A 55,549-nucleotide genomic window follows, 5' to 3' on the forward strand; every position below is an offset into this window, starting at 1 on the left:
GCCAATTTAAAAGCGAGGGAATAATCACGTTGAGTTCGTTTAATTGTTGAAGTCATTACACTCTCCAAAATGAGTTTGAAAAGTGTCAACGCTATTTAGGACGGGTCAATCGCCATAAAAAAAGCGCACAAAGTGCGCTTTTTTATTTGGCCTTTAACAACCTTAACCCGCGTCGGAATGGGAAGATAAATTATGTTTATCGGCAGGAATCGCATCCCAGCCTTCTTTAATGGTACGCAGAATATCGCACACATCATCTATTGCTTTCACATCATTATTCAAGTTAGCTTCTGAAATTTTGCGCAACATGAAATCATAGAGCTCGCTTAAATTCTTTGCTATTTGCCCACCGGCATCCATGTTCAAACTATTACTTAAACCAGTAATAATACCGATAGCTTTATTAATATAAATACCTTTATTAGCCAAATCATTTTGCTCAATAGCATAACGGCTTTGTGCCAAACGTTGCAGCGCTCCAGCAAACATTAACTGAATGATTCGATGTGGTGAAGCTACAGTGATCTCACTTTCTAACGAAACCTTACGATATGATTGCAGCGATCCTCTCATAAATACCTACCTGTTTGAATCTATTGTCTCGTAAACACTAATCTGGCGCTTATTCTTACTGCCCGCATGTAATAATGCTTGCCTGTCCGCCATGATGTGATTTGCCTTAATAGTGAACTCTTTAGTGAGGTCAAGCTGACACTGAAGATAATCAGCGTCCGTCATGCTAGCATCAGCCACTAATACATTGAGTAAAAGTTGACGCTCTCCAACGAGTACCTGCAAATTTGACACCAACTCGTCAGTTTGAGGATATTCTGCGGGGATGCGAGTTAACTGATTCAATGTGTCGCTGAGCGTTATATTAAGTTCATTAAGTTCATTAAGTTGTTTCACTAGACGTTTCCTTACTTACTAACTCTTTTTAACTGCTCCAGGAAGCGAGTTTAAACTAGCAAGTAAACCACTACTCTGCTGGTTAAGTTGTCCTACGACAAGATCCATTGCATTAAACTGTTTTGTTAAACGGGCAGTTAACTGGTCCATTTTAAGAGTAAAAGCTTCTCTTTGTTCTGCTAACCTACTTTGCTGATTAGTATAACTTGTCTCTCTATCTGCAATCACGCCTCGGGATTTAACATAGCTTTCAGAAACATCGTAAAACCGATTAGCTAAGCCTTTTTCTGGTGTAGCAAAGAGAGCTTCAACACTAGACATATCCTCAGAAAGCACTTTATCAAGCTTAGTATCATCAATAGATAACTTACCATATCTATCTGTTGTGATACCTATATCATACAAAGCTATAGAACCACCATCTTCGGTAGGCACTCGTTCGCTCGCAATACTACGGAGTTGTGATTCAATCGAACGGATCATCGAGTCGCCCTGCAATGCCGCTGCAGTATTTGTATCTTGATCGTAGGATGACAGCTTATCGACCGTTGTAACTAAGCTATTGTAGGCATCAACAAATGCCTTAACGTTTGTTTTAACTGCATCGTTATCTTGTTCTATTTTGAGTGAAGTGGTTTTAGTAAGATCAGCATCTGTTAACTGTAAAGTCACACCTGTAATCGCATTCTTAACTTCATTAGTTTGCGAGGTGACTTTTTGATTATCAATGTAGAGGACAGCATTTTTTGCATCTTGAAGCGTTGTGGTATTCATTGCATCAAACATATTGCTAAGGCCAGAGCCTGTGGTATCTGTAGCCGTGATGCTGATTTGGTTATCTTCGCCAGATTTATCGGAACTAAAAACTAATCGACTTCCGGCGTCACTGGTTATAACGGTGGCAGTGACACCGACATTATCGGGTGCTTCATTGACTTTTTTCGCTATCGCATCAAGAGAATCCGTTGCCGATACGTCCACGGAAAAATTATTACCATTGACCCCAAAAGCTAGACTCCCCTCACCGACACCTAATGCAGGATCAGTTACATTCGTTCCAGCAATTTTATGATTGACAGCGAGCTGTTCAACTTTAATAGCATAACTACCTGTTTGAGCTGTTTTATCAGCAGTTGCAGTTAAATATGTACTATTACTAACGGATATTTTGCGTTGATTTAAAGCCTCACCGGTTTGTAATTTTTTTACGGCATCCTGAAATGTCGTCAGTGCGCTTTTTAAGGTTCCCATAGCAGAAACCTTAGCTTTAATGCTGTCTTCTGTTTTATTAAACATTGCCTCTTTCGGTGTTTTTTCGGCATCCACTAACACTTTTACAATGTTAGCAATATCTAAGCCTGAGCCGATACCTGTCGCTGTTAATGCCATACAAACCTCTTACTCATCAACTATCACTATATTTAGTAATGTCAGTATTTTAAGCCTCTGTTTTCATCAAAAGCCCTGTCACTTCAGATAGCTTTTCAGCTAATGCTAGTGCTTCTTCACTAGGCATTTGCCTGATAACATCACCCGTATCTTTGTCTAAAACAGTCACAACGGCTTGACCTGACTTCTCATCAACCTTAAATGCAAGCCCCTTACGCATCATAGACATCATATCCGACAGCTCAGTAGCAATTTGCGTAAGTTTAGCCGGATTAAATTCGTTATCGACACCATCTTGTGCAATGGTTTGTTCAATTGTCGATACTGCGGCATCTCCCTTTAACTCAACTCCCGAAGCTGGAGTCTTTGGAGACACTTGAGCTAAATCGACTTTATTGTGAACCATAGTAGCTGAATTTGCTATATTGATATCCATAGCCACACCTCACCATATTAACCCCTTGTTTTATTTAGCATAAAACAAGTCTACATTAAAAGCTTTGTCAACCTTTAATGTGGCAAAGGGAGATCCGTTGCCGAACCTCCCTCATCACCTTTTCACTTTAGTGTAGATTATTACAGTAGTGATAGGGCCACTTGAGGTAATTGGTTAGCTTGGGCTAACATAGCAGAACCCGTTTGTTGTAGTACTTGGCTCTTAGTCATTTGTGATGTTTCTTTAGCAAAGTCAACATCCACAATACGGCTCTTAGCATCAGCAATGTTGGCTTGAGTATTAGCACTGTTACTGATGTTATAAGCTAAGCGGTTTTGTTTAGCACCTAAGTTAGCACGCTGACCATCAATCGTTTTGATTGCTGCATCAATTGCAGCAAGTGCAGTTGAACGACCAGTGTCAGTACCTATTTCTAGTGCATTTACTGCCAAAGCAGTCGCATTAGTGGCAGCTACAGAAATGGTAATATTTTCAGTTCTTTGATGACCGACTTGGAAAGTTTTGCCATTAGCAAATTCTCCCATCATCAATTTGGTACTACCAAATGCTGTGGTATCACCAATTGCAGTGATTTCTAGTGCTAATTCGCTAATTTCACTTTGTAATGCCGCTAAGTCATCAGAACTGTTGGCACCGTTTTCCGCTTGAACAGTTAGATCTCGCATACGCTGTAGCATGTTAGTCTGTTCTTGCATCGCACCTTCAGCAATTTGGGCGATAGAGATAGCATCGTTAGCGTTACGCATACCTACATCGAGGCCACGTACTTGGCTGTCTAAACGGTTAGATATTGCTAAACCAGCAGCATCATCTTTTGCGCTGTTAATACGTAGACCACTGGACAAACGTTCCATTGATGTGGCCAAACCGCTCGCTGAAGAGTTTAAGTTTTTCTGTGCTTTTAAAGATGTGACGTTAGTGTTTACTGTAATGGCCATGATTCGTTTCCTCTTTAATACCTGGCTTGTTAACTTCACTTGCCTGTCTACTTAAGCCAGGCGGGTCTTAGTGGTTACAGTATATTTAACGGCAGCACTTTTTTTATCTTTAGGATTATTTTTAAAAAATATTCACTTTTTTAAAAATACCTATTTTTCATATAAATACCATTCAAAACCTAATAAAAAACTTTGCCTACTTTCTACAGTTTCCTAAGAAAAGTAGGCAAAAGCACTTCTATATTGACACTTGCCTGCGAAATTATCCCAATAACGATAAGGCAACTTGAGGTAACTGGTTTGCTTGAGCAAGCATCGCAGAACCCGTTTGTTGCAATACTTGGTTCTTCGTCATCACTGAGGTTTCTTTGGCAAAATCCACATCTACGATACGACTCTTAGCATCAGCAACGTTAGCCTGAGTATTAGCGCTATTGCTAATGTTATAGGCTAAACGGTTTTGCTTAGCGCCTAAGTTTGCGCGTTGACTATCAATCGTTTTAATTGCTGCATCAATTGCAACAAGTGCAGTTGAACGACCAGTATCTGTACCTATTATTAATGTATTTACTGCCAGAGTAGCCGCATTAGTGGCGGCAACAGAAATGGTAATATCTTCAGTTCTTTGATGACCGACTTGGAAAGTCTTGCCACCAGCGAAATCACCATCAAGCAACTTAGTATTACCAAATGCGGTACTATCACCAATCGCAGTGATTTCTAATGCTAATTCGTTAATTTCACTTTGTAATGCGATTAAGTCATCGGTACTATTCGCACCGTTTTCTGCTTGGATGGTCAAATCACGCATACGTTGCAACATATTAGTCTGCTCTTGCATTGCGCCTTCAGCAATCTGGGCAATAGAAATGGCATCGTTTGCATTACGCATACCCACATCTAAGCCCCGCACTTGACTATTTAAACGGTTTGAGATTGCTAAACCCGCAGCGTCATCTTTGGCGCTATTAATACGCAGACCACTCGATAGACGTTCCATAGAGGTTGCTAAGCCACTACTGGATGTATTTAAATTTTTCTGTGCCTTCATCGAAGTCACGTTGGTATTAACTGTAATAGCCATAGTATTTTCCTCTTCTAAGTATCTTGCCAAGACTTCGAAGCTTGGCCATTTCCAATCTTGAAACTACCAGTGCATTTAGGCTATTACACCTAAAAATCACGATTAAATATAATCAAACAGGGAAACAGAACCCACCTTACTAAACACGCTAGAGACTGCGTTCAATGCAAGCTGCTGCTTTTCAAATTCCGTAATCGCTGACGCGTAATCAAGATCCTCAAGTAGAGAAAGAGCAGATGTATTCACCACTTTCTCCTCGATGTGAGTATCTTTGTAGCTTTCAACGGCTTTCAGATTATTCCCCGCCACACTTCTGGCAGAACTGATCTGATTGACACCACTATCGATGTCATTCAATATCTGTGCCAACTGAGATCGACCTTGAGGTGTGTTAGCTGAATTAGGATCTTCAATTAATGCGATCGCACGACTGATTGTATCGAAAATGCTGACTTCAGACTGTGGCTCCATGGTGAAACTATCGCCAGCGCTGGGTTTTCCAGAAATGTTGACTTCAATACCATTAAAACTTACAGGGGTTGCCGCATCAAAATTAGCAATGTTCGCCACTGGATTATTGGCTGAATCAAGTACTTGTAAATTGGTTCCACCAGAACCATTATCTGAAAAATTAAATGTATATGTATCAGCTAGATAAGTTGCTGGATCAGCAATTTTTGCCGCTTTAACACTAAATTCTCCCTGCTGACTGGCCAAATAATTGACGCTATAATCGCCAAGTCCATTTGGTGCTTTCATAAAAGCAGTATCGCCAGGTACATTAGTCCCTAGGGCTACACCCGTTTGTACTAAGCTATTTCTGACGCCAGAATCACCGCTGTAAACTATTTGGGGAGGTGTTGAGTTGTCGAAAGCAAATGGCTCTTTATCCGTGCTGTAACCAGAGAACATATAGTTGCCAGATTCATCCTTACTATTGGCAATAGACAGTAACTCTTCTAAGCTTCCTTTCATTTCATCGGCAATCATTTGCCGCTCAGAATCCGCTAGTGTGCCGTTTACCGCTCGCATAACTTGTTCACGTATGGAAGATGCCAGATTTTCGGCACTCCCCAACTTACTTTCAGTTACTGCTAATCGATTAGTCGCGTAGTCAATATTCTTCATAAATTGATCGACTAAGGCATTGCGTTGATTCAGGTTATCGATACCTAGCGCCGCAACGGGATCATCACCCGCAGTATTGACTTTTTTGCCGCTACTGAGCTGTTCGAGGATCTTGCTAGTTGCCGTTTGCTTTTGCAGTACACTCGTAATGCTTTGATTAAAGATCTGCGCGGATGATAGTCGCATGATTAAATCTCCTAACGCACTGAGGTTAATAAGGTGTCAAAAATTTCTTGTGCCGTAGTCATTATCCGAGCAGAGGCTTGATAAGCTTGTTGAAAACGCATCAAATTGGCGGCTTCTTCATCTAAGTTGACGCCCGATTCGCTTTCTACTCTGGCATAGGCTTGTTGGTAAATAGCCTCTGCAGACCCTACACGCACTTCGGCCGCTTTTGTCTTACTGCCTATGTCAATTTTTGTATTTTCAAATACATCCGCTAAGGTTGACTTCCCCCCATTCATCACTTTACTTTCGCTCAACTTAGCCATAGCGACAGCATTAGAGTTATCACCCTCGGCGAAGGATAAATCGAAGGTAAATCTGTCATTGCTAGCGGCTGCAGTACTATCAACTTCAAAGGTAAAACCAAAGGCGCTGATACTTGGGGGAGTATAAGGAGCAGCGGCACCAAGAGAGCTTCCTGAGGCATCAAATGCTTCATAGGTTGGAGGTATAGCGGTGGTATCGAGCTGGATCGTCAATTCACTGCCAGTAATAGGAAAATTAGCTGCACTGCGATTCGTAATTTGCGTTAACTTAACTTGGGTATTACCTGAGTTCGCTGCATCAGCGGTTATTTTAGGCGAAGCGGCGGCAATGCCTTTTGGATCCGTCATTTCAACGGTAATGCCGTTAGCGGCGCCCGCAGTAGGGCGAATAACAAAGCGATCACCTGAAGCCATCGCCCCAGCTTTAATATCGATTGAAAATCCAGCACCACCTTCTAAGGTCGACCCATTTAAGGTCAGTGGTGTAATTACCCCGGTTTCTGTATCCCTTAATTCATAGGTTGCAGGTGCGGTAAAAGATAATTCATAGGCGCCACCGGTTAACAAACTGGTGTCATCAATCGTGACACCTAAAGTTGCGTTACCAGTATTGTTTGAATAGCCACCAACACGACCCAATGACATTAAAGGATCATTAATATCCCTAAAGATATTCGATCCAACTTGACCATTGAGATCAAATCCTTGAGCTTGCATTTTATTGAAGTTATCAGCAATCCCTAGGGCTAACTGATCGAGCTCGTGACTTGCCGGAATTAATGTTTGATCACGGTACTCAAACAGCGCACCTAATTGCCCGCCTAATTTACTCGGATCGGCAGCAACACTTTGTGAGCCAATACTTGACGTCAATTGCAATTCATTGGGAAATGGATCTCCAGTTTTAGTATCCATCGTCATGGCGATTTCACCGGAAACCAACATCACCGAGCCGCCCAACATAATGCTTTTGGCACCATTCTCTTGAGGAATAACATTCACTTGAGCATATTGGCTTAGCTCTTGAACGAGCGCATCTTGTTTATCGAGTAACATGGCATCTTGATTTGGCGATTTCATCAGCTCGAGATTTAAATTAGCCAACTCCTTACTAATCTCGTTGATACGCTTAGTCATACCTGTGATCTGATCATTAGTTTGCGTCATCTGGCCATTTAAGCTCGATTGCATCTGATTCAAACTATTAGCCAATTGTTTAGCATCGTTTAGGGTTGAACTACGAATACCTAAGTCAGCGGGCAAATCCGCGAGACTGTTTAATCCAGTAAAAAGAGAGTTTAAGCTCTGAGGTACCATTTTACCGATTTGAGAAAACAGTTGATCGAGCTCACTGAGTTTGCCATAACTCGCTTCAGCACCACTTAGGGTTGTTTGTCCAATACGTAATTCTCTTGCCGCATAGTCGTTGTAAATACGTTTTACATCATCAACGTAAGTCCCCGTGCCATAAAAACTATTACCAAGCCGTTGTGACTCTAGCGTCGACTGGGTTGCCACCTGCCTGTGATAACCTGCGGTATTCGCGTTGGCAATGTTATTACTGGTAACCCCAAGTTGCGACTGCGAGGCTAGCACCCCAGTACGAGCAATATTTAATAGGTCAATCGCCATTAGCCGACACTCCTCAGAACTAATAACCTATGAAGATTTATCATTTGTCTTCTCCTGGCAGTATCGACTTAAGCTCTTGGCTTATTGTCTGCATCACTTTAATGACTTTCTCAGCATATTTTGGATCGGTGGCATAGCCCGCATCCTGCAATGCACGAATAAATTGGGTTGGTGAAGCGGCGACTTTTTTAGCATCTTGATAACGCTCACCTTCAGCAATAAAGGTGACAAAATCGTTAAAACTATGTTCAAAATCAGTGTAAACGCGAAAATCGGCTTTTTGTCTAACGGCAATACCCTGCTCAAATTCCAAGGTACTCACGTTAGCTTTATCCCCAAGCCAACGGCGATCAGCCTTAATATTGAATAGGTTGTGACTAGGTGCACCATTGTTACCTCGTACAATTTTCTGTCCCCAACCGGTTTCGAGCGCCGACTGCGCCAGTAGCACTTCAGGCTGGGTACCCAAAGCCTTAGCCGCTTTTTCTGCATGGGGATACAAAGTTGCCAAAAACTCTTCCCGACTACCAAATTTGAGTGTCTTTTGGGTTTCTCTAAATGCCACTGTCGGCAAAATCTGGCCGCTAATTACAGGCTCAATGGGCGATAGTGGTTGCTCTGACCAGGTTGGCTTGGGTGTACTAACCGCTAATGAAGGTGCTGGCGTGTCGATATCCAATGATGAGGCCACATCATCTGGCCTATCTGACTCAAAGGTTGGACGAGCAATATAGGCTGGGATGCCTGCAGAAGTGCTTGCAGTCGTTGCTGAAGCATTAAGCACATCTTGGGTTGCCGTATTTTGCGCTGGAACACTCAATGCTTTATCGCCTTGCAGCAATTTTTCGCCGCCATCACTACGTAATACAGAGGCAGGAATATGCTGGCTAGACTCAGGTGATAACTGTTGCACCATCATGTCGGCAAGACCTAACACACCTTTATCCGACAAATCGACCGACAATTGCTGATCACGCATTTGCTCATAAAACTTAGTGTATTGGCTATTGAGGGGACTATCCGATTCAAATACCGCATTAGCATCGCGCATGCTTTTCATCAACATTTGCACGAAAATGCCTTCAAATTGTTGGGCAACTTGTTTTAAAGTGCCCTTCTCATCCTTCTGTGCCTGGGCGCGAAGTGAATCTAGCCCGCCCAGGTCAAGAAAATGTGATGAACTTGAAAGCTTTTCCATAATTTTCCCGACAGAAATTAGATGATGATAAGCTCACCATGCAAAGCACCTGCCACTTTTAATGCTTCTAGGATAGCAAGTACATCTGAAGGTGCTGCACCCACTAAGTTGACGGCTCTGACCAACTCATCCAGAGTGGTTCCCGGGCTAAACATAAACATGCGGCGATCACTTTCATTGACACCTATAGTGGTGTTGGCAGTCACTACGGTTTCACCATTAGCCAATGCATTAGGTTGAGAGACTTGTGTCGCTTCAGCAATTGTCACGGTTAAACCACCATGGGTTACAGCAGCAGGCAATAATTTAACGTGTTGACCCACTACTATGGTTCCAGTTCGAGAATTAACAATCACCTTGGCCGACTCTTCTGCAGGAATAACATCCAGATTTTCTAGGGTTGCGAGGAAGGATACGCGTTGTGATACATCTCGTGGGGCACTCACTTGAACTGATGTTGCATCCAGTGGGCGCGCCATATCAGGACCGAGTAAATCATTAATAGCATCAGCCATCCGTTGAGCCGTTGAAAAATCGGCGCGGCGCAGATTAAACGTCAAATAATCGCCAGTTGAAAATGGCGTTGCAACACTACGCTCAACAATAGCGCCGTTTGGAATGCGGCCTACTGTAGGGGTATTTTGAATGACTTTAGAGCCATCCAAACCTTCTGCACTAAAACCACTAACCACTAAACTCCCTTGGGCAATAGCGTACACATTACCATCGACCCCTTTGAGGAACGTTTGCAATAGAGTGCCACCACGCAGGCTTTTTGCCTCGCCTAGACTCGATACAGTAACATCTAATTGTTGCCCAGGTTTTATAAACGCAGGCATATCGGCGTGAATAGCCACTACGGCTACGTTTTTGATTTTAGGTCTAAAATTATCTGGTAAATTGATCCCGAAATTTTTCAACATCGTTGTAAAGGTTTGCTCGGTATACTTGGTTTTCTCGCCAGTACCGGGTAAACCAACAACCAAGCCATAACCAATTAACTGGTTGCTACGGACACCCTGAACATTAGCAATATCTTTAATTCTTTCGGCCTGACTAGGTAGAGAAAGCACTAACATGGCAAGTGCGACAATCAGTCTATATTTCATGATTTGACTCCTCAGAAAGGCCACCAATCGCTCATAAAGAATTGGCTCAGCCAACCGACTTTTTGAGCGTCTGCAAAAGAGCCAGTGCCACTATATTGGATACGGGCATTAGCCATACGTGTTGAATCGATTGTGTTATCAGGTTTAATGTCCTGTGAACGAACAATACCTGTAACACGGATAAACTCATCGCCATTATTAATTGAAATCCATTTCTCACCGCGTACCACTAAGTTACCGTTATTAAGCACTTGCATGACATTTGCGGAGATACTGCCATCGAGGCTATTACTCTGATCAGCGTCTGACTCACGCTTAGTGTCCATACTGTCTTTGTAGCGCAAATCCAAAGGTACACCCGCCACTGAAATATTACTGCCACCAGCATAGATAGGATCTAAGCTAATATCTGACGCTTTCTTAATCTGATTGCCTGCACTCTTTTTAGCCTGAGTCGCTTCCTTTAACACTATGGTAATAATGTCACCAATCTTGTGGGCTCTAATATCAGAATACAAACTCGCCGCTTGGCTATCCTGATAAATTGACCCAGTGGCCGCAATTTTTGTCGGTGGGGCTTCTGGGTAAACTGGCGCATAAAAAGGATCGTCAGCAATAGGCTTTTTTTGTGTCGAGCTGCAAGCACTAAGCAGGAGGGCTGCGGCCAATATAAAATATCTAGCCATGATATGTGCCTCTATAGGTTCTGATTCACATAGGCCAACATTTGATCTACCGCTGAAATCACTTTGGAGTTCATCTCGTAGATACGCTGGCTTTCGATAAGATTAACAAGCTCTTCGGTCACATTGACGTTGGAGGTCTCTAATGCTCCCTGCCGAATGGCCCCCATTCCATCCAATGAAGCCGTGCCTTGAATAGGCGTACCACTTGCCCCAGTTTCTGTGTATAGGTTTTGTCCCATAGGATCGAGCCCCGATGGATTAATAAAATCCGTCATGCTGAGTTGGCCCACCACTTGGTTTTCAGCTGCGCCAGGAGTTTTTACTGACACTTCACCTTCGGCAGAAACAGTAATACTGGTCGCATCTTCAGGAATTGTAATCGCAGGTTGCAGTACATAACCTGATCCCGGTGTTACAATTTGCCCAGTATCATCTAATGTAAATTGACCATTGCGGGTATAAGCGGTCGTGCCATCGGGTAACTGCACTTCAAAAAATCCCGGCCCCTCAATCATCAAATCCAGTGAGTTATCCGTAGTTAACATATTGCCTTGGGTAAACATTTTCTGTGTTGCGACCACTTTTGTACCCGCACCAATGTTTAAGCCATTGGGTAGCTTAGTGTTTGACGCACTAATCCCACCCGCTTGGTTAACGGTTTGATATAACAAATCTTCAAATACAGCGCGGCTCTTCTTGTAGCCAACAGTACTCGCGTTGGCAACGTTGTTTGAGATCACCGAAATATCAGTTTGCTGTGCGTCTAAGCCAGTTTTACTAATCCATAACGCCGGATGCATAATCTATCTCCTAACTAATACGCATTAATGAAGATGAGGCGCGATCAATTTCTTCCGCGGTTTTCATCATCTTGACTTGCATTTCAAACTGGCGCTGTAACTCAATCAGAGACACCATCTCATCGACTGGATTGACGTTACTTCCTTCTACTGCACCACTTTCTACAGCCACATTAGGGTCTGCTGGGGCATCATTGCCTGATACCAGTCGGAATAAACCATCTTCGCCACGCATCATTTGGGCATTACCGGGATTAACCAGTTTAAGTCTGCCAACCTCTTCGATGACCTCTGCCGTAGCGCCTTGAGGACGCACAGAAATAATCCCATCCTGGGAAATAGTGACTTTATCTATAGGTAATGGCAGTACAATCGGTCCCGCATCTCCCATAACAGGATTACCTCTGTCGTTATGTAAAAGACCTGTTGAGTCAAAACTCAAACTGCCTGAGCGGGTATAGGCCTCACTGCCATCCTTTGCCTGCACAGCAAACCAGCCATCGCCTTTAATGGCAACGTCAAGATCCCGTCCCGTAGTTTTAATCGGGCCCGAACGAAAATTTGTAGACGGAGTTTCAATCATGGCAAATACCCGTGATGGTAACCCTTCTCCAAAGGCTTGCATCGATCTCGCCTGCGCCATATCAGACTTGAAACCATCAGTATTCGCATTGGCTAAGTTGTTGCCTCGTAAGGCCAACTCATTCATATTTTGCTTAGCCCCACTCATGGAGATATACAGGAATTTGTCCACAAGACTGCTCCGTCAAATTTTCTACCTGACAATAGCAAAGCAAGCATCGTGCCAACAAAAACGATACCTAATATGTTGATTAATTAGAAAAATTAGAAGGGATTATAGGGGAATACGGTAAAGAGGCTAAGTGTTGCCGCTGGCGGCAACACTTACGGTAACGTCAAAAACTAGCGGATCTGTAGCACAGTTTGTTGCAGGGTGTTATTGACTTCCAGTGTACGAGAGTTTGCTTGGAAGTTACGCTGAGCGGAAATAAGATCCACCAGCTCAGTGGTCAAATCGATATTCGATTGCTCTAACGCAGAAGAACTAATACTACCGAATGTGCCACTATTTGCCTCACCTGCTAGTGCAGGGCCCGAATTTAAGCTCGCCTTCCAAGAGGTATTACCGACTTGGGTTAAGCCTTGTTCGTTAGCAAAACGAACCAAAGCAACACGCGCTAAGGGGACCGTTGAACCGTTAGAGTAGCTGGCCGTGATTAGACCATCTGCACCAATTTCAACGTTTGTTAGGCGGCCAACCGTTGTGCCGTCTTGAGTTAATTCTGTCGCCGCAAAGGGAGCTGCATACTGGGTAGGGGCATTAAACTTAATTGTTAAATTTTGAGTACCATCGGCACCAGGCCCCAATACTCCTGCACCACCCACACCAAGGGTTTCTGTTGTCACTATTGCAGGATCGCTCCCCGTATAAACACCAACTGAGTTAAACTTCAGTACCGAGCCTCTCCAACCACCAGTAGTTTCTGCGGTAGCCGTTCCATCGGGTACACCGTCACCATCTGTATCTGTTTGATAAGTACCAGCAGCTCCATCAACATCTACTTGCTTACCATCAACCGCATAGTAGGCAACCCAGTTGTTTTCACCGTTGTATGCCCCATCAGTGGGCTTAACAAAGTAGGAGGTCATAATATGTGGCTCACCGAGTGAGTCATAAATCGTCATCGAGGTAACACTATTGTAAGTTTTAGGATCGAGTGGATCAAATGCCGCGGGATCGAGTGAACTCTCTTTTGCGTTTAAATTCATCTGAAGACTGACGTTCTCTGTCTTTACAGGGCTCCCCGCGGTATCAGGGATTTGAACGGGTTTAGCCGTAGTTAAACTAACAGAAGTTGAATTCCCCTCTTTATCTACAGGAAAAGTTTGTAAATAGTTACCGGCTGAATCGACCATGTAGTTATTTGAGTCAACTTTAAATGCACCCGCCCTGGTATAAGAAAAGTCTAAAGTGCCAAGTTCTGAAGATGTTACAAAAAAACCACCTCCCTTTATCGCCATATCCAGAGAGTTGTTGGTTAACTGTAAACTACCTTGGTGGAATTGCTGCGCCACTTGACTCGTTGCTACACCACCACCGACAGCAGTTTTAGAGTTAGAGAAAATCGAATTAGCGTAAACATCCGCAAATTCAGCACGTGACTCTTTAAAACCAACAGTATTTGCGTTAGCAATGTTGTTCGCAGTCGTGTTCAAATCTTTCTGCGCGGCAGATATGCCACTCAATGCAATGTTAAACGACATAATTCACCTCTACATTTGACTCAATTCAATTGTGGACGAGTAACGTCCAATTCATATACTGATAATATTAAGTTTCGGATACAGCCAACACATCGGATAGCTTAAAGGACATCCCCCCCCTTAGATTCAAAATTGCCCCTGTACTGGCAGTACCTAAAGAAACGCTACTTACATGTGCATAGGTGGATACAGCTAATTCTTGGGAAGTACCGTCGACTAATCCGCTGGCTTTAATCGAGTAATTACCTGCAGCAACGGGTTGGCCATTCTTATCCAATCCATCCCAATTAACATCAATATTACCGCCATCACTACCGTCAACGGTAAACGTGGAAATAACCTGCCCTTGTTCATCTTCAACACGCACATTTATGGCAGAAATTTTCTCACTCGTACTGATAATCCCTTTCATTGCTGGATTTTCAGCCGAGATATAGCCAGTATCGGTTGGAAGCAGTACTTTTCGTCCCACAAGCCCCGATGCCTGTAAGGCTTGGCTCGATGTCATGACACTGTTTAAATTAACAATTTCTTTATTAAGATTAGAAATACCATCCACAGTAGAGAAAGAGGCCATTTGAGCAATCATCTGATCATTGTCAACAGGCTTAAACGGATCCTGCATGGACAATTGTTGACTTAATAACGAGAAAAAATCTTCCTGTGTCAGTTGCTGACTTTTCGCCTCAGGTACTATCGACTCACTGGGTAAACGAAGACCATCCAAAAATGGATTTCCAGTCGTACTCGTTGTCGAGTTCGTCGTTTGCGCTGACGCTTGATTGACTTGATTAATGAGGCTCACAGCTTACCTCCTAAGTGACGCATATTATTTACCCATCCCAAGTGTTTGTTGCAGCATAGATTTTGCAGCTTCAGCGACTTGAACATTCATTTGATATGAGCGAGAGGCAGAAATCATATCTGCCATTTCTTCCATGACATTTACGTTCGGTTTATAAATAAAGCCATCACCATCCGCCATAGGATGATCCGGCGAATACTCTTTGAGTAAGGGTTTATCACTTTCCACGATCCCCTTAACTGTTACCCCTTGAGAGGATTGCTGTTGGCTCTGTGCTTTAGCCATTTCAGCTTCAAAAATAGGATGACGAGAGCGGTAAGTTTTATCGATACTGCTTGAGACGGAATCAGCATTAGCAATATTACTGGCCGTAGTGTTGAGCCTTACCGACTGTGCTGACATCCCAGAGCCAGCCACATCAAAAATGCTAAATAAACTCATGATTAATCCCCTCTTAGCGCTTTTTTCATGCCACTAAACTTACTATCCAAAAAACCCAGTGACATTTGATATTCGAGGGCATTTTGCATAAAGGCAGACTGTTCCTGTTGAATATCAACAGTATTCCCATCACCGGTATCAGGTTGATTTGGAACACGAAACTTAACGTATTGGCCAGTTAATTCAGCTAAACCAAAGTGCCGTTCATTATCTGCCGTATCGAGGTGATTACGCTGTTGCTGTTGACTATGAGCAGCTTGCATAGCGGCAGAGAAATCGACATCACGGGCTTTATAGTGTGGCGTATCGGCATTTGCGATATTACTTGAAATCACTTCGGCCCGTTCTGCACGTATGCCTAAAGTGTATTGATGCACACCCAGTGCCTTATCAAAATTGATCGCCATAAAATTGCCTCCATCGTGTCACTCGCAGGATTAAAGCAATTCATGTGCCAAAAAGAAGGAAATAATGATAAACAGCAAAGGCAGGTAAAAATAGATATAAAAAATTACCGACATTTGTCGGTAATTTTTAATGAAATCGGCAAGTTAAGTCTTTTTCTGGTAATAGATCCCAGGATTACAACGCACCATATCGAACTCGTCGGTTAAGCCCGCAATCGATTCCGAAGCACCTAAAAACAAAATCCCTTTTGGGTTAAGAGCGGCAGCAAATTGCCGCAAAATTTTGGCCTTTGCCTCAGGCGCAAAATAAATTAACACGTTCCGGCAAAAAATAATGTCAAATTTACCTAGCAACGTATAACTTTCAAGTAGGTTATGGGCTCTAAAATTCACTAGCCGTTTAACATTCTCCTTTAACTTCATATTGCCAGAGGGTAATGCATCAAAAAACTGACGCTTACGCTCCTCCGATAAACCTCGGGCTAAAGCCAAACTATCATATTCAGCATTTTTACAACGCTCTAGCATCGAAGGGGATAAATCAGTCGCTTGAATTGTCGCGCCTCCAGCTAGGGCTCCTGGCTTTTTCTGCTGATATTCCAAAATAGTCATAGCCAATGAGTAAGGCTCTTGCCCTGATGAACAAGCCGCAGACCAAATTTTCAATGGGCGACCTAAACGGTTGTACTCAGGTAGCAGGACATTGTTAAGCAGCTCGAAAGGATAACGGTCACGAAACCATAAAGTCTCATTAGTTGTCATCGCATCGATGACTTCAGCCCTCAAAGCGCGCTCGGTGGGCTTCATCGAATGCTTAACCACGTCGGATAATGATGGAAGGTTATATTTTCCCATCAAAGGGGCAAGACGGCTACGCACTAGGTATTGTTTATTCTCACCTAGTACGATGCCGCTGTGTTGCTCTAGGAACAACCTAAATTGATTATACTCAGCTTCTGCAAGTGACTTATTTGGCACATTCACGTCCTAGATCCTATCGCTAGCGAGCACCAAAAACAGTGCAAAACTAAAATGTTATAAGGGCCAGATTATAGCGCAAAGCTCAACTAGGCACTAACCCTCACTTTATCATTTATAAACTTAAATGCTTGTTCACTGCCGCAGCTAATTCATCCGGGTTAAACTTTGCAATAAAATCATTGGCCCCCACTTTCTGTACCATAGCTTGGTTAAAGACCCCACTGAGCGAAGTATGCAACACTACTTTGATATGTTTAAGTTTTGGATCATCGCGTATTTCAGCCGTTAAGGTATAACCATCCATTTCAGGCATTTCAATATCAGAGATAATTAATGGAATTTCATCTGCAACATTATCCATTTCAGTTGCAATTGCCTTTAACTTATCGAGGGCTTCACGGCCATCTTTTGCCGTATCTATCTGCAAATTTAAAGACTCTAATGACCGAATAATTTGCTTACGTGCGACGGCAGAATCATCGATAACCATAATATGGTAATGCTGTGTCCGGTCGATGGTAAGCTGCTCATTGACCTCTTCACTAATCGCAGTTTTTACTGGAGAAATTTCATCTAAGATTTTTTCAACATCTAAAATCTCAACCAATTCACCCTCTATTTCTGTGACTGCAGTGAGATAAGAGTATCGACCAGCTCCTTGAGGTGGAGGCATAATTGCCTCCCAGTTCATATTGATAATCCGCTCAACAGAACTAACCAAAAAACCCTGCACACTACGGTTATATTCAGAAATAATAATAAAGCAATTTTCAATATTGGTTAATGGACGCCCGCCAGTTGCCGCACTGAGATCAATGACCGAAATCGTTGTGCCTCGGATATGGGCAACACCCTTCACATTTGGGTTGAGTTTAGGCAAAGTCGTCAGCGGTGGACACTGCAGTACCTCTTTCACCTTAAACACGTTTATCCCAAATCGCTGACGGCCATTTAACTTAAATAGTAAAAGTTCTAAACGGTTCTGACCAACGAGCTGGGTTCGTTTGTTGACTGAATCAAGAATACTCGACATAACTCTGCCTTGTTGTTCTGTTTATGTACGGCCCTAAGACTCGTATGAGTATAGGCATATTAATTGCTTACGTCTTACTATCGATAAACATAGTTGAAACTGAGTCAATCTTCTGACACTGATATTTCTGTTGATTTTGGTCATCAGCTTCAAACTTGATAAAAGTATAGGTGCATTCTGGCGTTACAAGCTAGTCTCTTCATTATGAAAGTAAATTTAGTCTGTTTTTTGAGTATTTTCGCCCTACTGATACCCGCTACTGCGAGTACAGAGCCTGTTGCTCCCACCATATCGGCGATATCCGAATTAGCTAAAGCCCTTATTAGTGAAAAGATATCCCTACCCGAGAAGGCTAAAGTAGAAATAACCCCTCAGGCCGTCGATGCTCGCATGCTCCCGTCACAGTGCATATCACCGATAAAGGTAGAAATGGCCAGCGAACGAGAAATTAGTCGCAACAATACGATTAAAGTGAGTTGTAATACCCCTGAGCTGGCCTATCCTTGGCAAATATTTATCTCGGTACGAGTCGATATTTTATTCCCTGTCGTGGTTACCACAGAAATTTTGGCACCAGGCGATCGAATAAATGCGAACCAAATCGAGATAAGATATATCGAACAAAATAGTTTACGCGGACAACAATTTGACGATCCAAGTAAGCTCACGGGCACACGAGTAAAACGTCGAATAGCAAAGGAATCTCCTATTGTTGCTAACAACCTGTGCTTTGTTTGTAAGGGTGATGCCATTTCTATTTATGTACGATCGCCTTCATTTGTGTTAAAAACAGCAGGAGAAGCCTTACAAGACGGGAATGTGGGGGAGCAAATTAGAGTTAAAAATAGCAGTTCAAACAAACAACTAGATGCAATAGTCATAGGCATTGGCGAAGTCGAAGTTAGAATGTAAAATAATCTAAAGCTTTTCTATAAGCTGCCGATACCCCAGTTAAGAAATCCCGTATACACGACGCTGGAGCCTAAAATGGCAATTGATATAAGCAAGCTCAACACCGGAACGACTTCTCAAACACGTTCTGGCGCGACTAAAGTCAGCAGTGAACAATCTGCTCAAGTAGCGACAAAATCAGCTCCATCGCAAAGAAGCGACTCAGTAGTCATTACGGCTCAAGCTCAGCAGCTACAAGGAGCTCAGACTAAAATGGCGAGTCTACCCGAAGTTGACCAAAAGAAAGTGGCTGAAATTAAGCAAGCCATCGCCGAAGGTCGCTATAAAATTGATCCGGAAAAATTGGCTGCCAATATCGCCAGTTTTGAAGCCGAATTAAATGATCTCAATAGAGAGTAACTATGACAGAAATAGCTAAACTGGTAGATCTGCAACACGCCCATTTGGCTGTTCTTAAGCAAATTATACTCAAGGAAAAAGGCGCTTTGGTAGACCAAAACGCCGATTTGTTGTTGTCGCTTGCAAATGAAAAATCACAATGTCTAAAACAGCTTAAGGCAACTGATGAGCTGTTGGCCAATCACAACGATAAATCTCAGCTAACACAACAACCTGATCTTAACGATAAAATGGCAGAGGTTAAACGAGCGTTAACCGAATGCAAAGAACTGAATGAACAAAATGCCAGTTTGATCGAGATGAACTTAGCGAGTCTAAATCGCTTTGCTCAAGCCCTGCAAGCCAGTCGCAATGCCACTAGCCTTACCTATAACGATAAAGGTAAAACCTCAACAATCTCAAGTTTAGGTAATGATTTAAAAGCCTAGTCGCCTCTCAGCTTGTATATTCCTCTTTAAAATAAGCGTTACAAAACCACCAAACTAGCAAAAAAACCACGCAAATGCGCGGCCAATGTGTTTGTAAAAAGTGGATAAAACACTAGATGATTGACATTTTACGGTTATTTTTTCAGCGATTCTGCGCTATTTTATGCAACACAGAGCGCATGTGATGTAGCTACTCGACATAAACTGGCGATAATGCACAGCATAAATACTGACCAAATACTTTCGCAAAGAGCCTCTCTGGCCAGCTCTTACTCTGGCTTTGCAACCAACGAGCAGCTAAACACTATTTAGAATAACTAAACATCATTTCTCATTTCGTGAGATGACTTGCCAGAGCGAACAAAAGTTAATATTAAACATCAATACGCCTTAAAAATAAGTCACTTCTTTAACTCTTTGAGGACGGCTTTGCTGCTGATAAAGCGCCCAAACCTGTGCGAAATCGAGTTCTAATTCAGTAACATAATGCTCACCAGCGGGATAACTTTTTACAACTTTAGCCCCGCGTATGACTCCAGAAACCGAAGCTTTTACATTATCGTCCGTTAACATCCACTCACTCACACTGCTATTTGCCGTAATTTTTTGCCCATAAACTTGTTCGGCTAATTCGCGGTAAGCCACAATTTTTGATGCCTGCATAGCCATCAACACTTTTTGCGATTGCTCTTTAGCGGGTTGTGTCGCTAAGGGCGCGTAGCCAATTGCAGTGAGTTTAGGAAAACTCGGTGGCGGCACATCTTCCCACTGTACGTATCGGTCTTTCGTTGCACAGCCGCTTAACAAAAGCACTGCGACAAGTAAGAGGTATCGTTTCATTTTCCATCTCCTAACACACGTACTTCATTCATACCTGAACCTGTTTGCCTATATAAAATGCCATTTTGGGATACTACTTTTTCAGATGGTTGCATGTAGTTGGGCATTTCTTTTTGAGTCACATATGTCTGAGAAGCCGAAACCACGCGATTGTTACTTACATTAACAATACGTGTGTTGATTGCCATGCCATTAGTTGTAGGGCTCATAGTCGATACCACTAAATGCTCGACGGGAAGATTGGTTGATAACTTTTGCCAATCCCGCGTCAAAATAAAATCGCCATCTGCCGTCACTCTCAAACCATCACCTAGGTTTAAATCCACTACATTAAATTGAAAGTGATGCAGTGATGCCATTAATCCCTGCTGTAACTGCTGCGCCATTGCATGAGTGCTGTTCATATCCCCCACTAACACAGGGGTTGCAACAACTATGGGTTGATCTGAACGCAACGCATCATTTTGCTTTACCAATTCAGTGACAATTCGCTGGGCTAAATGATTAATCATCGACGTCGGCGGCAGACCATTACCATCATCTAAGCTAGGTTTCGGTGACGCAGCGGGTTTAGCAACGCATCCACCTAACACCACTAGGGTTAAGGGAATAATCACACGTTTTAGCATTGGGCAGACCTCGTCTATAAGGGTTTTTGGCCATTAGGTGGCAATAAAGCCACTGCCATCAAATATCGCAAATACCAGACCAAAACAGGACTTTGGCCGAAGATATTATACTCATACGCACTTTATCGACGGACAGCGGTAAAACTTTATCTAAAACTCCAATTGAATAAGGCATGAAACTTGCTTTTATCCCTAAATAAAGTTGTATGTCAGTAAACTGGCTCCATTACCAATCTCGCCATTTGCGACGGCATAGCGTTAAGGACTGAATTGATGCACATATTAAGAACAGCTTCACTCATTAGTTTGAGTCTTGCCTTGCTTTCAATGCCTGTACAGGCTGAATGGATAGAGGCCAGCGGCGAAGCCATGATTGTTAATGGCAACATAGCTCAAGCTAGGGAGGAGGCCATCAATCAAGCAGTAAGTTATGCAACGCTTAGTACGGGCATTAGAATATCCAGCGAACAACAAACAACTAATGGTAATCTCACCCAAAACAGCTTTGCGATAAATCGGAATGCCCAAGCAATCAGCATTCAACTGGTAAATGAACGTATTCAAGGTCAGAGAATATATGTCTCTCTTCGGCTCGATCTAAATGAAGATCCTACGCAGCAATGTCCGAATGGACAATTAAAAGCTGCTATTTTAATACCTCAGGCGCAAATTAAAGATCGCACTCAACTCAGATACGGCCAACTTTCAGGATTTGAAGAAATTATCTCCGAAAAACTGGGTAATAGTATCGATAGCTATTCATCTACAAGTTTTAGTCACCTACATGCTAAAGAACGACTCGATATTACCCAAGAATTAGCAGACACCCGTGGATATAGACTGCCAAGCTGGCTGAGCGAGATCACCGACAGTCAATATATTCTACAACCACAAATTATCGATATTTCAACAGAGTCAGTGGAATCAACCTTTCTCGGCATATGGGATGAGGCGCCGCTTAGACAGTTTCAACTTAAGCTTAATCTCTACCATGGGATCAGTGGAGAGGAAGTATGGAGCAAGAGTTATAGCACCTCTGCCCCATGGGAATTTGAAGAACAAGCCATCATATCCCCTAACAGTGACAGATTTTGGCGCTCGGCCTATGGCAGAAATATCAATCAATTAATTCAACAAGCCACTCAAGATTTGGATAGCACACTCAACTGTCGCCCCTTACTCGGGCAAGTAGTTAGTCGCCAAACGGATAGGATCATACTGAATCTAGGGAGAAAACATGGCATTCGCGTTAACGATAAATTCCAAGTGGTACTGCAGCAAAACTTACCCGATAGACTCAATGAAATGCGTCCTGTCGCAACGAAGAGTCGTGCCACAGTCAAAATTGAACAGGTGAGTGAAGAAAGCTCAACCGCAGTGCTTGTAGACAAAAATGCTGTCTACAATGTACAGATAAACGACATCGCGCTTAAGATTTAAGCAACTAAATCATAAGCCTTTTAATCAGAGATAAAACCAGTATAATCACCCTCGTCTCTTCATAGCTCAACAGGATAGAGCAGCCGCCTCCTAAGCGGCCGATCGGGGTTCGAGTCCCTGTGGAGAGACCAGTAGCCTATATAAATCAATCAGTTACAAGAAAATTTTCGTTTTATCCTACTCATATCCTACTTTATATCTTTATATATTTTTTTTCTTCCTAAATTGAAAATAAATACTTGATTTTGTTAAAGCATTATGTTATTTGACTTTTTTATGGTTTTTTGTTATATTACTTTAAATCAAATGTCAATTTGATTATAAAAAAACAAACAAAAAAATAAGGGGTTATGATGGAAATGATGTTATTAACGAACGAAGAAGCCGCAACTTTTTTAAAAATTTCACCGAGAACGCTTACCAATTGGCGATCAGCCAGAAACGCGAGAATCCCATTTTCGAAAGTTGGTCGAGGTGTAAGATACAATCAGCAAGATCTAGTTGATTTTGTCAATTCGAACACCAAACAAATCTCATAGTCAATCAATAAAAAAGAGTCAAAAATATGTACTTTTACTTTACATTGAACAATAAAAAGCCGTTAAATAGCGGCTTTTAAATCTATATTAAAAATCAGTATCAGTAAAAATTTAAGACTTACTAGACTTCTACTTTCGCTATATATCATCGGAATTTATTTCATCGGCAAGAACAACTGCATCATTGATTTTTTTGTTCTTCTTCTCCGTCTCCTTTTTCTTTTTATTTATAATTTTAACTTTATCAATATCATTGATTTTTTCAAACTCGAAACCACTAATATGATTTAAAGATACGAGCTGCTCAAGAGCAAATTTTAACTTTCTCTTTTTTTCTCTATTTTCCATTTTTGAATGACCCAAACGCTCTAAAAACTTATATAAATCGACATAGAAACAGCTCTGTCTTTTGAATTTTTTAGTCTGAAGATAAAGATATACAGCTTTTGCGTACTGCGTTTTTATTTTGTAATACACAGTCAAATCGATCAATTCTTAAGAAAAATCAGCAGTAGCTATTGCGCCTAATTTCCTGCTCAATTCAATTTTAATCTCTTTAGATTCAGTATCATAAAAAGTGCTTTGAAAAAGTGGAAATGACAATCTAGTTGTATATTTATCCACATCATCACATCCGTCTTTATAAAAGAATAATTCAACATGACAAAATTCTAATCGCTTTATTCTCTTTACTAATACTTTTCTCTTAGCTTCAGTTCTTGAAGCTTTTGATAGTTTCAATGCTTCAAACAATTCTTTATCAGTTAATGAAATACTAAATTTTCTATACTGTTGATATTTGCTAATTATAATAGCAAATAAAGGAAAGTCATCCGATGCATTCAACTCTAAACCGTTATAAACAACTCTTTCATTTTTAGTTCTTGAAATATCATAACTAACTAACCCTCTTGAATTTTCATCAACTTTGTAATTTGATGTCGCGAAAATTGGCGCATGTATAATTGATGATAACTGCATAGATTCTGTGCTTTTTTTTATTTTTTTCATATTAATGTTCCATAGTTATAAGTAATAGATATCACATTTAAATACGTTGTCAACAGTAGCACACAATAAATTTATAATTATTTTAAACATTTTATTGAGCTAATAAATATAAGTAGTAGCTTGAATTATTATTTTAACAACTAGACAAGTAAAAAAGAAACACACGAAAATCATGATTGATTTCATCGTAAAGATAAAGAAGGAGCACACAAATCATAAAAAAGCAGCCACGAATCATAAAAAAGTAGCCACAAAACATTGATGTAGCCCTTGTTGTGCATGGTTTTCAAAGTCTGTAACCGTTTTTAACCTTTTTAAACCTGCTTGTTAACTTATTTTGAGATTACATTATCGTTAACTAACTTTTGTATATTGATCACTATTTAATTCACTTCACTACACAAACAGGGTTTGTTTCGTTTCGTTCACTTTTTATCTGATGAAAAGCTTGATTATATTTAATTGAACTTTAACTATTAAAAATCTGATTAAGTTTTTTAAATTTAGTAGATAATCTTTGTTTTTTATCAATTTCAGCAGAAACTTCAGTATTATTTATTGCGTTAATTTGTTCTTCATTATAAACAATATTTGCATGTATAGACGCTGTTACAACTTCATCAGCAGTTTTTTCAATAATATTTGACAAACCTCCAGAACTAATTTCTTTAAACCATAATTGGAATTTATTATAAACATTTCTAATTGATTCTAGTGTTTTCTCTAAGTTAGTCACTTCTTTTCTCTGTGATTTTATTATACTTTCATTAGATTCAATTTCAATTTTTTGCCTTTCTAAAACTGTATTGATATTTTCTTCAAGTTTTTTCTGCCTAATTTCTCTTTTTATTTTTTCTTCTCGAACATAAACAGATTTATCTTTATGCTCTGCATTCGTAATCTGTTTAGATATTCCGCGCCTAAAACCCAAATGTTTGAAACTTTCTGCAACTCGGTCTTGCATAGCTACAAAATTTTGATTGAGTTTATACTTGGTCAGTTCTTCGTCATTTGAAGCTCTCAAATCATCATCACGCTTCGAATCTGCTAAAGACTGACGTATGTATGGTTGATGTGAAGAAAGTGGCTTTAAAGGCTGTCTCTTGAACTTAAAATCATAATTGAAGAACAAGCAGTGTGAATGAATGTTTCTTTTCCATTTACCAGTTGCTTGATCAACGTGTCCTTCGTCCATATGTAAAGCTCCACCCATAAATTTCATGCCATGTACACTTTCTTCACCTTGGCAATGTGTTTTTAATCTTTTCTCAAGACCTTTTGCTAATTTAATTTGTATGTCCGATTGACTTAAATTAGGATATTTCAATTTAAGCTGTTTTTCTAAAAACTCAATTTGTTCTTCAGAAAAAACAACTATCATTTCAAGTGTTGTATTCATGTCTTTTCTTGATTTTTTTCCTGTTTCAGCTTCAAAATCAACTTTAACTTTATTATAAGCATCGATTAGATCTAAATTTTCAAAATCAGATCCGACAAAATTTGTATTTAAATGAGAAAGATCTTCATTTGGATTTAATGAGTTAGTATTTTTAAATCTAAGTATATGATCTAAAAGCTCAATAGTTCCTTTATGCTTTTCAGTTTTTGTTTCAAAAACTTTATAAGATCTACCATCTTTATTCTTTAGTAACAGTCCCTTTTCGTCTTTAGCCCATATTTTCCTTTTTTTAGATAGTTCACATTGTTGATCTTTATAATATGCAGTTCTAACAGATATAAAATCACTCATTAATAACCACCTTTATTATTATATATACTTTAAACATCTCAGAAAAATATATTATTTCAATAGCGATTTAGAATAAAATTTTAACACACTAAAACTTTGTTCCAAAGGTGTGCTCTGCGAGAGGTGATTTTTTTGTAAAAATAAGCAAAATTTTGACTTGAAAAATATTTATTTCATGCAATAATTTAATTTATAGTATTTAAATGAGGGGAATATGGATAACAATAGAAAAAGCAGTAATAAAGATATTTCAAGAGTCAATATCACTTATGATCCACAATATGAAAAGAATATTCACGACTGGCTATTAAAACAGCGTTTCTTAAATAAACATAAGGACAATACTAGTAAAGGGAAAGGGAAAGCTAAAGGTGCAGATAATGGATTTAGAAAATAAAATCGACCAAGCAAAAAATCTTATAGACCATTTTTATTCTATTCATAGTGAGCAAATTAATCATCATGATTCTAATATTAATTTTGATCTAATTTACTTTATGCATTTTTATCATATAATTTTGATGAAAAAGATAAAAAATATTTTCAATTTATCAGATGAACAATTTGAGAAACTACAAGTCAACCCAACATTTCAAAATAGCATTATAAAATACATCGATGCTGTAGTTATTAAACTAGTAAATAAAGCATTAGATCAACGTCTATACTCCCCTCGCAGAAAAACATCCAGAAAACCTTGAACCATATACATGTATTTCAGCTGTAAAATCATATCCTCATAGATCTACCAATAATTTTATTATTCAACTGATTATAGTTTGAGCCAGTCAGTATTGAATTTTCATTTGGGTCAATTCCTTGCTCTTGTAGCTTATTTATATAATAAGGAACTTTCTCTTGCCCATAACAACGATTAAAGCGGTCAATCACTGTATCTGATGAGAAACACTGATCCACATCGTTATCAAAGATATCCACCAAACCGAACTTATCACACAAAGTACCTGCGTCATATGCTGCTAATGCAGAGATCCCATAGTGCTGCTGTAAAAAGTGATAAAAATCTTCTTCTAATATAAAACGCTGCTCATCAAACTCATTTACTTCATGTGCAGTTTCTAGCAATTCAAACAACTCCAATTGACCATATCGCTTCACCAAATAACTATCTAATGCTTTACTCGCAGTGGTATTCACATACTCAGCAATAAAAAGAGTCTTAACTGACGGCTCAGAGTCATTAGTTTGAATAGAAAGTCTGAAAGCATCTGAATCAAATTGTTCAACCAGTGCAGCTTGATATTCTCGCCCTTTAACAACAATGTAGTCAGCGGCAAGTTTCCCCTTACTACAGGCAATGCTCAAAAAGTCTTTATTCGAATCTGTCTTCTGACGCTTCAACCAAGCATGAATGTATTTAGCTGACGCTTTATCTAACACGCCAGGCAAGTTAAATCGCTTCATCAACTGCTGGGATGATGATTCTGCGATCACTTCCTCAAAAGCGTATTGAGTTGAGCCAAAGGTGTGGCCGAATTTACGAGCTAAACGACTTTGATGACCAGTTGAGTGACTCATTTCATGCGCCAAAACTCCAGTATAAGCTAACAGACAATGTTCACCTGTAAAGCGAGCCTCATCGACCATAGCAATTTCATCTCTCTCAATATTGTAGTAACAGGATTTCGGATGAGATATAAGCGGCACACCCATTTGGATTAATGCACCTTGTAACAACGCCTTTGCTGCGAGGATTCTCGGCTTAAACAGCTTCTCTCTTTCATCTTCAGTACGGCAGGCTTTCAACTCGGCCAATAACACTGTTTCTCTGAAGTCCTTAACCCAATTTTTATATAGATCATTATCATCCAAACCTGCGTCAAATTGAGAAGCATGGTATAGCTCAAATAACCTCAATACCTTTTGATCTCGGTAATGCTCCTGTTCTGAATCAGCCAGAGTCATATATCGTTTATAGCTGAGCCATTTTTTCGGGTCATCGCTTTGCAAACTGTCATTCACGTAAAGCTCAACCACCTTTTGACCAATGCATAAAGGCGTTTCTGGCTCAACCAAGCCCAGTTCATCTAGATTGTGCTTATTAAGGAAAATCGGTGTTTCTAGCCCCATTTCCTGCTGAAGCATCGACAACAACATAGCATTATTACCTGTATAAAGTTGACCTGTTTTCGCATTTTTAGGGTTCCCGTAAATCACATGTTCACTCCACGGCAGCTTAAACTGATACTCTGTATCCGTGCTTTCAAATGCTTCAATATATTTGCGATACATCGTTTCAACTTGCTCAAGCACCGTTAAGGATTTTGGCGATATCGATTCGTTAGCTATAGTAGATAGTCGCTGCTGTACTGATTTAAAATCATTTTCACTCAATACTGTTCTATCCAAGCAGGCGTGCATGTAAAGGCTGGTAAAGCCATTGTCTTTAATAAAACTGTCAAACTTTTTTTTGGTTATTATATCAGCAGGCGTTTTTTCTCGATTAATATAGAAGTCTAACTGCTTAATAGATTTAATCACCCTGTTTAATGATACAAACTTTTCCTTAATTTTTTCTACTATTTCAACATTATAATTTTTCATATGACACCTCAGAAATAAAAGTGCCAATCTAAAACTTAAATATAATTCACTTTAAATAATAAAATATTCACTACACTTACATCCTTACATAAGGAAAGTTAATTTCAACCCTTACGACAAATTAAAAATAAATTAAAATAAATTAAAAATAATTAAAAATAATTATTTTAATTTATCACATACTTAATATTAATTATCACAAAAATGTAAAAAACGGAAGGTTACAAACACTTATTCGATTGATATGATAGTTACAGATAAACAATAACAACAATAAGGAGAAAGATATACGCGCTACAAATTATGCATTTTAAATCGTAAAAATAAATAATCACAAAATCAAAGGAGATACACATGTATATAGATCAAAACTTAATTAGAGAAGTACTAATTCAAAATGAATACCTTACAAAAAACAAAATGGAACAGTTCATCAAAGATGAGCAACACTTTATCGATATCGAACATTATCAAAATTCTAAAGGCGATTCGAGATGGAAGTTGACACTCACATCTGGTGATACGGATATTTTTGCCATTACTAGCGATGATGGAAGCTTTATTATAGAAGGCTGGACTCGATCAATGAACGAACCTGTCGTTGAAGTGGGAAATAATCCAGAGTTAGGCGACTATTTAGTTCAGCTCAGTAAAAGATAGTTCGTGAAAGTCATTTTAAAAAGTGTATTTTTAGACACTCCAAATAAATAACTTTAACTAATTATTCTATGGAATACTGTGTTCACACTAACTCAGTTTTGGACAAAAGTTTGTTAGAGTTATTCACTACCCGCAGGTAATACTCATAAGATTTTGTAGGGGGTCATAAGGAAATCGAGCTCATAATCTTACTCACATTAATGATAAAATTAGTTCTGTATAGTGGTATAACTTGTTTTGTAACAAAATCAGTTATACCACTGCATATCAATCCCTAACAAGAGAGTGACAAATCATTCGAAGTACATACCACCAAGCGTAAACCGAATGATGGCTTTGACCATCATTATCATCCAATAATCCGTGGGCCACTTGGTTTCTAAAATTACAACCCAGACTCTCGGTAAAGATCGTCTTAAGTTCAAATGCTACTTTTTCACCGAACATTGTTTCGAAATTATTTTTCAGTACTAAAGAGCTCAATGAAATTTCATCCTCAATACTACCCTTACTATCATTTATTGTTGTGCTATGTTCACCTGCATCCTTTAGTTTCATTCGAACAATATGTTCTATCTGTGGACACAATAAATGTATAGCAGCAGAAAAATCATGCTCAAAACCAAACCAAAGTGCCAAGCCTAAGGTTTTTTCTCGGCCATCAGGTACTAATGGAGAGTGTAAGCATATCAACTCAAAAAACTCTCTAGAGAAAGAATGCTCTTCACGTAGTTGGTCTAAAGCAGGCAATAATTTAGTTTTTACATCGAAATTCATGTAGAAGAGATAATTTTCAATACATTGTTCATGTATTGCACGTTCAACATCTTTAGCATCATCTTTATTATGAGCTGGTGATTTACCAATAACTCGCCCATTTCGTGAAATATTGATCGTACTTACCATCGATTTATAATTTACATTTCTTAAGCTTTTTTCAGCATCAGCGGACATAGTTTCTAAATCAGAACTAACAATCAAACCACAGTAATAGAGAAGAGCCGTTTTTGCATCTGTTTTACCTGATACATGTTTTTTTGCGTTAACTACAATATCAGATACATCTGGCATTGGGAGTTCTATCGTGACCATTTCATCAATCATCTGTTTACCTGAATGCTCAATTTTATGCTTTAGCCTACTTATTATTTCTTCTATTTTGTTTTGATCAGTACGATATTTAATTTCAATATCTCGGTATGCTTTTAATGCATCACAATAAAATAATTTTGCAACTACAGCCGAGTCCGTTAATCTTTTATCCCCTTCAAGCTCATAACTGTTAGCATAAAAAACCCTTGAGTTCACCCATGGTGCTTTATCTTTAAATAGTGTAGAAATTTCAATTGCAAGTTTCATATATTCTCTGACTACATGATACTCGCCTTGCTCGTTAGACTCTCTGGCTAGTTCAGTTAAGCGTAAAAAAATATTGTCAAAATTATCAGCCTTACTACTTGTTTTAAATAGTAATGAGCAGAGTTTTTGAACTATGAAATTATATTTTCCATGATCTAGATGAATAGCTTCTAATATTCTATCTTTTAACTCAGTCAATCTATTTAAGTCATTGATTTTTCTGCATAGTACTAAAGCTCTTTCCCATTCGTTGACTTTATACAAAAAACTTGAGTCAAGCTTGATTTTCTTTCTGGTGTAACAATCAATTGCAAGTTTAGCCCAATCTTTAATTTGGTATTTAGTACTATAAAAAAGAATCTCAGCCAGCCGAGCTTTTAGGTAATTATCGTCAGTAAAAGGAATGATGGCTTCATAAAACTCTAGGTCTTCTTTAGTAAAATCTTTCAAAATATTCGTTTCTGAAGGTAAGACTAATGTGAACGGGTTATAGATATTATCGGGGTGCCTAAGCTTCAAACTGACAACCCTCTCAAGCATAGACAAGGTGGTTTTTTTTGAATAACTAACTTCTTTTCCTATGACGGTTCGAAGATGAAGTTCATAGGAGTGACCATCTTCAGGAATAATGGAGATCTTTTCATCCCACTTTAATGCCTTAAAAGCGTCAACATATTCGCCAGTCATAGTTTTCCACCGAGAATTTTATGCGATAAAATCAATGACTAATATTAGCATAACACTTAGCTACGTCACGGATTAATGCTCATCATTCTGCGAAGACTTCTTCTTTATCAAATGCTAGCTATACAAAAATATCGACATTAGACAGATAAAGTCTCTCCTCAATTGATGAAAGTATTAGATCGAGTCTTGCCGCTATCCTAGTCATAAGTTTTAGTATGGGAAATTTCTTGAAGGAGCGATTAATCTAACCTTACTTCAAACTCGTTTTGGGGCATAAATACTTTACCCGCCTAGGCTCATTTCTGGACATAAATTAGTTAGGTTATTAGCTTTAACTCATAAGTTTCGGATTGAAATTTCTATGGATAAATGTCCAATTAAGGTTTGAATTATACGACTCAATTTGAACACTGCCGCTATTACTAAACTCAAAAACAAACCGTCAAGTGTGGTGAATCAATCTTAGATTGTTCGTTATATTGCCAGTTCGACATGTCTAGCGTAAATCATACCTTTAGTTGTTGTTATAGGCTTTTTGTCTGGTGTACAAAACATGTCTATTCGATCAATGTTATTCGAAACTGAATACTCATCACCTAACTCAATGATGGTAGGCTTACCTGCCAATTCCTCAATAGCTCGACAGCGTTCAGCAATAAGGTTCGTTATGTTAAAGATAAATCTATACATATCAAAGCCAAGCTCATGAACTACACCATCTAACTTCAAAGATGGCTTGTTGCAAAATACCTCCATATTAGTTAGTAAATCGTTATTGTAAGAGTAGCATTCAGATATTGAAGCCATCTCTTTAGAAACAAATTTAAGTTTCTTCTGATATTGCCTGTCGTTTTGAGGAACCATTGCATTATCGATAAAAGACTTAACACTTTTGGCAAAAGTTTCTAGGGGGATTATTAGATGCTGCACACGATCAAATTGTACATTCTCTTCGATAGAAACAAACATTCTAATATGATCGACATCACCAACATGGTGAAAATAGTTTCGAATAGTTCTGAGTAACTTGAAGTCTGGGTGATCTTTTATGTTACAGTCAAATAGCTCTTTCAGTTTATCAGCCGTAGAATGAAGATTATTAAGATAAGTAAACAAGCTATTTACATCATGTTCTTCTATGGTATCGAGCCTTAAGAGGGCTCGCTGACTTTCAAAATACCTATCTATAAATGTATGTCTTTTCATAAAATCTCAGTCGCTATGTAACGCCCTGTTATTTTGCGTTAATTTATGGTTTTAGAAGCATCTTCAAACGTGTGCTAACAAGCTTTAGGGCAGAATTGAGCTAGCTACAGCAGCTAGCTCAGTACATTTCCACATTATGCTGCTTCACTTAATCTTAAGCTTTCATAGTAATCCTCAGCTAAAGCAGTCATTTTAAATTCGGCATCTATTCCAGCTATCTTTTCTACGGCTTCTTGGATAGATGCAAGGTCGACATTAAAGAACTCTTTGCGAAGGTTTACAGCGTTTACACGTTTAGAATTGAATTCGCGGTGTAACGCTGTTTCAAGAGCTGGAGCATCATCGGTGTAAATCATGGCATGTACGTCAAATGGGAATGGTACACTTGCATCGCCTAGTTCTTTAACCCTGTCCATTGGCTCTAGACGGCGAGTAAGTCCTATCTTGTAAACATCTTCACCAAACGAACCAATATTACTGATGACGTAAACATGCCCCTTACGGGTTTGTTCCGCCATACTCTTAGCTCGTTCTTCTTTGGCTTCTGCTTCGGCGAGCTGCTGCTCTAGCATTGCTATCCGTTGCTCCATTTCAGAGCGCTCCTGCTCAGTAGCGTTAGCAAGTTCGCGCTGCGCTTTATCAAGAAGATTTCGGTACATTTTTTCTTCTTTTTCGGCATCGGCTATCGCTTTCTCAAATTCTTTAATAGCTCGTTGTTCTTCACGGATCTGTTCTTTGATAAGCTGCTGCTCAGCGACCTCTTCTTGCTTTTTAAGTGTGTATTGATATTGAAGCTTACACTCTTCGAACTTAAGTTCGATGTAATCTATATTAAATCCGCACTCTAATGTTGCTGCTGACTTTTCAAGTGTGTTGGCAAGTTTTTCTATACGTTCTAGAGTACGCCCAAACGAACTCGGCGACACCTTACCGATAAGAAGATCACATTCAATATTAAAAGCAGTAAGCATGAGCTTAATTTGACCATTTAGAATTGAATTATTGAATGACTTGTCGTTAGATATCACCGTTGACTCTGGGAAAGTGATCGCTGTTTTATCTTTGATCATGTCTTTTTGCTGCTGCCTAACATCCTTGATCTCTTCCGCAAATCGAGTAGATGTTTCGTAAAGGTACTTAGGCATTTCAAAATGACCATGAGCAGTGTATTCATCAAGCCTTGAATATAAGTCGAGATCACCCATTAACTCTTCTAGCTCAAGCTCACCTTTTTCAATACTTGAGTTAAGTTCATCTAATGTTGATGTAGTCGATTCTAAGGTCGCTTGCTGCTCTTGAATGCTCTGTTTTAGTACATTATCTTGTCCTTTCAAAGCTTGAAGTTCGGCAGTTTCCTCATTGATTTTATCTAGCTCTAGCTTTGCGGTTTCAGTGGCAGCGATTATTGATTCTCGGCTTATACACACTGAATCATATTGCTCTTTTGTTTTTGCTAGTGCTTCATCTAGCGACTTGTATTGCTCGATTTTCTTATCCGCTGAGCGTTTTGTTAGAATATAAGTTAATACGATAGCTATTAATGATAAACCTGCCAACATCAGTAAATTATTATCCATTGATTACTTTAGAACCTCTTGTATGAATTGTTTCCTAAGAGCGGCTCGCTCTTCACATCGCTCCTGGTATTCTTCTGCGGCGTTAGCTACTGCATCTTTAAAAGCTTGCTTTGCTGCTGACTTATTTAGTCTTGCTTGCCTTTGTAATTCGCGCTGAGCTTCTCGCACTTCTCTTTCGTGCTCTCTCATTGCCTGAGCATGTGCTCGCTCACTAGCTTTTTGCCTACGCTGGGATTCACGAGCTGCTTGTTTGTTAGCTCTATCTATTGCTTTAACAATCTTTATAGCCGTTCGTAAACCACTACCTCGTCTAGCCAATGGTTTCTCCTTTGAAGTGGTGTAATGCTGACTTTTTGGATGCTAGCACAATCGAATATGTGCAACTGATGCTCATGTCAAACAGATGGCATATTTTTTGGATTTTGGTGGGAGTAAAGTGAATTACTTTTGGTAGGGTAAACACATGGAGCATCAGTAGCATAGAGTACAGACCCTAAACGATTTTGGGGCATAAATGATTTACACACCGTGGCACTTTTCTGTCGGATAGGCGGTAACTGTTACCAAATGCCGCCCTCCTAAGACCATGCGTGCAATAATCTGAATATCTAGTTGCATATTGTAGAGGCATATAGCATAACTATTGGAGCAAAGTTTCAAAGCACAAAATAATTAGCATGCGATATCATATTGGACCGTAATCCTGCCTCTAAAAATATGATTTTTCAATTATTTTTCGCTTCACTAAAGTTAGTACAGACGCTAGCCTCATGTTGCGCAGTATCGCTAGCGAGCTAAATTCTGATATGTACCCAACATTAAAAATCTATTATTACCACTACAGTATTTAATAGCATCTTTTAAGTTATTGTTTTATTTTCTAAATCAGCTCTAACCTTCTCTAAAATATCAGAATTTTCATCACTAACATCCTGTACGGCTTTCACGATTTTTGAATTATTTAAGTGTGCATAGTGTTTTTTCGTTGTTTGCAAATTTCTATGCCCCAAAGCACCCTGTGTTAAACCTAAATCAGATGTATTATTATATATCTCTGTAGCCAATGTCCGCCTAAGATCATGAATAGTAAGATTTTCTTTTCTATCCTTAGAGTAAACCCCAGCCCTCCTACAAATCCTTCGCCAAAACGCCCCTTCGCTCGTTTTCTCAGAAATATGACCAGTTTTTGATATTGGTGAATCTGATGGAAAAACGAATTTAGAAGTCTTTGTTAAAATCCGTCTCGCCAAAATTTCAGTAGCTCTCTTTGATAACGAAATTTGCTGATTTTCATCATTTTTTATTTTTAGAGTCCATGTACTACCAAGAAGATCTACATCAGACCAAACCATCGATATAACATTTTGTTTTCTTGCGCCAGTTTCGATGATCATCCAAACAACATCAGAATGTATAATTTTCTCCTCTTCTTCTATAGCCTTGAAAAGTCTGAATTTTTCATCTTTTTTTAATACTCTTGCCCTACCGCTGGGAGCCGTCAGCTTTTCCAATGCAAATAATTGATTAAAAGGTATTTTTCTTTTTTTAACAGCGAAATTTAAGGCGGCTTTAGAAAACGTCAAAATTTTATTATAGACAGCAACCGATTTATCCTTTTGAAAGGTTTCTTCAAATTCGGTTGCGTCTATATCTTCAATTTTTTTATCTGCGTAAACTGGCAAAACATGGTTTTTAAATGTAGCTTTTGCATCTTTAAGCGATATTTTTGTCTTAAGTTCCATTCGAACGCAATTTTCAAAATCAGTTATGTAATAGTCAACAATTTTACTAAATGTCAGAACACCGTCATCTTCACTTCCACTTTCACTTTTCGGTATTTCGACTTGTTTGTGAGCATGTTTTTCGATCCGAGGGTCGATGCCCATAGCGATTTGACCGTTTATAGCTCTCGCCTTGTTTCTGATCATTTCAATGGAAACATCATCAGTAATTTTGCAAATATCAACTTCTATGGGCTTACCTTTAAACTTGCGGTAAACTGCAAAAACGATCTGGCCTGATGGTGATTTTCGGGCAACTAATCCTTCAACTTTCGGATCATTGTAGCGAATGCGTTTAGAAACCGAGGGTAAGCTTTTTAGCTTTTCAATGGTAAAATCTTTGTCGCTTTTGAGTTTTGCCATGATACAAATAATCCTACTTTTTTGAGTTATCCTACTCTATCCTACTTTGCGGAGGGTTTCAAAGTGATTACAAGTGATGTCAAGTTGTATCATTATATAATAAAAACCCATAAAAACAATGATTTGTCGAGTTTTGATAATTATGCACTTGATAAACATAGGTCTGGTTCGAGTCCCTGTGGAGAGACCAGATAGTGATGTCGGTAATATCGAATAACAAAAATCTTCCGGAGATACGGAATGACTGAACTATTTGCATCCAATCTCAATATCATCGCTAAGCGCTGGCCAATTGTAGCAGCGGCAGTAAAAAGTCAATCCATCGTTCACCTAGACGCACATCTCGTTAACGGCCGTAATCAAACAATCAGTGTCAATGGTATCCAACTCAGTAGCCGTCACGATCGCCTTGCAGAAGCACGGCTATTTATCAGTACACTGCCAGCAGATACCACTAAAGTTACTGTCTACGGTGTAGGTATGGGAGATGTACCCAGTTTACTTATTGATAATCCCAAATACACCTCAATTGATGTTTGCATTTTAAATCTGAGTGTTTTTGCACTGCTTCTTTGTTATACAGATCAAAGTGAATGGTTAAGTCATCCGAACATTAATTTAATTGCCCTTCCAAGCTCAGAGTTACATTTTCCCAATATTGCAATCACGCCGGATCTCACTCTTGTCAGTGATGAAAACGCCACTCTCAGAGACTTGTTGGTTATGGAGCTTAATCGTGACTTTTCGAATAGACGCCATAAAACCGATGATCCACAGATACTTCAGCGTTTTGCTGATAATCGGGTATTCATTGCTAATGATCCCGATGCTGCCGACTTAGTAAAAAGACACCATAGATACAAAGCAATAGTTATAGGTTCAGGCCCATCTTTAGAAGAACATTATCCGTATCTACAACAAATCAGCTTGAGCACATCCAGACCCTTAATTATTGCTGCGGATACGGCATTGCGTGGATTACTTCATCATAAAATTAAGCCGGATATCGTAGTCTGTATAGACGGTTTAATTGCATCGTATCACTTACCATTATCAGAAACCCATGATATAAATCTCGTATATTTTCCGAGAGTTGATCCTGATGTACTGACTCATTGGTTAGGTGAGAGATTCATTGCCTATGGGAATAGCAAGATTTACGATTCACTTGCTTATCAAACCCCCAAACTACGGCTTTTCACAAATGGCAGTGTTATTCATCCGGCTATTGATTTAGCTGTAAAATTAAATGCCAAAGAAATTACCCTGTTAGGGTGTGACTTTTGTTACTGCAATAACAAAAGTCATGCCTTTTGGAATGATCATCCCTTCGATGAGAATGATATAAAAGAACAAATATGGGTCAAGGCTATCGTTCAGAAAATAAAGGAAGCTAAACATTGGTTAATCAATGGTAAGGGCCAAAGAGTTCCTACCGATTTAAATTTAAGAGCATACCTCCGCTATTTAGAACGCTATATAGCTAAACACCCCGATGTGAAATTTTACCAAGCAAGTTTATCTGGTGCCAAAATTCGCGGTTCGCAGTATAAGGAGCTTATATAATGCCCTTAAATCTACAGGATTCACTTAGTCAAACGGCACATTTATTTAGGTTGGGTCAAGAGGCTCAGGCTTCGGTAGAGTTACGCCTATGTCTAGATCTAATAGAAAAACATTGCCCAGAGATTATTCAAAATTCAACTTTTCGGCAAATTTTACCCTTAATGCTTCAGGCTCAAGAGCAACATGATTGGCTAAACCTAGCCGATTACTTAGAGTACGAGCTGATGGCATTAATCTGAAATAGGAAAATGCACAGGCATAAAGCTTTTAGGTAATTTGCCGTTAATAAACTATCAAAGCCATTTGTGAGCAACTATGACTAAACATTCACCTGTTTTTATCGCCGAAGTCTCCAGTAACCATCATAGAGACTTGCAGCGCTGTATCGAGTTTATCAAAACAGCAGCTGACATAGGTTGTGATGCAGTAAAGTTTCAACTTTTTAAAATAGACGAACTTTTTGCTCCTGAAATCCTTGCAAAAAGTGAGACTCATCGTAAACGTAAAGATTGGGAGCTTCCCGTCAGTTTTCTGCCCCAGCTCAAGCAATCGTGCGATGAATACGGTATTCAGTTTTCTTGCACACCGTTTTACCTAGACGCGGTAGCAGAGCTTGAACCCTTTGTGGATTTCTACAAGATCGCATCCTACGAATTACTGTGGGATGCGTTACTTGTAGCCTGTGCAAAAACGGGAAAGCCAGTCGTGCTCTCAACGGGTATGGCGACGATAGAAGAAATCGATCATGCAGTAAAAACCTTGAAAGAAAATGGCACCAGTGACATTACATTGCTCCACTGTGTTTCTGCATATCCAACCCCAGAACATGAATGCAACTTAGCTGTTTTAGAAAGTTTTAGAAATCGCTATCACGTCAAAGTTGGATGGTCTGATCATACGGTTTCGAGTGCTGTACTTAACCGAGCTATGCACAAATGGCAAGCCGATGTCATAGAGTTTCATTTAGATTTAGATGAAAAAGGCGATGAATATACTTCTGGACACTGCTGGTTACCATTTCAGATTGCCCCCGTCATCCAAGGCATAAAACTTGCTGATGTGATTGATGGACATCCAGAAAAACAATTTGTTGCGAGCGAAGCCTCAGATAGAGAGTGGCGCGCTGACCCACAGGATGGCTTACGACCATTAAAACACATACGCCACAGCTTTAATGGCTAATCATTTTCAACTTGAGATATCAATGAGTAAACGTCATGACTCCAACTGAATTAATTGCACAAAAAGTGCGTAAAAATATTATCTGGTCTATTTATCATGCTAAATCAGGCCATCCAGGCGGCTCTTTATCCTGCAGTGATATTATGACTATTCTCTTTCACAAAGTCATGTCTGCACCGAGGACTAAAAACAGACTAAGTGAAGACTCTTTTATTCTATCAAAGGGGCATGCTGCCCCTACGTTATATGCTGCGGCCGCTACAAAAGGGTTATTAACCACCGCAGAACTAAAAACCCTTAGAAGTATAAATTCTCCTTTGCAGGGTCATCCTGATGTCAAACACTTACCATGGGTCGATGTAAGTACAGGCTCGCTGGGACAAGGCTTTTCTGTCGCTGTTGGTATTGCGAAAGGACTGCAATTAAAAAATAGTTCTAATAGAGTATTTACCTTACTTGGGGACGGTGAACTACAGGAAGGTCAGGTATGGGAAGCTGCTATGTTCAGCGGACATCATGGCTTATCTCAACTGACGGCAATTGTGGATTATAACAAGTTACAAAGCGATGCGAGCAATAGTGAAATCTGCAACTTAGAACCATTAATGGACAAGTGGCAATCATTTGGGTGGCAAGTGATTAATATTGACGGTCATGATCATCAACAATTATTGGCAGCATTATTAGCCGATAATGCATCATCTCAACCTAAGGTTTTGATTGCTCATACAATAAAAGGGAAAGGCATAGACTTCATGGAAAATATGCCTTTGTGGCACGGCAGTGTCACCTTATCAGAACAACAATATATAGATGCCATGACCTCCTTAGGATGTAGCTCAACCGAATTAGAGGAATACCAAAATGTCTAATGCCCCAACACTAGTAGGTCAACAATCTAACTCGCTGCGAGAAGCTTTCGGTTCTGCGCTCTCTGAATGTGCAAACACAGATCCAACAATTCTTGTATTAGATGCTGATGTTGCTGGAGGTACGGGGGCTCATCACTTCCGTAGTCAGCATAGACAACGTTTTATTCAGTGTGGTATTGCTGAGCAAAATATGGTTGGTGTTGCCGCTGGATTAGCTATTTCTGGTTACAAACCATTCGTAACAACATTTGCTACTTTTATGCTACGAGGGTTTGAGCAGATCCGTTTATCTGTTGCTTACTCAAATAAAAATGTCAAATTAGTCGCTAGCCATCCCGGTTTAGATGTTGGCCCAGATGGCGCGTCAGCTCAGTGTATTGAGGATATCGCTTGTATGCGTTCTTTACCAGGCATGGTGGTACTGTCTCCTTGTGATGCATGGGAAGTGAGAGCCGCCACCAAAGCATTAGTAAACTATTCGGGCCCAGCTTATATGCGCACCGGACGCAGTCCCTGCCCTAACGTGTTTACCGAAGAGCCAGAGTTTACAATAGGTAAAGGGTATGAACTACATTATGGTAATGATATCACAATATTAAGTTGTGGCGTTATGACACACAGAGCCCTATCTGCGGCACAAGAATTGATGACTGAAGGAATAAGTGTGCGTGTTATTCATTTGCCAACCATTAAACCTATCGATGAAAATATGATAATTAAAGCCGCACAGGAAACTTCAGCTTTGATTAGTTGTGAAGATCACAATGTGATCGGTGGACTAGGTTCAGCGATTGCTGAAGTTTTAGCTGAAAACCCTAGCGCACCACTATTTAGAATGGGACTAAATGATGTGATTGGTCGTTCAGGTGAACCTGATGAATTGGCTGCTTTTTATGGATTAGATACACCATCAATAAAAGAAAAAGCCAGGCAAGTTATCAAGAAGGTAAATAAACATGAGCAATAAGCGCTTGGTGATCATTTCCGGTGGTGCAGGAGGCGTTGGTACATCTTTAAGTACCCTTTTCTGTCAACAGGGTTATGCAGTAGCCATTGGTTACAGCAACAACCGTCAAAAAGCTGAAGAGCTTGCCTTGCAACTTAATGCCCAAGGAGCCCAAGCGTTAGCTGTTGCTATGGACTATAGCTGTCGAGACAGTATTAAAAAAGCGATTGCTAAAGTCACTGAACACTTCCAGCTACCAGTCTCAATCCTGATCAACAATGGTGCATTAGCTCAAGAAAAACAATTTGAGACTATTACTGACGACGATTGGGAACGGATGTTGAAAGTGAACCTTCAAGGTCCTTTTATCGCTGTGCAAGAGACATTAAACGATATGAGGCAACAGCAATGGGGCCGAGTGATCAATATCACAAGTATTGGTGGTCAATGGGGTGGTTTCAACCAAGTTCATTATGCCGCATCTAAGGCTGGACTAATTAATTTTACTCAATCTATATCTAAGATCTATTCCAAAGATGGAATTGCCAGTATGGCTGTAGCAATAGGCTTAGTCGCTACTGACATGTCAGCTAAAGAGCTGGCATCGGAAGCGGGTAAAGAAAAAGTCAGAAATATTCCTGCTGGACGCCTTGCTTGTGCTGATGAAGTCGCTAAACAAGTACTGCACCTTTGCCAAGAGGACTCATTTTATCTGACAGGACAGACGATTAATATGAATGGAGGTATGTATTTTGGGTAATCAAACAAAAAATGAATTATTACGCCAAGACATTCTGGCTAACTTACAGTGGTTATCTCCTGAGCAGATTCTTTCTCAGTTAGACGAAGTGATTGTATTTGGTACAGGTGGAGCTGGTGAACGCGTTACTCAAGTATTAACACAATATCAGGTTAACATTCTTTGTTATGTAGATAACGATCCGTCAAGACAGCAGCAGTTATTTCATGGTAAGCCAGTTATTTCCCCAGATCAGTTACAAAATTCTACTCACCTAGTGCTCATTGCGAGTTTATGGGCCAGAGACATTGCCCTGCAGCTTCTTCAACTTGACTGTAAATATCTAGACTTTAGTTTTTGTGTCGATTTCCCACGCTGGAAAGATCACTTTAATTGCGAAATATTTGATGCAACAAAAGCGGTTGCAATGGGACAAAAACACCTAGCTGGAGAAGACTTGTATAGTTTTCTCGGTTGTATTCGATACCGTCAAACCTATGACCCATTGCAACTTTCTACTCCATGTCACGAACATTATATGAGTAGCACTGTCGCTCCTTGCAGCGATGATGTTTATATAGATGGTGGCGCATGGCAAGGTGATACGTTATTAGAATTAAAAACGCTTTGTGGTAACGCTATCGAAGTTCACAGCTTCGAACCTGATGATGACAACAGGAAAATTCTTACGGATCTCATCGCCAAACAAAGTATCCCTCATAGCTATGTGCTAGACAAGGCGCTTTGGGATCAAGAGGCTACATTAAAATTCGTTACCTCTATCGAAGCGGTTCACACCATGCAATCGAGAGTAAGTACCGATGTTTCGGCTCATGAACAAGTTACAGAAGTATCTGCGACAACTATAGACTGTTACGCTAAAACGCTCCCGCGTAAGCCAACCTATATCAAGTTAGATATTGAAGGCGCTGAACCTCAAGCACTTAAAGGTGCAGCTATGTTAATGCGAGAAGCACCTCCAAAACTCGCTATCAGTGCCTACCATGAACCCAATCATCTATGGCAACTGATTGAGCAAATTGCTAATTCAAATTCCGACTATCATTTCTGGTTTGTTCATCATTCACAACATCTTTTTGAGTCAGTGATTTATGCAAAGGTAGATAAGTAATATGATCAGAAAATGTTTTTTATGTAACAGTGATGCTATTGAACGTATATTCTCCACAACATGGCCCCTTCCAGGGCTGTCCACTACAGAAATTGGTTTTTCGGTGTGTCCTGACTGTGGGTCAGTATGTCAAAGTCCATCTGTAAATTTCGATGAAATGATGACTTTCTACAGTTCCATGGCTGTTTATACTAATCCAGGAAGACAAGAAAACCCCTCTGATGCGAAGGTAAGAGATCTCGACGAACAGATCCAATTCATCAAACGTGGTATAGGTCACTTGCCAAGCTCCGCGTTACAAATCGGAAGTTCTGATGGATACACCTTATCCCGTTTTCGTGACGCTGGCGTTGAACGAGTATTAGGCGTCGAACCTAGCTCTGCCTCGGTAGAATTAGCCAAGCGGCTCTATCAAATAGATTGTATTGATAGCAGCGCTGAAGATTTCCAGACTGATGAGAGATTCGAACTTTTGCTCTTAACTCATGTACTGGAACACCTCTACCAGCCTCAAGAAATCTTAGCTAAGTGCCGAAAAATACAGTCAAATATTGATGAAGGCTTTATCTATATTGAAGTGCCATTGATGACAAACCCAGACAGTTTATGCCCTGGTTTTTTCTCTTTTGAACACATCAATTACTATACCAAAGAGAACCTACTTCAAAGCTTAAAGCTAGCAGGCTATTCGCCCGTTTCACTAATAGAACACTTTAACAGTAATCTGTCACCGATTATTGGGGTACTCGCTAGTACAAAAAAGCAGAACAACTATGTTTGTTTCCGTGCTGATGTTGAGGGCAATCGCCGAATTCTCAAAGATTACCACAGTAAAGAGATTAATTACTGGCAAGGCTGCTTAGATGTTGTAATGAGCAAACTGCAACAAAGTAAACGTATATTCCTCTGGGGTGCGGGGATCCACACCTGTCAATTGGTCGCAAACACCAACCTGCTTGAGTACTGCAAAGTTGATGGTCTAACCGACACTTCGTCCCTGAAATGGGGACTAAAACAAGGTGAGTGGATCTGTCAGGATCCTGCAAGTATCAATTGGCAGGAAGGAGACACTGTGTTGATTTCTTCCTATGCATCGGAAAAGGAAATTTTTAATGCCTTGTCGTGGCTTAGGGATAAAGGTGTCGAAACCTTAAAGTTGCATAGCATTGACAATATAAGAGCACGCTGATGCCAAATACAGATAAACACCTACTTATCATAGGGGCAGGCATTGAAGCCTGTGAAGGCATAAGAATTGCCAAAACTATGGGTCTTAAGCTCATAATTGCAGACGGTAATCCGGCTGCACCAGGTTTAGCTATGGCCGATTGGACCATTATAGAAAGCACCTACGATGGAAATGCCATTCTGGCTAAGACTCTGGCACTGATAACCTCTGGTGTTCGAGTGGATGGCGTTATAGCCATGTGTGCCGATGTGCCATTAAGCGTAGCAACCGTCTGTAATGCTCTGGGACTAGCGGGGTTATCACTCGAGTCTGCATTCTGGGTCTCGGACAAGCTCGCGATGAAACAACAACTCCAAAAAATGGGGATCCCGATTCCTCGTTTTTGCGCCGTGCCTAATCGAGCCTCACTTCATGCACGCGCCGATGAAATTGGCTTCCCTTTGGTGATAAAACCCGTAGACAGTCGAGGCGCTCGAGGAGTGCAACTCATTGAGCAGGCGTCGCAACTTGATGCTGCTTGGATACTCGCCCACCATGAATCACCGACTGGCAGTGTGATGCTGGAAGAATATCTCCAGGGTCCACAATTTAGTACCGAAACCCTAGTAGACAATAGCCAATGTTATACCTTAGGTTTTGCCGACCGTAACTATGAATGGCTTGAACGTACTAAGCCCTTCATCATAGAGAATGGTGGCGATGCTCCGACAGCATCAAGTGTGAGTGTTCGCTCTGCAGTCATTTCATGTGTAGAGCAAGCGGCGTTAGCGTTAGGGATCAGTTCCGGAGTAGCAAAAGGCGATATGGTATTTACCAATACAGGCCCTAAGGTGATTGAGATAGCTGGCCGCCTCTCTGGTGGCTACTTCTCGACTACTCAAATTCCGCTTGCGTGTGGAGTAAACTTTGTCGAGAAGGCCATCAAACTCGCTCTGGGGCAAAGTCTATCGGTTGAAGAAGTCACACCTTCGAAACAACAGGCGGTGGCTATTCGTTACTTGGATCTTCCTGAAGGTAAAGTCAAATCTATTCTCAATCATGATGTTGCTTCCACAGCACCTGGAGTTCAGTTACTCAAAATATTCATTACTCCGGGTTCCATCATAGCTCCGCTGTCAAATCATACTCAACGAAGCGGTTTTGTCATTACCACAGCAACCAACAAACATGAAGCAATTGAGCTAGCTCAAGCAGCGCTATCACTTGTCAAAGTGACGTATGAATAGGATAACGGCATGGCGCCAGTAAAAATTTACGCTATTTTTCATATGAATTTGGCATTCTCATCCATAGAGCAAGAATCACATCTTGAGGTAGTACAGCGATGCTATTGGCCTTTGCTGCACCTGATAGAAAGTGGGATTCCGCTCGGATTGGAAATGACGGCCTACACGCTTGAAGCAATTCAATCTGTAGACCCCGATTGGATTAAGTGCTTCAAAACGTTATTGAGTGAAAATCGTTGTGAACTTATTGCTAGTGGCGACAGCCAGATAATAGGCCCGCTAGTTCCAGCCGAGGTTAATCGTCATAATCTTCGACTTGGGCAAGTATCCTATAAAAGCATTCTAGGTTACAAACCAACAATAGCTTATCTCAATGAACAAGCTGTTTCAGCAGGGCTACTGGATATTTACCTTGAAGTTGGCTTTGATGCTGTTGTTGTGGAATGGGATAACCCATATTCGCATAATCCTGATTGGCATACTGATTTATTGAAACGTCCCCAGTCCTTAGTAACCGCTTCAGGTAATGAAATTAAGGTTATCTGGAACCATGCAATCGCATTCCAAAAGTTTCAGCGCTATGTGCATGGGGAGTTATTACTCGAAGACTATCTGCAATACCTCAATAAAGTCATACAACCTGGATGCCTTGCTTTTCCTCTCTATGGCAGTGATGCGGAAGTTTTCGATTACCGCCCAGGACGTTACAACACTGAAGCTGTTCAAGCAGAAAAAGAGTGGCAGCGCATTGACGTGCTATTTAAATCATTAAATAGCAATGCTGCATTTTTATGGCGTCCCCCCAGTGACGTAATGAAATTATGGCGTCCATCTCCTGCGTTAACACTGACTAACGCCGAACATCCTGTCTCAGTAAAGAAACAGGCAAAATATAACATTAATCGTTGGGCATTAAGTGGGCGCAATGACTTACAACTCAACAGTCAATGCTTTGCTGACTTCCAAAAACTGAATAAAGACACAGCAACCGATCATGAATGGCGGCAATTGTGCCGACGTTGGGCTAGCGATCTGCGAACTCATTTAACCCAAAAACGATTTGATGTGTTGGCAGTTCAAAAACCGACACCTAAGCCATCGACTTTAATTAGACAAAATACGCAGCTGACAAATATTCTGCCTAATAATGTCCATATTGAATTTGACGAAGCAAGACGAAAACTCAGCATACAGACGCCAGAAATCCATCTAATACTCAATGCAAACAGAGGATTGTGTATAGAGAAGTTGAGTTTTATGTCGCAAGGATTTCAGCCCATTTTAGGTACACTCTCACATGGCTACTTTGACCACATCAGCTATGGAGTTGATTTTTTTAGTAATCACTTATTGATGGAAAGATTCAGACATAGAGACAGAATTACAGATCTCAATAAAGTTGAATATCAGATTTTAAATAATGTAGATGGCTTACTTATACTCAGTCATCAATCATTACGCTCGGGTGGATTAAGCAAGTGGTATAGATTAAGTGGCGAAAACCTAACCTGTGGTTTCACTTTTGATAACCATACTCGGCCTGAAGCATCACTGCGGCTTGGGTATGTCACATTACTCGATTGCAGCCAAAGAAACTGGTACCAAACTCACTTGGGTAGCGATACCTTGGAAACCTTTCAGGCCAAAAATGATTTTAATCATGGTAATCCAATATCATCTATTGTCTCTGCTACCAGTGCACTTGGCGCTACGGCTGGAGAAGTGCGTTTCGGTTCAGGGCCTTCTGGCGTAAAACTTAAATGGGATCCAGCACTCTGTGCAGCCTTACCTATGATTTCTAGCCAAAAAATTAATAACAATTATCTTAATAGACTGTGGTTTTCACTCATAGAAGCCGATGAAACGCTTAAAGAAGATGGTTACTTACCAAGTTTCGAATACAGTATAAGTCCGTGTTCACTCCAATGTGAGACCCACAAATGAAGACCATTGCCATTGTTGGTGCTCGATTAAATTCTAGCCGCCTGTCTGGAAAGCATATGTTGCACCTAGCCGGTAAGCCTATGATTGAGCATCTATGGCGTAGGTTAACCCGCTGCAAGGAAATCGATGACATCATACTTGCCACCACGGCAGATGATTACAACCGCCCACTGGTGAATTGGGCCCAAGATAAAAATGTAAGTTGTTTTACTTTCGAAGGTGATGTTAATGATCTAATGGGGCGCCTAGATGCAGTCATAAATACATTTCAACCTCAATATATTGTCTACATATGCGGCGATTGCCCCTTGGTCGATCCAGGTTTTATCGATCATGCAATCAAAGAATTAAAACTCCATCCACTCAAAGACAGTATTGTTCTTGCTGAGGGGGTGATGAGTATTCACGAAGGTATGGCATTTTACAGCTTCACTGGCTGGAAGAAACTGTTAGCGGCGAGTCAAAGTGACATGTCTCGTGAACATGTTGGCTATGCTGATAAACTGACACCTGTATTAGAAAAACTAAGCATCATCGACAGTGACGATTTTTCTGCGATAAAACATAGGATCTCAGTCGATACCTATGCCGACTACCTTTTCATGGATAAGGTATACCAACGTTGGTTCCAAGAGAACGCTAGCGATTCTATTGTGAACTTGAAATGGGTTCAGCTACAACTTCAGGCTGATCCAGTACTGCGTGGCATCAATAGTCATGTGCGCCAAAAACGTCCAGATACACACTATAAAAGAGTACATATACTCTGTCATGTCGGGAAAGATATCGGTATGGGACATCTCAAAAGAAGTGCTTTTATCGCTAACTTACTGCAAGAACATTTATCGTTAGGAGTTACAGTACACATAGTTGGTGACAAACGCACCGACTTACCTTGGCTGCAAAGTACTGCAATATGGTACAAAAACGAACAATCGGCGCTTTCCCAAATGCTGGAAAATAGCACCGCACTCTGGATAGTAGACATTCATCCACAGTACATAGACAAGGTTCTTTTAAATTCAGCCCTTACCAAGGCAAAATCAGCAAACACTAAACTGCTGGCCATAGACAAAACCGATGCAGATATAGATTCCTTAGTGGATGCCATATTTGTACCTGCATTTTTTTGTCAGTCAGCCTCAGATAAAACAACATATGGCTGGTCGCATTACCTGTTCACACCCCAGAAAATAGTGTCCAAGGAAAAGCGAGTACTGGTCACCACTGGCGGCAGCGATGCATTGCAATATGGTTCTTGGTTACCAGCAATAATAGAAACACAGGTTCCACCCACTTATGACATAACTTGGGTGCAGGGACCCTATGCTGACAAGCCAAAATTGCCTAACCAAGAAAGATGGACTCATGTCATCAACCCTGAGAACTTACCAGAACTTATGGCAAAATCAGAAATTGTCATTTGCTGCTATGGCATTTCTCTGTTTGAGGCGATAGCATCTGGGACGATCACACTTCTACTGCCAACCGACTCACTCTGCGAGCTACAAGAACTTGATGCGCTAGAGAAGGCAGAATGTTGCCTCATTAGTCACTCACGAGAGACCATAACTCAGGATATTCAAGCGCTATTTACAGCGGAAAACCAAAAATTTAGAGAGCTATGTCTAAGTAATGCTTACCAACACTCCCTTCAAATTGATGGGGGTAACAAATTGTGCCAATTAGTTAACCATATAATCGAGGAAATTCATGTCAAGCAATGATGAATACATTCTCAGCGTAGGAGCTGGGCAGAGTCAAGTTCCTTTGATCCTAAAAATTAAGGAGATGGGCTGGAAAGTCATATCTTGTGATGCCGACGCACAAGCGCCAGGAAAGATGATTTCTGACCTATTTATCAATGTGAGTACCTATGAAGCTAAATCTATCATTGACGCCATTGTTGCAAAAGATGTCAAATTAATCGCAGTGTTAACAAGATCAACAGGCAAGCCAGTGGTTAGCTGCGCAAAGATTGCTAAACATTTTAAACTCCCTGGACTAGACATAGATAATAGTAAAATCTTCACCCACAAACAAAAATTATTACACGCTCTCAGGCAGCATGATATTGCGGCACCGAGAATATTCGATATTAATAGTCCTATTGATTATCCTGTTTTTGTAAAGCCTTCCAATACAGTAAAGTCTCACGCAGCAATGAGTCTGTGTAATTCAAGCAAAGACTTAGAGCAAGCTTACTCGAATGCAGCCTCCGTATCCTTGGATGGCTCGGTCAATATTGAAGAATACTTGCTTGGTCAAGACATAGTATCAATAGACTTTGTTTGTAACAGTCAGATATTTCACCTATGTACCATAGGAGAAATATCTAACGGACCGCCTAGTTTTGACGGGATCGGCTGGTATACTGTCTCTCAAAAATTAGACGAAGTAGCAAAAAGCCAGTTTTCACACATGAAAAATGCTTTGTCGATTCACCATGGTTTTTTTCAAACTGCAATGAAATTTAATCCCGTAAATGAGCAATGCAAAATTTATGAAGTACATGCTGAAATTGGCGGCGACAAAGTCAATGATGTGTTTATCCCGACGATAAGCAACGGCTATGATGTATTTGAAAATAACATTCACCTCGCCCTCGGAAAATTTCCGGAACCGATAAAACAAACAGTCCCCATGCTATTGCTATTTAAACAGAAACTTGAACAATATAGCATCAAATTACCAGACTCAGGATACAAAGTGTATTCAGAGATCGACGACTGTTTAATGCTCTCATTCACTTATCAATGGCAATTAAATGATTTTTTATCAAAAAATACCGGAAAATCATTCTCATTTAACACAGGAGTTTACGTATGAACTGGGACACACATTATCGGGATGTCCGAGCAAAAAAACCTTTTGTTTGGCCGGACATCAATGTCATTAGACAAATTTCGAGACTGAATCTGAAACCGGACGCGTTAGTTTTAGATCTTGGATGTGGCGAAGGACGTAATATCAGAGCGCTGTTAGAACTGGGATTTAGACAAGTGTACGGCGTAGATCAGAGTATATCAGCACTCGAAATAGTCAAATCACGTTACCAATTACCACAACAACAACTTTTATGTGGTTCGGTACCGGATGTGTTAACCCCATTCTCGGCACAACACTTTGATATGATCCTCTGTTGGGGGCTGATGCATTATCTGAAGCAACCTGAAGTTACTCTTCAGGCAATTAGCCATGTTCTTAAGTCAGGTGCAAATCTAATCATCTCCTTTAGTGCGAAGGAAGATCGCAGAAAAACTGTTGATACAGTGAAGAGCTATTATGATGAAAATGAAATACGTCAGTTAATTGAACACGCAGGATTAACCATTCAGTCAATAGGGAAAGTCACTGACGAAAATTTCACTGATGACAGAATTGAATCATACTACTGGCTAACTGCATATAAATAAAAACTATCATTGGTTTGATAGCTTAATCCTGAGCTGTGTTATTACCAAATTAAGTGCATCTCGTTCTAGTTCAGGGTATAAGGGCAGGCTCAAAATCTGCTCATAAAAATGCTCCGCTGACGGGAAATCTCCTCGTTGGAAACCTTTTTGCAGATAAAACGGCTGAAGGTGTACAGGAAAATAGTGCACATGTACTTGTATACCTGCAGCTCGCATATCGTTGAATAACTGCTTTCTTACAGAGGCATCATTTAGGCGGATAATTTGTAGATGTCTAGCACTTTGAGTATTAGGTAAGGGCTCAACCCAGCTAAAGGGTAAACCGATTAGCTGTTTACGATACTGTGCCGCTAGTTCATTTCTTTTCAAAACAAAGGTATCGAGTCGCTTCATTTGCGACACCCCGAGCGCTGCCTGTAACTCGGTCATGCGATAGTTAAATCCCAACTCATGCTGCTCATAATACCAATCACCTTCATCCGCCCTAAGCATAATAGTAGAATCTCTAACGATCCCATGGCTACGAAGCTGAACCATACGTTTAGCTAAGTCGGATTGTTGAGTAGTAACAACGCCTCCCTCTGCACTAGTGATTATTTTTACCGGATGAAAACTAAATACACAAATATCGGAATGCTGACATGCGCCTATCTTCTGGTCTTGATAGCTTCCTCCTATAGCATGGGAAGCATCCTCTAAAACACTCACAGCATACTGCTTAGCTAAATCGCCAATTGCTTGCATATCGCAGCTATGGCCTGCTAAATGAACAGGAATAATAACTTTAGGTAAACGTTCAGCATTACGTAATTTATTGGCAAGGGCTACAGGACACATGTTACCTGTTTTGGAGTCGACATCGACGAAGTCAATTTCAGCACCGCAATACAAAGCACAATTTGCCGATGCAACAAAGGTAATCGGTGATGTCCAGACTAAATCTCCAGGACCAACACCCAAGGCAAGACAAGCAATATGTAGAGCAGAAGTTGCACTATTAACGACAACAGAGAATGAGGCTCCCGTGTAATCACAAATGGCCTTTTCAAACTCAGGAACTTTAGGACCTTGAGTTAAAAAATCGGATTGTAATACTTCAACAACGGCTGCAATATCATCGGCAACAATATCATGCCTTCCATATGGAATCATGAACATGACTCCTCATCTAGTTTTAATATTTCTTCGACTGTCAAAAAATGAACATTACTACCAGAGTTATATTCGAAGCCAGAATTAACTAAAGTGCCAACTTCATTTAAAGCATTAACTGTAAAATCACTTTCACGACCAAAAAACTTAATTGATGGTGTGATAACAAAATGATCATTGAATTCTATCGTATGATGAGAATCATCACCTGGACACATAACTTCATGCATTTTTTCCCCAGGACGAATACCAACGATCTCATGTGGTAATCCATTACCATAAGCATCCGCTAAATCGGAAATTCGTATTGAAGGGATTTTAGGTACGAAAATCTCTCCACCTTGCATTCTAGAAAAATTTTTAAGAACAAAATCAACACCATCTTGGAGTGTAATCCAAAAACGAGTCATATCAGGATGGGTAATCGGAAGAGATGAAGCGCCATTAGCAATTAACTGCTTAAAATAAGGAACAACAGAGCCACGAGAACCAACGACATTCCCATATCTCACGGCAGCAAAACGTGTTTTCCCTGAACCAACGATGTTATTAGCTGCTACAAATAACTTATCAGAAGCCAACTTTGTCGCACCATAAAGATTAATAGGACTTGCAGCTTTATCAGTAGATAAGGCAATCACCTTTTTTACTTTATTGGCAATAGCAGCCTTGATAACATTCTCAGCTCCATAAATGTTTGTCTTGATACATTCCATAGGATTATACTCAGCAGCAGGCACCTGTTTTAGTGCTGCTGCATGAATAACATAATCAACATCTTGCAATGCTTGCATTAAGCGATCTGCATCGCGCACATCGCCGATGAAATAACGCATGCAGGGGTCATTAAATATCTGCTGCATTTCAAACTGCTTCAATTCATCTCTAGAAAAAATGATCAACCGTTTAGGCTTATACCTTTCTAAAATTGTTTTTGTGTATTTTTGCCCAAATGACCCAGTGCCACCTGTAATTAAAATTGTTTTGTTATCAAACATAGGGCCTCCCCAGTGGCTCAATTTAGCTTTCCATCTAGATAATGTAACTGTAGCAACCGATACAATTGACGATTTACTGCTAACGCAATCAAACCAAAGCAAAAAACAAGCCAACATGGCACAAAATCAATGCTAGAACGTAGTTTACTCACCTATAAAGCTCCATTAGTATAGGTAGTTACTCGTAAAATTTACATGATTTTATAGACTAATTTCGACTTTATTGCATCAAGTCAGCCCTTTCTAAGTAGTCAATTAACACCTGAGGGCTAAATGTCAATATAAACTGTCAAAAAAATAACATGGCGCATTTATTGCTGTTTTCTACCTGAGCAAATTTTTGCCTTGGCATATAAGATAAGAGCTCGTATTGACTTACTTGCCGACCAATAGGAATGTATAACTAATGAACAAAATATTGAATAGTTTCGCAATAAGTCGATTTAATGAATACTATTTACCTAGCATAAATCGCCATACTTTTGAAAATCTTGACTCAAAAACAATTTATAACCATAGGTTTAAAAAGGCATTTTCGCTTAAAGATAAGCTTAATATTATTATTGGAATGGACTCAGGACTGCTAGCAAGTTATGCATTAGAACAGGAAATCGCTTTAGGGTCTAAATTTATATTTATCGAATTAGATGAAGTACTACCATTATTAATTATAGATATCCCGACAGCTAAGCAAAAAAGCTTTAAAATAGTAAATGAAACTGATTTTTTAGAGCAGTTAGAGCAAGAGGATATAAAAATATATCTCGCTAAAGGAGAGTATGAGATTTATGCTTCTCTTGGTGTCACATCCCAACACCTAGAAGCCTATAACTCACTATTTAGCAGAATAGAAAACAAAGTCCAAGATGAATATTTTAATCATAGGGTTTCATTCACCCAAAAAATATTCTTTCAGACTCAACTAGAGAATATCCCAGACAATCACACACCTGCAAAGCTTCTTAGAAATAAGTTTAAAGAGAAGACTTGCTTGGTCGTTGCAGGCGGTCCATCACTGGATGATCATATTGATTGGATAATAAAAAATAATGAGAATCTTTTTATTATTGCAGTGTCACGCATAGCAGGGAAGCTAGCTAAAAATTCTATTTCAGCAGATATTATCACTTGTGTTGATCCACAAGAGTTTAGCTTTGATGTTAGTCGAGAAATTTTTGCATTGAGTGAAAATACACTTCTAGTAAACTCTTACCACGTTAGTCCAAAAGTACTTTCACAATGGCAAGGACGAAGTTTATATCTAGGCCAACGATATCCATGGAGTGGCAAAAATGATCACGATAACATCATCACAGTTGGACCGACTGTGACTAATAGTTCGATTCGCCTAGCTATTGAGATGGGGTTCAAAAAAATACTATTAAGCGGTGTTGATTATTGTTACTCAAGATCTGGATATACCCATGCTAACGGAACGGTTGAAGCTAATCTAGGTCCTAATTTAGGACATAACAACAAATGGATTGAAACCTATGCAGGCTACCAAGCTGAAGCCCCAATACAGCTTGTTCATGCGATGGAGTCACTAGCATCTGAGGCGAAAAAATATCCTAATGTTGATTTTATAAATTTGTCAGACCGTGCCGCAAAAATCGAAGGCATATCTTATGTTGCGGCAGAAGAAATTATTCTTGATGAACTTGGCAGTAAAATAATTTCTAGCCTAGAAATGTGTAACGCCGAAAATAAAAAATTAGATTTAGCTCAGTCATTAGATGAATGTAAAAAAGCCAAGGATGACCTCACAGAGCTATTAAAACTGACAAAAAAATCTTTAACTCTATCGAAGAAACTTAATTTAAACTCATTAAAATCCGATGTCATACTTAGTGAAATCAATAAAATAGAAAAAAGTATAAACTCAAAGTACCCAGAGCTGACAAGATTAATTAAAACCTATGGCTATTTTGAGTTTTCCAAATTTCTAACCACAAGAGAGACAGAAAGCTGGACTCAGTCACACATTAACGAAATGACTATACGTTACTATGACGCATTTAATACAACTTGCCATAATATTCTTAAGCTAGTGGTAAAATCCTACGAAAAAATAGTATTTAGAAAACTAGAAATTGATTCAAACTCATTAGTACCGCTCGCCCCTACCTGGTTAGAAAACCGCCAACCAGGTAGAGTTTTTTTATGGTGTAAAAACCATAAAATTTCATTATCTGACTCGCATGAAAATGTTATCTTTTCACAATTGAAAGAAAAATTTGAGGAAGATATCACTCAAGTGCGAAAAGCTTATATTGATACTCTAAATAAAGCCTCTGCAATGGAACGCGTCTATAAAAAAATTATGGGACTCAACTCTAATAAAAATAGTTATGGATTATCACTTACAGTCCAAAACTTACTTCCCTTAATTGAAACTGATACTGAGGCTAAAAGGCTGTATCACCTCGCTTTGTCATTCCAACTTAGCCTTGAGCAACAGCCAAAACAGGCATTAGAAGCTTTACTTGCCCTCCCCGAAGAACTCTGCACTGAGATGGAGTTAAAGCATATTATTTTGCTGGCACTCAAGTTGGGCAACCTTGAACTTGCGGCAGCAACACTCGTCAAAATTTTGGCTCATAGTGACGAGTATATGCCTCAGTATGCGCATATTTTGAAACTCCAAGGCAAGGTTCAAGAATCAGTCAATGTCTACCTAGATTACCTAGAGAAGTATCCATCAGATACGCAGACATGGATAAAACTTGGATTATTCATGTTTGAAATCAATCAAGTAGAGGCTTCATACACAGCATTCTCCAATGCACTAAATGCCGATCCCAATAATCAAGTAGCACGCGATTACTTATCTGAACTCACAAGGTTAATGGCGTCCAAACAATAATGAACTCAAGACCACCGGACTCAACTCTCAGGGTTCGGTGATTTCACAAATACTCCGTAAGCCCGTATAATCGGCCTCGTTTTTATATGATCTTACTGCCACATCTAGGAGATTTTGTTTGGCTCATACCTATGTACCTTTAGAGACCTATCGCCGTAAGTGGATTTTCAACCACCAAGACTTACCTGTGACCGATGAAGATAAAGCTCATATCCTACCGCTAACAGATAAAAGTGCGATGGAGGTTTGGAATCAATGGATCAGCAATAAGAGTAGCTGCGCTGAACAATCGGTGTTTTTCAAGATAGTTGTCACTCTTTGTTTAAATATTAAGCTGCATTTATTACGCCTTCTTCTGGTGCCTTATCTGGGTTGAGTGTTACAGCGCCAACCGCTTCACA

General features: G+C 39.9%; 54 protein-coding genes, 1 tRNA gene and 1 pseudogene. 24 read left to right on the forward strand and 32 right to left on the reverse strand.

Annotated features, from left to right (window positions below; translation table 11 throughout):
- Positions 1 to 162 precede the first annotated feature (162 nt).
- From fliS to L2744_RS14395, 19 genes are all read right to left on the reverse strand, one after another.
- The gene (gene fliS / locus L2744_RS14305; RefSeq protein WP_011788767.1) at positions 163 to 573 is read right to left on the reverse strand and encodes a flagellar export chaperone FliS; all 411 of its coding nucleotides are present in this window, start codon (positions 571 to 573) and stop codon (positions 163 to 165) included.
- A gap of 6 nt (positions 574 to 579) precedes the next feature.
- A complete protein-coding gene (locus L2744_RS14310; protein ID WP_011716410.1) occupies positions 580 to 909 on the reverse strand; it encodes a hypothetical protein in 330 nt (109 codons plus the stop codon).
- A gap of 18 nt (positions 910 to 927) precedes the next feature.
- On the reverse strand, positions 928 to 2,298 hold the full coding sequence (fliD, locus tag L2744_RS14315; protein WP_248992550.1) for a flagellar filament capping protein FliD: 1,371 nt from the start codon (positions 2,296 to 2,298) through the stop codon (positions 928 to 930).
- Positions 2,299 to 2,347: 49 nt separating this feature from the next.
- Positions 2,348 to 2,734 (reverse strand): flagellar protein FlaG, encoded by a 387-nt coding sequence (locus L2744_RS14320; RefSeq protein ID WP_248992551.1) that lies wholly within the window; start codon positions 2,732 to 2,734, stop codon positions 2,348 to 2,350.
- A gap of 140 nt (positions 2,735 to 2,874) precedes the next feature.
- Positions 2,875 to 3,693 (reverse strand): flagellin N-terminal helical domain-containing protein, encoded by an 819-nt coding sequence (locus tag L2744_RS14325; RefSeq protein ID WP_248992552.1) that lies wholly within the window; start codon positions 3,691 to 3,693, stop codon positions 2,875 to 2,877.
- Between the two features lie 262 nt (positions 3,694 to 3,955).
- A complete protein-coding gene (locus tag L2744_RS14330; protein WP_248992553.1) occupies positions 3,956 to 4,777 on the reverse strand; it encodes a flagellin N-terminal helical domain-containing protein in 822 nt (273 codons plus the stop codon).
- 102 nt (positions 4,778 to 4,879) lie between these two features.
- Positions 4,880 to 6,091, reverse strand: a complete 1,212-nt coding sequence (flgL, locus tag L2744_RS14335) for a flagellar hook-associated protein FlgL (RefSeq protein WP_248992554.1) — start codon at positions 6,089 to 6,091, stop codon at positions 4,880 to 4,882.
- Between the two features lie 11 nt (positions 6,092 to 6,102).
- Positions 6,103 to 8,028 (reverse strand): flagellar hook-associated protein FlgK, encoded by a 1,926-nt coding sequence (gene flgK, locus L2744_RS14340; RefSeq protein WP_248992555.1) that lies wholly within the window; start codon positions 8,026 to 8,028, stop codon positions 6,103 to 6,105.
- A 40-nt stretch (positions 8,029 to 8,068) separates the two neighbouring features.
- Complete coding sequence (locus L2744_RS14345) at positions 8,069 to 9,226, reverse strand: flagellar assembly peptidoglycan hydrolase FlgJ (protein WP_248992556.1); 1,158 nt, start codon at positions 9,224 to 9,226, stop codon at positions 8,069 to 8,071.
- A 17-nt stretch (positions 9,227 to 9,243) separates the two neighbouring features.
- Positions 9,244 to 10,335, reverse strand: a complete 1,092-nt coding sequence (locus L2744_RS14350) for a flagellar basal body P-ring protein FlgI (protein ID WP_248992557.1) — start codon at positions 10,333 to 10,335, stop codon at positions 9,244 to 9,246.
- A gap of 11 nt (positions 10,336 to 10,346) precedes the next feature.
- Positions 10,347 to 11,021 carry a flagellar basal body L-ring protein FlgH gene (gene flgH / locus L2744_RS14355; protein WP_248992558.1) on the reverse strand — a complete coding sequence of 225 codons (675 nt, stop codon included), beginning with the start codon at positions 11,019 to 11,021 and terminating at the stop codon, positions 10,347 to 10,349.
- Between the two features lie 11 nt (positions 11,022 to 11,032).
- Complete coding sequence (gene flgG, locus L2744_RS14360) at positions 11,033 to 11,821, reverse strand: flagellar basal-body rod protein FlgG (protein WP_248992559.1); 789 nt, start codon at positions 11,819 to 11,821, stop codon at positions 11,033 to 11,035.
- Between the two features lie 10 nt (positions 11,822 to 11,831).
- Positions 11,832 to 12,575 carry a flagellar basal-body rod protein FlgF gene (gene flgF / locus L2744_RS14365; protein ID WP_248992560.1) on the reverse strand — a complete coding sequence of 248 codons (744 nt, stop codon included), beginning with the start codon at positions 12,573 to 12,575 and terminating at the stop codon, positions 11,832 to 11,834.
- Positions 12,576 to 12,745: 170 nt separating this feature from the next.
- A complete protein-coding gene (gene flgE / locus L2744_RS14370) occupies positions 12,746 to 14,107 on the reverse strand; it encodes a flagellar hook protein FlgE (RefSeq protein WP_248992561.1) in 1,362 nt (453 codons plus the stop codon).
- 67 nt (positions 14,108 to 14,174) lie between these two features.
- Positions 14,175 to 14,912 (reverse strand): flagellar hook assembly protein FlgD, encoded by a 738-nt coding sequence (flgD, locus tag L2744_RS14375; RefSeq protein ID WP_248992562.1) that lies wholly within the window; start codon positions 14,910 to 14,912, stop codon positions 14,175 to 14,177.
- A gap of 24 nt (positions 14,913 to 14,936) precedes the next feature.
- Positions 14,937 to 15,353 (reverse strand): flagellar basal body rod protein FlgC, encoded by a 417-nt coding sequence (gene flgC / locus L2744_RS14380; RefSeq protein WP_248992563.1) that lies wholly within the window; start codon positions 15,351 to 15,353, stop codon positions 14,937 to 14,939.
- A gap of 2 nt (positions 15,354 to 15,355) precedes the next feature.
- Positions 15,356 to 15,760 (reverse strand): flagellar basal body rod protein FlgB, encoded by a 405-nt coding sequence (gene flgB / locus L2744_RS14385; protein ID WP_248992564.1) that lies wholly within the window; start codon positions 15,758 to 15,760, stop codon positions 15,356 to 15,358.
- A 144-nt stretch (positions 15,761 to 15,904) separates the two neighbouring features.
- Complete coding sequence (locus L2744_RS14390; protein ID WP_248992565.1) at positions 15,905 to 16,744, reverse strand: CheR family methyltransferase; 840 nt, start codon at positions 16,742 to 16,744, stop codon at positions 15,905 to 15,907.
- 109 nt (positions 16,745 to 16,853) lie between these two features.
- Complete coding sequence (locus tag L2744_RS14395; RefSeq protein WP_248992566.1) at positions 16,854 to 17,774, reverse strand: chemotaxis protein CheV; 921 nt, start codon at positions 17,772 to 17,774, stop codon at positions 16,854 to 16,856.
- A gap of 204 nt (positions 17,775 to 17,978) precedes the next feature.
- On the opposite strand from L2744_RS14395, the gene flgA reads away from it, so the two are divergent.
- The 3 genes from flgA to L2744_RS14410 all read left to right on the forward strand — a co-directional run bounded on the left by flgA (position 17,979) and on the right by L2744_RS14410 (position 19,513).
- The gene (gene flgA / locus L2744_RS14400) at positions 17,979 to 18,686 is read left to right on the forward strand and encodes a flagellar basal body P-ring formation chaperone FlgA (protein WP_248992567.1); all 708 of its coding nucleotides are present in this window, start codon (positions 17,979 to 17,981) and stop codon (positions 18,684 to 18,686) included.
- A 75-nt stretch (positions 18,687 to 18,761) separates the two neighbouring features.
- A complete protein-coding gene (gene flgM, locus L2744_RS14405; protein WP_248992568.1) occupies positions 18,762 to 19,085 on the forward strand; it encodes a flagellar biosynthesis anti-sigma factor FlgM in 324 nt (107 codons plus the stop codon).
- 2 nt (positions 19,086 to 19,087) lie between these two features.
- On the forward strand, positions 19,088 to 19,513 hold the full coding sequence (locus L2744_RS14410; protein ID WP_011788747.1) for a flagellar protein FlgN: 426 nt from the start codon (positions 19,088 to 19,090) through the stop codon (positions 19,511 to 19,513).
- Between the two features lie 390 nt (positions 19,514 to 19,903).
- Here the strand turns inward: L2744_RS14410 and L2744_RS14415 are convergent, their stop codons facing one another.
- Together L2744_RS14415 and L2744_RS14420 are read right to left on the reverse strand one after the other, a co-directional pair.
- Positions 19,904 to 20,353, reverse strand: a complete 450-nt coding sequence (locus L2744_RS14415) for an LPP20 family lipoprotein (protein ID WP_248992569.1) — start codon at positions 20,351 to 20,353, stop codon at positions 19,904 to 19,906.
- A complete protein-coding gene (locus L2744_RS14420) occupies positions 20,350 to 20,982 on the reverse strand; it encodes a FlgO family outer membrane protein (protein ID WP_248992570.1) in 633 nt (210 codons plus the stop codon). Before L2744_RS14420 ends, L2744_RS14415 begins: the two co-directional genes overlap by 4 nt.
- A gap of 273 nt (positions 20,983 to 21,255) precedes the next feature.
- On the opposite strand from L2744_RS14420, the gene L2744_RS14425 reads away from it, so the two are divergent.
- The 3 genes from L2744_RS14425 to L2744_RS21735 all read left to right on the forward strand — a co-directional run bounded on the left by L2744_RS14425 (position 21,256) and on the right by L2744_RS21735 (position 22,961).
- Complete coding sequence (locus L2744_RS14425) at positions 21,256 to 22,422, forward strand: flagellar assembly protein FlgT (RefSeq protein WP_248992571.1); 1,167 nt, start codon at positions 21,256 to 21,258, stop codon at positions 22,420 to 22,422.
- Between the two features lie 55 nt (positions 22,423 to 22,477).
- Positions 22,478 to 22,553, forward strand: a tRNA-Arg gene (locus tag L2744_RS14430).
- A gap of 231 nt (positions 22,554 to 22,784) precedes the next feature.
- Positions 22,785 to 22,961, forward strand: coding sequence for a helix-turn-helix domain-containing protein (locus tag L2744_RS21735; RefSeq protein ID WP_376711952.1), 177 nt, complete (start codon positions 22,785 to 22,787; stop codon positions 22,959 to 22,961).
- 138 nt (positions 22,962 to 23,099) lie between these two features.
- On the opposite strand, the gene L2744_RS14435 is transcribed toward L2744_RS21735, so the two are convergent.
- The 3 genes from L2744_RS14435 to L2744_RS14445 form a co-directional block, all read right to left on the reverse strand.
- Positions 23,100 to 23,309: a hypothetical protein gene (locus L2744_RS14435; RefSeq protein ID WP_248992572.1), complete on the reverse strand. Its 210-nt coding sequence runs from the start codon at positions 23,307 to 23,309 to the stop codon at positions 23,100 to 23,102.
- A gap of 147 nt (positions 23,310 to 23,456) precedes the next feature.
- On the reverse strand, positions 23,457 to 23,972 hold the full coding sequence (locus tag L2744_RS14440) for a hypothetical protein (RefSeq protein ID WP_248992573.1): 516 nt from the start codon (positions 23,970 to 23,972) through the stop codon (positions 23,457 to 23,459).
- Positions 23,973 to 24,441: 469 nt separating this feature from the next.
- The gene (locus tag L2744_RS14445) at positions 24,442 to 25,722 is read right to left on the reverse strand and encodes a plasmid recombination protein (RefSeq protein WP_248992574.1); all 1,281 of its coding nucleotides are present in this window, start codon (positions 25,720 to 25,722) and stop codon (positions 24,442 to 24,444) included.
- A gap of 214 nt (positions 25,723 to 25,936) precedes the next feature.
- On the opposite strand from L2744_RS14445, the gene L2744_RS14450 reads away from it, so the two are divergent.
- Entirely contained in the window at positions 25,937 to 26,119 is a 183-nt protein-coding gene (locus L2744_RS14450) for a hypothetical protein (protein ID WP_248992575.1), read from the forward strand.
- The gene (locus L2744_RS14455; protein WP_248992576.1) at positions 26,103 to 26,423 is read left to right on the forward strand and encodes a hypothetical protein; all 321 of its coding nucleotides are present in this window, start codon (positions 26,103 to 26,105) and stop codon (positions 26,421 to 26,423) included. Before L2744_RS14450 ends, L2744_RS14455 begins: the two co-directional genes overlap by 17 nt.
- Positions 26,424 to 26,451: 28 nt before the next feature.
- Here the strand turns inward: L2744_RS14455 and L2744_RS14460 are convergent, their stop codons facing one another.
- Positions 26,452 to 28,287 carry a zincin-like metallopeptidase domain-containing protein gene (locus L2744_RS14460; RefSeq protein WP_248992577.1) on the reverse strand — a complete coding sequence of 612 codons (1,836 nt, stop codon included), beginning with the start codon at positions 28,285 to 28,287 and terminating at the stop codon, positions 26,452 to 26,454.
- Between the two features lie 354 nt (positions 28,288 to 28,641).
- Here L2744_RS14460 and L2744_RS14465 point away from each other — a divergent pair, with 354 nt between their 5' ends.
- A complete protein-coding gene (locus tag L2744_RS14465; RefSeq protein ID WP_248992578.1) occupies positions 28,642 to 28,947 on the forward strand; it encodes a hypothetical protein in 306 nt (101 codons plus the stop codon).
- A 267-nt stretch (positions 28,948 to 29,214) separates the two neighbouring features.
- On the opposite strand, the gene L2744_RS14470 is transcribed toward L2744_RS14465, so the two are convergent.
- From L2744_RS14470 to L2744_RS14490, 5 genes are all read right to left on the reverse strand, one after another.
- Entirely contained in the window at positions 29,215 to 30,993 is a 1,779-nt protein-coding gene (locus tag L2744_RS14470) for a DUF7380 domain-containing protein (RefSeq protein ID WP_248992579.1), read from the reverse strand.
- A gap of 474 nt (positions 30,994 to 31,467) precedes the next feature.
- A complete protein-coding gene (locus L2744_RS14475; protein ID WP_248992580.1) occupies positions 31,468 to 32,199 on the reverse strand; it encodes a hypothetical protein in 732 nt (243 codons plus the stop codon).
- A 134-nt stretch (positions 32,200 to 32,333) separates the two neighbouring features.
- Positions 32,334 to 33,776, reverse strand: a complete 1,443-nt coding sequence (locus tag L2744_RS14480; protein ID WP_248992581.1) for an SNIPE associated domain-containing protein — start codon at positions 33,774 to 33,776, stop codon at positions 32,334 to 32,336.
- A gap of 3 nt (positions 33,777 to 33,779) precedes the next feature.
- A complete protein-coding gene (locus L2744_RS14485) occupies positions 33,780 to 34,094 on the reverse strand; it encodes a hypothetical protein (protein ID WP_142615043.1) in 315 nt (104 codons plus the stop codon).
- Positions 34,095 to 34,636: 542 nt separating this feature from the next.
- Positions 34,637 to 35,920 carry a tyrosine-type recombinase/integrase gene (locus tag L2744_RS14490; protein ID WP_248992582.1) on the reverse strand — a complete coding sequence of 428 codons (1,284 nt, stop codon included), beginning with the start codon at positions 35,918 to 35,920 and terminating at the stop codon, positions 34,637 to 34,639.
- A 240-nt stretch (positions 35,921 to 36,160) separates the two neighbouring features.
- Between L2744_RS14490 and L2744_RS14495 the strand changes: the two genes are divergently transcribed.
- From L2744_RS14495 to L2744_RS14555, 13 genes are all read left to right on the forward strand, one after another.
- Positions 36,161 to 37,486, forward strand: a complete 1,326-nt coding sequence (locus tag L2744_RS14495) for a motility associated factor glycosyltransferase family protein (RefSeq protein ID WP_248992583.1) — start codon at positions 36,161 to 36,163, stop codon at positions 37,484 to 37,486.
- The gene (locus L2744_RS14500) at positions 37,486 to 37,725 is read left to right on the forward strand and encodes a hypothetical protein (protein ID WP_248992584.1); all 240 of its coding nucleotides are present in this window, start codon (positions 37,486 to 37,488) and stop codon (positions 37,723 to 37,725) included. Before L2744_RS14495 ends, L2744_RS14500 begins: the two co-directional genes overlap by 1 nt.
- 76 nt (positions 37,726 to 37,801) lie before the next feature.
- Positions 37,802 to 38,668 (forward strand): N-acetylneuraminate synthase family protein, encoded by an 867-nt coding sequence (locus tag L2744_RS14505; RefSeq protein ID WP_248992585.1) that lies wholly within the window; start codon positions 37,802 to 37,804, stop codon positions 38,666 to 38,668.
- A gap of 35 nt (positions 38,669 to 38,703) precedes the next feature.
- Positions 38,704 to 39,540, forward strand: coding sequence for a transketolase (locus L2744_RS14510; protein ID WP_248992586.1), 837 nt, complete (start codon positions 38,704 to 38,706; stop codon positions 39,538 to 39,540).
- Complete coding sequence (locus tag L2744_RS14515; protein ID WP_248992587.1) at positions 39,533 to 40,507, forward strand: transketolase family protein; 975 nt, start codon at positions 39,533 to 39,535, stop codon at positions 40,505 to 40,507. The genes L2744_RS14510 and L2744_RS14515 overlap by 8 nt, the downstream gene beginning before the upstream one ends.
- Positions 40,497 to 41,246, forward strand: coding sequence for an SDR family NAD(P)-dependent oxidoreductase (locus L2744_RS14520; RefSeq protein WP_248992588.1), 750 nt, complete (start codon positions 40,497 to 40,499; stop codon positions 41,244 to 41,246). Before L2744_RS14515 ends, L2744_RS14520 begins: the two co-directional genes overlap by 11 nt.
- Positions 41,239 to 42,357 (forward strand): FkbM family methyltransferase, encoded by a 1,119-nt coding sequence (locus L2744_RS14525; RefSeq protein WP_248992589.1) that lies wholly within the window; start codon positions 41,239 to 41,241, stop codon positions 42,355 to 42,357. Before L2744_RS14520 ends, L2744_RS14525 begins: the two co-directional genes overlap by 8 nt.
- A gap of 178 nt (positions 42,358 to 42,535) precedes the next feature.
- Positions 42,536 to 43,546 (forward strand): class I SAM-dependent methyltransferase, encoded by a 1,011-nt coding sequence (locus tag L2744_RS14530; protein WP_248992590.1) that lies wholly within the window; start codon positions 42,536 to 42,538, stop codon positions 43,544 to 43,546.
- Entirely contained in the window at positions 43,546 to 44,772 is a 1,227-nt protein-coding gene (locus L2744_RS14535; RefSeq protein WP_248992591.1) for an ATP-grasp domain-containing protein, read from the forward strand. Before L2744_RS14530 ends, L2744_RS14535 begins: the two co-directional genes overlap by 1 nt.
- A 9-nt stretch (positions 44,773 to 44,781) precedes the next feature.
- The gene (locus L2744_RS14540) at positions 44,782 to 46,716 is read left to right on the forward strand and encodes a polysaccharide deacetylase family protein (protein WP_248992592.1); all 1,935 of its coding nucleotides are present in this window, start codon (positions 44,782 to 44,784) and stop codon (positions 46,714 to 46,716) included.
- Positions 46,713 to 48,443, forward strand: coding sequence for a cytidylyltransferase domain-containing protein (locus tag L2744_RS14545; RefSeq protein ID WP_248992593.1), 1,731 nt, complete (start codon positions 46,713 to 46,715; stop codon positions 48,441 to 48,443). Before L2744_RS14540 ends, L2744_RS14545 begins: the two co-directional genes overlap by 4 nt.
- Complete coding sequence (locus L2744_RS14550; RefSeq protein ID WP_248992594.1) at positions 48,430 to 49,545, forward strand: ATP-grasp domain-containing protein; 1,116 nt, start codon at positions 48,430 to 48,432, stop codon at positions 49,543 to 49,545. Before L2744_RS14545 ends, L2744_RS14550 begins: the two co-directional genes overlap by 14 nt.
- Positions 49,542 to 50,132 carry a class I SAM-dependent methyltransferase gene (locus L2744_RS14555; protein ID WP_248992595.1) on the forward strand — a complete coding sequence of 197 codons (591 nt, stop codon included), beginning with the start codon at positions 49,542 to 49,544 and terminating at the stop codon, positions 50,130 to 50,132. Before L2744_RS14550 ends, L2744_RS14555 begins: the two co-directional genes overlap by 4 nt.
- Positions 50,133 to 50,138: 6 nt before the next feature.
- On the opposite strand, the gene pseC is transcribed toward L2744_RS14555, so the two are convergent.
- Together pseC and pseB are read right to left on the reverse strand one after the other, a co-directional pair.
- Positions 50,139 to 51,284: a UDP-4-amino-4,6-dideoxy-N-acetyl-beta-L-altrosamine transaminase gene (gene pseC, locus L2744_RS14560; RefSeq protein ID WP_248992596.1), complete on the reverse strand. Its 1,146-nt coding sequence runs from the start codon at positions 51,282 to 51,284 to the stop codon at positions 50,139 to 50,141.
- Positions 51,281 to 52,282, reverse strand: a complete 1,002-nt coding sequence (gene pseB / locus L2744_RS14565) for a UDP-N-acetylglucosamine 4,6-dehydratase (inverting) (protein ID WP_248992597.1) — start codon at positions 52,280 to 52,282, stop codon at positions 51,281 to 51,283. The genes pseC and pseB overlap by 4 nt, the downstream gene beginning before the upstream one ends.
- Before the next feature lie 406 nt (positions 52,283 to 52,688).
- On the opposite strand from pseB, the gene L2744_RS14570 reads away from it, so the two are divergent.
- Both L2744_RS14570 and L2744_RS14575 read left to right on the forward strand, forming a co-directional pair.
- Positions 52,689 to 55,148, forward strand: coding sequence for a 6-hydroxymethylpterin diphosphokinase MptE-like protein (locus L2744_RS14570; RefSeq protein ID WP_248992598.1), 2,460 nt, complete (start codon positions 52,689 to 52,691; stop codon positions 55,146 to 55,148).
- Positions 55,149 to 55,266: 118 nt separating this feature from the next.
- A pseudogene (locus L2744_RS14575) lies at positions 55,267 to 55,437 on the forward strand (DUF2947 family protein); the annotation flags it as partial.
- Between the last annotated feature and the right edge of the window lie 112 nt (positions 55,438 to 55,549).

Origin of the sequence: Shewanella profunda (assembly GCF_023283765.1) — a bacterium.
Taxonomy (GTDB): Bacteria; Pseudomonadota; Gammaproteobacteria; order Enterobacterales; family Shewanellaceae; genus Shewanella; species Shewanella profunda.

Bases quoted from the DNA above. Each gene is read 5' to 3' on its own strand.
- fliS (WP_011788767.1), bottom strand. From the start codon at position 573: ATGAGAGGATCGCTGCAATCATATCGTAAGGTTTCGTTAGAAAGTGAG.
- fliD (WP_248992550.1), bottom strand. From the start codon at position 2,298: ATGGCATTAACAGCGACAGGTATCGGCTCAGGCTTAGATATTGCTAAC.
- L2744_RS14320 (WP_248992551.1), bottom strand. From the start codon at position 2,734: ATGGATATCAATATAGCAAATTCAGCTACTATGGTTCACAATAAAGTC.
- L2744_RS14325 (WP_248992552.1), bottom strand. From the start codon at position 3,693: ATGGCCATTACAGTAAACACTAACGTCACATCTTTAAAAGCACAGAAA.
- L2744_RS14330 (WP_248992553.1), bottom strand. From the start codon at position 4,777: ATGGCTATTACAGTTAATACCAACGTGACTTCGATGAAGGCACAGAAA.
- flgL (WP_248992554.1), bottom strand. From the start codon at position 6,091: ATGCGACTATCATCCGCGCAGATCTTTAATCAAAGCATTACGAGTGTA.
- flgK (WP_248992555.1), bottom strand. From the start codon at position 8,028: ATGGCGATTGACCTATTAAATATTGCTCGTACTGGGGTGCTAGCCTCG.
- L2744_RS14345 (WP_248992556.1), bottom strand. From the start codon at position 9,226: ATGGAAAAGCTTTCAAGTTCATCACATTTTCTTGACCTGGGCGGGCTA.
- L2744_RS14350 (WP_248992557.1), bottom strand. From the start codon at position 10,335: ATGAAATATAGACTGATTGTCGCACTTGCCATGTTAGTGCTTTCTCTA.
- flgH (WP_248992558.1), bottom strand. From the start codon at position 11,021: ATGGCTAGATATTTTATATTGGCCGCAGCCCTCCTGCTTAGTGCTTGC.
- flgG (WP_248992559.1), bottom strand. From the start codon at position 11,821: ATGCATCCGGCGTTATGGATTAGTAAAACTGGCTTAGACGCACAGCAA.
- flgE (WP_248992561.1), bottom strand. From the start codon at position 14,107: ATGTCGTTTAACATTGCATTGAGTGGCATATCTGCCGCGCAGAAAGAT.
- flgC (WP_248992563.1), bottom strand. From the start codon at position 15,353: ATGAGTTTATTTAGCATTTTTGATGTGGCTGGCTCTGGGATGTCAGCA.
- flgB (WP_248992564.1), bottom strand. From the start codon at position 15,760: ATGGCGATCAATTTTGATAAGGCACTGGGTGTGCATCAATACACTTTA.
- L2744_RS14395 (WP_248992566.1), bottom strand. From the start codon at position 17,774: ATGTCGAGTATTCTTGATTCAGTCAACAAACGAACCCAGCTCGTTGGT.
- flgA (WP_248992567.1), top strand. From the start codon at position 17,979: ATGAAAGTAAATTTAGTCTGTTTTTTGAGTATTTTCGCCCTACTGATA.
- flgM (WP_248992568.1), top strand. From the start codon at position 18,762: ATGGCAATTGATATAAGCAAGCTCAACACCGGAACGACTTCTCAAACA.
- L2744_RS14410 (WP_011788747.1), top strand. From the start codon at position 19,088: ATGACAGAAATAGCTAAACTGGTAGATCTGCAACACGCCCATTTGGCT.
- L2744_RS14415 (WP_248992569.1), bottom strand. From the start codon at position 20,353: ATGAAACGATACCTCTTACTTGTCGCAGTGCTTTTGTTAAGCGGCTGT.
- L2744_RS14420 (WP_248992570.1), bottom strand. From the start codon at position 20,982: ATGCTAAAACGTGTGATTATTCCCTTAACCCTAGTGGTGTTAGGTGGA.
- L2744_RS14425 (WP_248992571.1), top strand. From the start codon at position 21,256: ATGCACATATTAAGAACAGCTTCACTCATTAGTTTGAGTCTTGCCTTG.
- L2744_RS21735 (WP_376711952.1), top strand. From the start codon at position 22,785: ATGTTATTAACGAACGAAGAAGCCGCAACTTTTTTAAAAATTTCACCG.
- L2744_RS14435 (WP_248992572.1), bottom strand. From the start codon at position 23,309: ATGGAAAATAGAGAAAAAAAGAGAAAGTTAAAATTTGCTCTTGAGCAG.
- L2744_RS14440 (WP_248992573.1), bottom strand. From the start codon at position 23,972: ATGAAAAAAATAAAAAAAAGCACAGAATCTATGCAGTTATCATCAATT.
- L2744_RS14445 (WP_248992574.1), bottom strand. From the start codon at position 25,722: ATGAGTGATTTTATATCTGTTAGAACTGCATATTATAAAGATCAACAA.
- L2744_RS14450 (WP_248992575.1), top strand. From the start codon at position 25,937: ATGGATAACAATAGAAAAAGCAGTAATAAAGATATTTCAAGAGTCAAT.
- L2744_RS14455 (WP_248992576.1), top strand. From the start codon at position 26,103: ATGGATTTAGAAAATAAAATCGACCAAGCAAAAAATCTTATAGACCAT.
- L2744_RS14460 (WP_248992577.1), bottom strand. From the start codon at position 28,287: ATGAAAAATTATAATGTTGAAATAGTAGAAAAAATTAAGGAAAAGTTT.
- L2744_RS14465 (WP_248992578.1), top strand. From the start codon at position 28,642: ATGTATATAGATCAAAACTTAATTAGAGAAGTACTAATTCAAAATGAA.
- L2744_RS14470 (WP_248992579.1), bottom strand. From the start codon at position 30,993: ATGACTGGCGAATATGTTGACGCTTTTAAGGCATTAAAGTGGGATGAA.
- L2744_RS14475 (WP_248992580.1), bottom strand. From the start codon at position 32,199: ATGAAAAGACATACATTTATAGATAGGTATTTTGAAAGTCAGCGAGCC.
- L2744_RS14480 (WP_248992581.1), bottom strand. From the start codon at position 33,776: ATGGATAATAATTTACTGATGTTGGCAGGTTTATCATTAATAGCTATC.
- L2744_RS14490 (WP_248992582.1), bottom strand. From the start codon at position 35,920: ATGGCAAAACTCAAAAGCGACAAAGATTTTACCATTGAAAAGCTAAAA.
- L2744_RS14495 (WP_248992583.1), top strand. From the start codon at position 36,161: ATGACTGAACTATTTGCATCCAATCTCAATATCATCGCTAAGCGCTGG.
- L2744_RS14500 (WP_248992584.1), top strand. From the start codon at position 37,486: ATGCCCTTAAATCTACAGGATTCACTTAGTCAAACGGCACATTTATTT.
- L2744_RS14505 (WP_248992585.1), top strand. From the start codon at position 37,802: ATGACTAAACATTCACCTGTTTTTATCGCCGAAGTCTCCAGTAACCAT.
- L2744_RS14510 (WP_248992586.1), top strand. From the start codon at position 38,704: ATGACTCCAACTGAATTAATTGCACAAAAAGTGCGTAAAAATATTATC.
- L2744_RS14515 (WP_248992587.1), top strand. From the start codon at position 39,533: ATGTCTAATGCCCCAACACTAGTAGGTCAACAATCTAACTCGCTGCGA.
- L2744_RS14520 (WP_248992588.1), top strand. From the start codon at position 40,497: ATGAGCAATAAGCGCTTGGTGATCATTTCCGGTGGTGCAGGAGGCGTT.
- L2744_RS14530 (WP_248992590.1), top strand. From the start codon at position 42,536: ATGGCTGTTTATACTAATCCAGGAAGACAAGAAAACCCCTCTGATGCG.
- L2744_RS14535 (WP_248992591.1), top strand. From the start codon at position 43,546: ATGCCAAATACAGATAAACACCTACTTATCATAGGGGCAGGCATTGAA.
- L2744_RS14540 (WP_248992592.1), top strand. From the start codon at position 44,782: ATGGCGCCAGTAAAAATTTACGCTATTTTTCATATGAATTTGGCATTC.
- L2744_RS14545 (WP_248992593.1), top strand. From the start codon at position 46,713: ATGAAGACCATTGCCATTGTTGGTGCTCGATTAAATTCTAGCCGCCTG.
- L2744_RS14550 (WP_248992594.1), top strand. From the start codon at position 48,430: ATGTCAAGCAATGATGAATACATTCTCAGCGTAGGAGCTGGGCAGAGT.
- L2744_RS14555 (WP_248992595.1), top strand. From the start codon at position 49,542: ATGAACTGGGACACACATTATCGGGATGTCCGAGCAAAAAAACCTTTT.
- pseC (WP_248992596.1), bottom strand. From the start codon at position 51,284: ATGATTCCATATGGAAGGCATGATATTGTTGCCGATGATATTGCAGCC.
- pseB (WP_248992597.1), bottom strand. From the start codon at position 52,282: ATGTTTGATAACAAAACAATTTTAATTACAGGTGGCACTGGGTCATTT.
- L2744_RS14570 (WP_248992598.1), top strand. From the start codon at position 52,689: ATGAACAAAATATTGAATAGTTTCGCAATAAGTCGATTTAATGAATAC.